The organism is Bacillus sp. ISL-77 (assembly GCF_018613105.1).
In genome coordinates, this window is sequence record NZ_JAGGQY010000038.1 from 1 (window position 1) to 57,381 (window position 57,381).

Below are 57,381 nucleotides of genomic sequence, written 5' to 3' on the forward strand. Positions count from 1 at the left end.
GCTACTGGCGCACAAGGAGCTGAAGGACCACAAGGGGCAACCGGTCCTCAAGGAGCAACAGGAGCAGCAGGTGGATTATCCCAATACGGATATATTTACAACCTCGGTGCACAAGTTGTACCTATTGAGGCTGATGTCATTTTTGATTCAAATGGAATTATTACACCTGGAATTACGCATGCCCCTGGAACCTCACAAATTGTAGTTACTAGTCCGGGAGACTACGAGGTTACTTTCTCCGTGTCGGGTGTAGAACCCAACCAATTCGCACTGTTTTTAAATGACGCTCAGGTTGCGGGAACAGTCTACGGTTCAGGTGCTGGCACTCAGCAAAACAACGGTCAGGCTATAATCGCCATAGCAACTGGCGATGTTCTTACCCTTCGAAATCATTCTTCTGCTTCAGCAGTTACCCTTCAGACTTTGGCAGGAGGCACACAAACAAACGTAAACGCTTCAATTGTCATTAAAAAATTAAATTAGTTTCCAATAGATATAAAATTCTCTCAAATTTATAGTGAAGTTGTAAAGTAGTTTCCAAGCTTCCTAATCTCAATTTACTTGTTCAACCATCTGACAAATTTAAACAGGTGGTTGGAAGTGTAACGTTCGAACCAGGATGTCGTAATAACTGGTATTCTCATCCAGGGTGGCAAATTCTTTTGGTTACTGGCGGAAGAGGTTGGTATCAAGAAGAAGGAAAGCCGACACAAGAATTACATCCAGGAGATGTAGTAGAAATAGCTCGAAACATTAAACACTAGCTTGGGGCTGCAGCGGACAGCTGGTTTGTTCACCTTACAATTGAAGGAGATGTAACAGCAGGTCCTCAGTATGGATGGAACCAGTAACAGATGAGGAATATAACAAGTTAAAATAGTGTTTCCTGCGGTGCTGCTCGATCCTATTATTCGTATTATAAGGCAGGAATCCAAAACAGTTTTATTAGTGATATCCAAAAGTTAATAATTTTATTTCAGAGAAAAGCTAAATGACTCGCATGGTTTCTAGTCATTCAGCTTTTTTTCATATCATGAAATCACTAACGCTTACAGACCTGGTTTTCCTTAACGCAAAGCACCGTTCTTATTATCAAATGGTATTGAAACTCAGACATTGTGAAGTGTTTCACTTAAACAAACGGGTGCTTTTGTTGAAGAATACCACCAATATGCGAGCTTTCGCCATTATTAAGAGGTGTTATCTGAAACATAGCGACAAACAAATAGCAGGAAGTTGTGGAAGATGTTTTAAAGCTAAGCTGCAGGCATTAAATATGTATTTGAATTGTATTAACTGTCAGCAAATGAAGTACCTTATCTAGATGGATTCTGCGTTGTCTTGTAGTATTAGCTAACATTTGCTAGAGTATTGACCGAATGCATATATACTTTTAGGTAATGCGGGCTTTTGCTATGAAAAATACCCACCCCTGTCTCTAGAACAACAGGGTTCTAGGACAGAGGAAGTGGCATTTTATCAAGGGACAATATACTTTAGTGCAAAGCTTGGGAACCGCTGATGCTGCTGTTTAATACCTGAATTTCTTCAACTTGCCACTTGCTATTACTAGCGTACGTGTTTCGCCCACCTACATCATGACAAGTACCATTGGCCTTGACCAATCGAAACTCCAACCGAACCGTTACTGCAAGAAGCCGTTCCCGCTCCTCTAAGTCTAGTAATCCGGTCTGAAAACAGCAGCAAAAGACCTTGTCTAATGATTACTACGCTGATTTTCTGCATCGGCTCAGCTCACCACCTCTTATTTATCGTGATTTAAGGGCACTCCCACGGTTGGTTATTCTTTTCTCCGATTTCGTTATTGTCGATATCGGCAAGCGACAGCGTTTTGACAGAGGTAGCAGCTCTGACCCATCCAGGATTTAACTTTGTGAGTTTAATACAACCTTTTCAGAAATTAAGTGCAACATTGTACTTATCATAAATCTCATATAGAAAACAATTATTTGATTTAATTCAATATTTTGGTATTATTGATTTATAAAGAGTAGCGGCTAGTTTCTATGAGTTGCAAAAAAGTAACCTGCTAACTTACTACATCTTGGATGAGTGGTAAGCAATAAGGTTACTTTTTTATGTTTAAGTTCTATAAAATAAGGGGGTAACTGATGGCTGCCTATGTGAAAGATGATTTAATTGATAACTGTTATCTAGTTAAAGAAGAAGTTGGAGGGGGCGGTTTTGGGAAGGTTGTAAGTGTCGTGGATCAGAATAGTGGTGATGAATTGGCGCTTAAATACTGTACCGCTCTTTCTGAAGAAGACATTCGCAGATTCAAACGAGAAGTTCGTATTATGGAAAATATTGATCATGAGAACGTTATAAAAGTTATAAATTCGAATGTTGAACACCATCCACCATATTTTACAATGCATATGGCCTTATATTCAGTTACTAAGATTATTCCAGACCTGGAAGGTGATATTAAGAAAGTGCTTCCTGTGTTTGAATCGATTTGCAAGGGGATTAATGCAATTCATAGCAGCGGACAAACACATAGGGATATAAAACCTGATAATGCTTTGGTTTTTGAAGGATCCAGGATAGTTGTTTCTGATTTAGGACTTGCTAAATTCGATGAGCGAGATACTACAGTACTAACTCGGGCTAGTATTTATATGGGAACTTTTGATTACATGCCACCTGAGCAAATGACTTACGGAGGAACCAGAAACCTAGACCACAGAGGAGATGTTTTTCAGCTTGGTAAAACACTCTACCATCTTTTAACTGGCCATAGACCTACCGTATTGAATCCGGATGCAGTGCCAATAGGGATATGGTATGTAATCCAAAAGGCAACTCGTCAAAACCCTGATGAAAGATACCAATCTGTCAATCTATTATTAGATGCTTTACATGATGCTATTAGGACAACTGACCCGGAAATGAATCCAAAAGGAATGTTTGAAGAGTTATTAACTGTAGCCGAGGAAAAGTTAAGAAGCAATCAGTATGATGCGAGAAATATAATCAAGCTGCTCCAGTTAATTTACAGCAGTGATGACTTGGAGGATTATATTACATTATTCCATAGGCTCCCTAATAGAATTCTTCAGATATATGCATCAAATATGCCAACTGAATTAGATCCAGTAGTTGTAAAATATAAAAGAGCTATAGATGAGAAAGTGGGAGAATATCCATTTTCATTTGCTGAGAATGTAGCAGATAAAATGGAAATTATATTTAAAAATACTACTTCTCCAGAAATAAAGAAAAATGCTTTAATAAGTGTCCTAATAGCAGGGTGTAGGCTTAATCGTTGGGCTACTATGGGGGACTTTGATCGCTTGCTGCAAACTATAAAGGATGACACCATTGCATATGCTGTTGCAGATGGACTTAGAGAGGAAATGTATGATTACAAAAGATTGTATAACAGAATTCCTAAAAAGGAGTTACATCCCGCAATACAAGTTGTTTGGGAGGCGTGTGAACGCCAGGAAAGCTCAAACGAAAATTTTTAGTTTGAAATGCAATTGTATCGAAGTTTTCCTTGATTAACTCTGGCCAAACAGTGTAAACTCACCAGCATCCCTTGTGTTGCCACATACACTCTGCACATGTGGATTGTGTATCCACTGTTTAAAAGCGATGCATAAAGAATTTGCATCGCTTTTGTTATAAGAGTCATCAAGTCAATTACATATTATTGACTGCTAACATTTTGCTAACGAAATATAATAAATCGCATTAAATTCAGGTTAAAGATGTTACACGTAGTACTTGTAGAACGTTGATTTTACGTGGTTTGTTTCTACTATGGTTAAATATATTACAGTTTGAAACTATATGGGCGGCATGATGTAATAAAGGTTTTAAAACCTTGTTATATCAACGTCTAAAATAATAATATGCTTTTCTTGTCCTCGGATTTGTCCTCGTTGTGACAAGCCAGGATAAAAAGGCTACTTAATGGAGAAGGTCTTTCATCAGTTTTCTAAACTGTTGGGAGGCCTTTTTTTCCGTATTGGCGGTCATATGAGCGAGTAATTAATGTCTACAATTTTGGTAAATGAATATTTTTAAAGAACTTTAAGAGGAGATCCTACGGTTTTAAGTAGTATCTCCTTTGTTATTTTTGAGAGAAGAATTAAACGACTTTATTATTTGTACGCAAAATAATTTATAAATATTAAAATATGAACTTAAATATTCCCTTTTTAAAAAAATGATTTACAATTAATCAAATTGTTGGTATATTTAATTTCATAAATAATTAAAATAATTTGATTATTTACACTTTTAAAAAAGAAAATATCAAAGCTAAAAAAGGAGAGGTGTAAAATTGCAAGCAACTGATTACAAATTAAAACCGAAGGTAAAAGAATTCCTGGAAGGATTTATAGGTCTTTATATTAATGGAGAATACGTACCAGCAGTTAATGGCAAAACATTCGATGTCATTAACCCTGCTACTGAAGAAGTAATTGCACAAGTCAGCGAAGGACAAACGGAAGATATTGATATTGCCGTTCGAGCTGCAAGAAAAGCATTCGATGAAGGTGCATGGCCGGAAATGGAAGCGGCTACACGTTCGCATCTTCTTTATAAGTTCGCAGACCTTTTGGAAGAAAACCGTGAAGAGCTTGCGCAACTCGAGGCCCTTGATAACGGTAAGCCATATAAAGTCGCATTAACAGATGATGTTGATGGATCCATCCAACACTTCAGATATTATTCGGGTTTTGCAACGAAAATTCAAGGAAAAACGACACAAGTATCACCAGAATATGTGAATTATACGGTGCATGAACCGGTCGGGGTTGTAGGCCAAATTATTCCATGGAACTTTCCTCTTTTAATGGCCGCTTGGAAGCTGGGATCGGCTCTAGCAGTTGGTTGTACCGTTGTTATTAAACCAGCAAGTGAAACACCGCTTTCTCTACTTTATATAGCAAAACTGTTCAAAGAAGCTGGTTTTCCAGACGGCGTTGTTAATATTACCCCTGGCTCTGGCCGAGTTGCTGGTGAAGCAATTATCACCCATACGGGGGTAGACAAATTGTCGTTCACTGGATCAACAGCTGTCGGAAAAGAAGTGATGAAGAAAGCAGCAGATCAAATCAAAGGAGTCACGCTTGAACTAGGTGGTAAATCACCTGCAATCATCCTAGAGGACGCTAACCTGGACGAAGCAATAGAAGGGGCATTTAATGGTACAATGTACAACCATGGACAAAACTGTAGTGCTTGTACACGAATCTACGTTCATCGTAAAATTTACGATCAGGTAGTGAATGCATTGGCAGAACGTGTGAACACGTTAAAATTGGGCCCAGGAATGGATCCGGAAACAGATATGGGTCCACTCGTCTCAGCAAAACAGCAACAATCTGTACTTGGCTACATCGAGCAAGGAAAAAGAGAAGGTGCACGTCTTGTTGCTGGAGGAGTAAAAACATTTGATAAAGGCTATTTTGTTGAACCAACGATTTTTGCGGATGTAAAAGACGACATGACGATTGCACGTGAAGAAATCTTTGGTCCAGTAATGTCGGTTTTCGTTTTTGATACGGTTGAAGAAGTAATTAAAAGAGCAAATGACAGCGATTATGGTTTAGCAGCTAGTGTTTGGACAGAAAATATTAAAACTGGTCATTATATTGCTCGTAAACTACAAGCAGGGACAGTTTGGATTAATGACGTTGGTCTTGAGTGGGAGACAATGCCATTTGGCGGATACAAACAATCTGGTATTGGACGTGAAATGGGCGGAGAGTATGGCTTAGAGAACTACACGGAAGTGAAAAGTGTATATGTGAACATTAAACAAAAGTAGACTGGAATATCTTAAAATCATACAAATTCGGTAAAGCTACACACCTATTTAGATGGGCGTAGCCTTACCATGTTTTTGATAAAGCATCATGTAAATCCCAAACTACATTTTTTTAATCAGTATTTTGTGTAAATGAAATGCCTAGGATTTACTTTGAGTATCAAATGAAAATAAATATTCCCTTTTTAGAAAAATGATATACAAGAATTCAATTCTCTGATAATATCTACTTAATAGATAATTCAGAATATTATTTAATTAGTTATTTCAGAAAAGAGGAAATTATTATTTATTTAGTTTTTCAAATTTATTTGTAGAAATTCCATTTTAATTAACATTTATGAGGAGGATAAATATGTATAAACCTTTCGGAATGATCCCAGCTTTACCTACACCTATGAAAGAGGATAACAGTATTGACTTTAAGGGGCTTGAACAACTAATAGAACATTTGATAGATGGGGGAATGAACTGTCTTTTAGTGGGAGGAAGTACTGGAGAATACTCTCTGATGAGCATGGAAGAACGAAAGGCAGTAATTAAATTTGTGTGTGAAACAGCAAACGGCAGAATTCCTGTTATGGCGGGGACAGGATGTCACCGAACAGAAGATACAATTGAACTTACTCAATACGCAGCTAAGGTTGGGGCAGATTGTGCCTTGGTCATTAATCCTTATTATATGACAACTAGCAGACAAGGAATTATTGATCATTACAAGGCAGTAGCAGAAAACTCCAGCATTGGAATTGTCATCTATCATTATCCAGATGCTACAGGTGTTGAACTTGATCCAGAATTGATTCATGAATTAAGTCAAATAGATGGAATTGTTGGCATTAAAAATACTGCCGATGGAATTCATACTTCTAAACTGATTGCATTGACAAAAGACAATCCAAACTTCGCGGTACTTACTGGATTTGAACATTTAATCTTACCTACATTAGCATTAGGGGGACATGGTGCTGTTGGATTAGTCCACAACTTGGCTCCGAAAAAAATAGCAAAACTATATGATTTAATCGTAAATGAAAACAACTTAAAAGAAGCGACTAAATTAAATCAGGAACTGCTAGAGTTATATAATGTGATTGAAGAAGAAACGATTCCAGGAACATTAAAGGCAGGCTTGGAAGCACTAGGATTACCAGGAGGTCCAAGCAGACTGCCGCTAGTGTCCGCTTCCGAAAAGTTCAAATCAAAGATTGAAACAGTATTAAATGAACTAGGGGAACTAAGAGTAAAACAACTTTAATTGAATTTGGAAAATGATAAATACACACGGGATAGGAGGAAATCCAATGAAAGATGTAGTTATAATAGGCGGTGGACTTGCTGGTTTGTCTGCTGCCTGGCGCCTTCAACACCATGATATTTTACTTTTAGAATCCGATGATCGTATTGGCGGGCGTGTACGATCTGAACGCCGAGGAGATTATTGGTTAAATTGGGGCGGACATCTATATGCTGGACCTGGTTCGGCTACAGATGAATTATTTACATCTGTAGGAATAACTGCAGCACCTGTACCTGGAATTTTAGCTGCCATGTCTTTGAATGGGAAGTTGCTTAAAGATGGTCCAGTTGAACTGTATCCATTTAGGGCCCCTATGTCATGGAAAGCTAGATTTGCTATGATACGTGCAGGTGCTAAAGTGCGTGCAGCTGTTATCAAGTATGGCAAAGTAGCAAAAAAACGTCCGGGAGAGGACTATAGAGTTCGACAACAACGAATTTTAGAATTTATGGGTGATCGAACTTTTGCCGAATTTACTGGTAAATTACCGCCAGATGCCGATGCGATTTTTAGACCTACTGTTAGCCGTTCGACCGGCAGTCCTGAGACTATGACTGCAGGATCAGGTGTAGGATATTTCCACACTGTATGGAACAAAGATGATGGGTTAGGAAGAAATATTGTTGGGGGACCATCAACGCTTACGAACACGATTGCAACAACATTAGGTGAACGGGTTCAACTAAATGCAAACGTTTCAGAAGTTCTTCAGAAAGAAGACCGTGTTGTCGTACACTATATTCAAAATGGCGTGAAGCATGTGGTGGAGGCACGTTATGCAGTACTCGCGACTCCTGCCACCATTACAAAAAAAATAGCGAGAAACATTGACCCAGAAATCGCAGACGCTCTTGGTAAGGTTAAATATGGTCCACATGTTAGTGCAGCATTTTTAACAAATGAAACAGGACCTCAAGTTTGGGATGATGTGTATTCTTTTGCTACGCCTAAAAGGTCATTTGACATTATTCTTCATCAATCGAATCTAGTCCGTTCAACGGAAACTGAGAGACAGCCAGGCAGTAGTTTTATGACCTTTTCACCGGGGGAAAGCGGGCGTCGTCTAATGGATAAATCTGATGAGGAAATTATTCAATTGAAATTGAAAGATCTAAATGAAATATTTCCTGGTTTTAGTGATCATGTAGTGGAGGCTCACGTAATGAAATTTCCATTCGGATCAGCTTATATTTTCCCAGGTCGTGCAGAACTACAACCAATTTTAACAAAATCTGCGGGTCGATTGTTCCTAGCAGGTGATTATTTAGGCTCCTATTATACTGAAACAGCTATTCAGACAGGATTCACTGCAGCACAAAATATTAATAGTTTACTAGAATTCGGGCTTATTGAATCTCAAAAAGAGAAGAAATTAAGGGCTGTGGTTTTTAATTAATAATAATAATCTTGTTGAGTGAATTAGATAATCTCATATTGAAATTATACTAATTCTCTCAATTGCTACGTAAAATGCAAACGTTTACTTCGGATATCAGTTAGACTTTAGAGATTGAAAAGTTACAATATCTTAAAGACGAGGACCGTGTGATTTGAGAAATCATCTGTGATATTTCACTTGAATGAACTGATCTTAAAATAAAAAATCATTGCCATAACAGGAGGGAATTTATGAATAAAGTCCGCACAATGGAAGAACTGCCGTTAAGTGGATTCCATTATAAAATGTTTGGTTACGCCAGTGGGAGTACATTCATCGATGGGTATATTATCGGAATTATTGCGGTAGCACTTTCTGTCATGCAGTCTTATTTCGATATGTCTTTAACCATGATTGGTCTGCTTGGAATGGCAACTCTTGGGGGTATGTTTGTTGGGGGAATAATTGGAGGCTATCTTACAGACCTTATTGGCCGGAAGACGATGTTTCTCATCGACATGCTTATCATGCTTATTGTGTCAATCCTTCAGTTTTTTATCAATGATCCCATGCAATTGGTTATTTTACGATTTATTTTGGGTATTGCTGTAGGTGCAGATTATCCCATTGCAGGGGCCTTGATGGCGGAATTTTCTCCGAAAAAAAAACGCGGTGCCTTACTTGGAGGGCTTAATGGATTCTGGTATGTCGGTTACGCCATTTCCTATTTGGTCGGTTACTTTTTACTGTCCATAGGTGATACGAGCTGGAGATGGATGCTTGCAAGCACTGCGATCCCAGTACTCCTCATGCTTTTAGCACGTTTAAATATGCCAGAATCCCCTCATTGGCTGGCTAGCAAAGGAAGGGAAAAAGAAGCAAACGCTATTATTCAGAAAATATTCGGGGATCATGTCATCATGTCGAACGAACCAGAGACAAAGGTGAAAACCAGCTTTCTCGATATATTTCGAAATGGTTATGGAAAATGGGTATTTTTCGTGTCTGTTTTCTGGTCGCTTCAAGTTATCCCCACCTTTGGAATAGGAACCTATATCCCTGAGATCCTTAAACAATTTGGTTTTGCTAATGGAACGAGGGAATATCTGGGGGCGGCGGTCATTAATATTGTCTATCTTGCTGGCTTGCTTCCTGCCCTTTATTTAGTTGAAAAATATGGACGGAGACCTACACTTATTTTTCCATTTTTAGTATCTTCCATCGCTTTATTCGTACTGGGAGCAACCTCTGGATTGAATATGTCGTTTATTTTTATCGTAGTTCTCTTTATTATATATGGAACGTTTAATACTGCGATGGGAGCCCATGATTGGATCTATCCGAATGAACTTTTCCCAACCCATATTCGGGGGACGGCAATGGGCTTTATCACAGGGGTAACCAGAATCGCCTCTGCCATTGGTACGTTTTTCTTCCCAGCCATTTTGGCTAATTTTGGTTTGGCAGCTACGTTGTATATTTGTGGGGCATTGTTTTTCATTGGATTTTTAGTCTCGCTTATCATGGCCCCGGAAACAAAGAATATGAGTTTATCGGAATCTAGCTCCATAAACAAAGGCACTACTCGGCGGCCAGAAAGCATCTTAATAGGAAAAGCGGTTAAATAGAAAGAGTGAAAGTTTGTGGAACAGCAGAAACCATTGAGTTTCTGGGGAGGGTTTGACCCGGTTAGTGGCAAAGTGATTAATCGGAGTCATTCCTTCTATGGAAATAAGAGGTGCATAAAATGGAAAAACTGTCGAGTTTAAGAGTTTACATCATTACAATTGCTGGTGCGGTATGTTGGGGACTTATTGGTTTATTTATTGCCCCATTGTATGCTCGCGGCTTCACGGCTTGGGACGTAGTTGCCATTCGGGGTATTCTTACCTTTGTTATCTTAATTCTACTTATGACAGCATTTTATCGTGATCAGTTACGTACCAGATTAAAAGATCATATTTTTTTCGCAAGTGCGGGAATTTTTAGTATCGCCTTATTTAATTTTTTTTATTTTGAAGTTTTTTCTCAATCGAGTTTATCCCTTGCAGTAACACTATTATATACAGGTCCACTGTTTGTAACCATCCTGTCTCGGCTCTTTTTTAAAGAGCCCTTGACCATTCGTAAAGGCTGGTCACTTGCTCTTGCTATTATAGGTTGTGCATTTGTTGTAGGTCTACTGCCACTTGGCCAAGAAGGTATACATATGAAAACCTTGTTAATGGGGATTCTATCTGGATTTTGTTATGCGTTGTACAGTATTTTCAGTAAACCTGTAACCAAACGGTATTCTGCATTGACAATTACAACGTACACATTTCTTTATACGAGTATTTTCATGTTATTGACAAGTGACATAATAAAAAAGATTGATCAATTTCAATATGTAGATGTTTGGATGTCAGCGGTGTTGTTAGCGTTAGTAGCAACGGTTGCAGCTTTTGTTTTGTACACATCAGGACTTAAACATTTAGAAGCAAGTAAGGCTTCCATTTTAGCAACGATAGAACCCATCATTGCAGTAGTAACTGGAGTACTTTTTCTTGGAGAACATCTACGGGGATGGCAGGTGTTAGGAATCGCTTTGGTTTTGTATTCAGCAATTCTTGTCGCAGGTGGAAGGTCTAAGGCTAAGAAAAGCTGTTGATATACAATTTTTAAAATGTGTCACTTGAGAGGAGGAAAGCACAACATGATACTACTAGAGCAGGAAAAAAGTGTATATGATGTTTTAGAACAACTAAAAATTTCCTTTAAAAGGTATGAGCATGTTCCTGTTTTTACAGTTGAAGAAATACGTAATTTGGATATCACTATTCCCGGAGGACATACTAAAAATTTATTTTTAAGAAATCGAAAAGGGGATAAACATTTTTTAATGATTGTATCAGAAGATAAGGATGTAGATTTAAAAAGTTTATCTAAGCTTATTAATAGCACTCCGTTAAGTTTTGGTTCTCCGGAAAGACTGAATAAATATTTAAAAGTTTATCCTGGAGCAGTCGGCGCTTTCGGATTGTTAAATGATACGACTAACCATGTACAGGTTGTATTAGACAGTGATTTACTTGATAAAGACACAATTAACTTTCATCCTAATGTAAACACAGCAACAGTCAACCTTTCAGTCCAGGAGTTTAGAAGATACCTTAATTCGATCAATAATCCTGTTTCAATTCTAAAATTTTCGTCGTCACAATTTTGAACATGGTGATATAACAAAACCTTATAATACGAACGGGCGCCATTCAGTAGGCGTCCTTTTTGAATTGGGCCATTTTCTCGAATATGAGATATAATGGACTCAAGGTGGATCAATGTTGACGGATAATTTATAAATTGAAGGTAAAAAGAGGGATATAAATGAGTTTAGATAATCCAAGAACGACAATTAATAAAATAGTTGATATTAAAGATTCTTTACCAAAAAAACAAAGACAGTTATGCGATTATATTCTAAAAAATCATCAGTCAATAGGTTTGATAACAATTAAAGAGCTTGCTAGTAATGCCAAAGTTGGAATTTCAACTGTTATGCGTACAGTAAATACCTTAGGGTATGAAAATTTTAATGACTTACGAAAAGATATCTACGATGAATCGTTTCCTTCCGAATCAAGATGGACATTAAAGAATTCTATTACAGATATTCAAAAAGAAGGAGGGAGCGTTTCAACTTTAGTACAAGTTTGGAAAGAATCAGTTAATTTATTAAACAAATCCTTAGACTCTAATTTAATGGAAAATTTTGAAAATGCAATTGATTTCATTGTAAAATCAAGTTATATTAATGTTTTGGGTACTCGACCGTACAAAGCAACTGCATTATATTTTGAACTATTGCTTGGAGAATTCTATCCTAGGATAAGGCAACTAGGCCATGATACGGAAGTGATTTATGATAGGATTTTGCAATTTGAAAAGGATGAAATTTTAGTGGTTTTTGCATTTGAACCATACACTAATCGAATTATCGAAGCCGTTAAGCTGGCTTATGAACTAGGCCATAGCATTATATTGATAACAGACCATATCTCATGCCCAATTATTTCATATGCGTCTGTAACGTTGAAAGTAGAAGTTAGTGAAGAACAATTTTCAGTAATACCTATTATTGCATTGTTAGATGCATTGGTAATTGAAATTGGTAAACGGACATCAGAAGAATCGATTAAAAAGCTGAAAAGACTTGAAAAAACACTTATAGAAAAGAATGTATTGTTTTCTTATTAAAACTTAAGTCCATATCATCATTTTCTAAAGTTAAGACTACTTCCTAAAAACTAGGAGGTAGTCTTTTTATTAGTAAGCTCTGGATATGTCTATAATTATCGTTTCTAGTACGTTCCAGTTGCTTGAAACCTACCTTCACCCTTCACGTAACTATTAAAGAATTCCAATTCATCTTCCACATCTTGTGAAATATCCGGATGATTAAAAAAGGAATTGCTGTAACCACTAAAAAAAGCCACCAATAATGGCAGCAGAGAAATTCATATATTTAGATATCATATTGACTTTTAAATTCGATTATCTCATCAACAGCTTGGTGATATCCACCCGATTTTTGAAAGGATTCCCTTATATTTGAAACAGCTTTATGGATAGATGGGCTTTTTAACACATGTTCTGCGGCTTCACGTAGTTGATTTGCAGTCAATCCTTCCATTTGTAATTTAATACCGGCTCCGATATTGGCAACTTGCCCGGCAATGATCGGTTGATCCGCGCTTTGTGGGATTACAATGAGCGGAACCCCGTAATAGAGACCTTCATGGGTACTATTCATTCCACCATGTGTAATAAATAATTTAGTGTATTTTAACACTTCTGTTTGTGGAACATATTTTTTTACAATGAAGTTTTGGGGAATCTCTCCTAAATCGATTAGTGGGGTTTGTTTCCCGATCGACATGACAACCGTGTGATTGCTATTTCCAAATGCTTCGAAACAAAGCTTATAAAAATCAATGGCTTGGTTAAAGACAGTACCTAGTGAAATATAAATTGGTCTTTTTTCCTTGATTGCTGTAAGGTCAAAGTTTTCTTGAATTAATCGTGATGAGATGGATGGACCTATAAATTTGTAAGTTTGGTCAAATGCTTCACCAAAAGGTTGAAACTCCCTTGTAGTGTAAACGATTGTAAGTGGGGCAGGATTACAAAAAACCTCGTAAGGAGAATGGATCTCGACATCATATTTTTCCTTCACCTTTGCCGTCAGGATTTGATATTCATCGTTTATTTCTTTACCCACTTCTGTAGGAATGTTTTTAGAAAGCTGTTCCAACATTTGATCGAATGATTCCTTTGTCTGCGCAAAGGAAGTACAAGAATTGATTGCCGGAAGTTTAAGAATTTGGGCAAGTATACGTCCACAACCAAACATGGAATCATGGATGATGTAATCAAAATGTTCTCCTTCAATCTGTTCAAGCACGCTAGGTATGACAATATCTGCCGTAAGTAAAAGACCGTTAATTCTTTCAAGTAAATAATTTCTTCCACCCGAGATAAAGGCTGTTATAAATTTTTGACCGTCCAATGTTCGTACAATTGCTCCCGTCTTCTCAATTCGCTCTCGAAAAGCTTCTATCGTAAAGTACACTACCCCTTCGCCGCGCGAAATAAGCTCTTGTACAACTCCAATAGTTGGATTGATATGTCCTTCTGATCCGGCATTAATAAATAAAACACGTGCCATTTCTACCACTCCTTAGGTAATTCTTAATTGTGTAAGAGTAAGGGTCACTGTCCCATACTCTTGCCTACTCAAATAATGGAATTAATTTTATCATAGTACAATTCTTAAAAATCTCAAATTTCTAATCACTTGCAAAACCATTCCCTAAATAAATTTAGGGAATGGTTTTTTGTTGTTAAAAATTCGGTAATTGAGACTTTTTAAAAGGTATTAAAGGAAAGTAAAGGGAAAATGTTGAATTATTATAGTTAAAGCCTATCTTGGAGGGACGGAGCGGTGTTCCAGACCTTCACATTAGAGGAGCAGGAGAAACTATGAAAAAAATACATAAAAAAATATGGATCCCAGTAGTACTCGTGGTTGTATTAATTGGGGGTTATTTATATCTTGATAAGGAAAATGTCACTGTTAGGGTAGGAACTGCACCTAGTGGCGAAAAAGTGGTCCAAGTAAATGAACAAAATAATAAGGTTGATCGTGAATTTCCGTTTAGCATGAGTGAAAACTCTGTTCAGCAAGCCATACATAATATGTCACATCAAAAGGTATTAGCGAACAAAAAATGGGGTGCGTTGCCATTAACGCCTGAACGGGTTAAAAGATTACTACAAGTGGTGGAAGCAAATAAGAAAAAGTATGGAAATGCTGATTTATATTTAAATATATTAAGATCTTGGGATAAAGGCAATTTTGATAATGTGGTTATTAACCACAATGCCATTTGGTCGCTGCAGGGTGGCACGGTTGGAAAGGCTAATGGCATAGCCTCACCTGAAGAGGAAATGGAATTTATACAGGAGAATTTCGATGTTGAGTAGAAAGAAGCGTTCATTTGGAGCGCTTTTAATTTGATGTTTTCGAGATAGCATCAAAAAAGGGCTGATCTGTTCTTATTTTTGTTTCGTATCGCTGGGCGATATATCTTGCAAATGAACCAATAAACCTTCATATTTAATAGAAAAGGAGGTCCGATATGCGACGTGATATACAATCGAATGAACGAGCTTTCTCATCCAAGGAAGTGGCAGAAGAAGTTGGGATTGCAACACCAACTGTTCGAAAGTATGGCCAAATCTTAGAACGGAATGGATATGAGTTTTTAAAAGATGGCGATCGGCGTATCTTTGTTCAATCTGATATCGGAGCGCTTATAGCGCTACGCGATACGGATAAGCCCCTAGACGATACAGCTAAAGACCTTGCGTATCAACAAAAGGAAAGATTAGTAGATTTCAATGAAACGGAAATTGCGGTACCCGATACATATGAAAATTTACCCCAAGACCCTAATCAATTAAAAGAGATTTTAAAGGTTTTGGTCAATGAACTTGCCGCCACGCGTGAAATGAATGTCCAACTGACAAACGATATGTCTCAGCTTAAACTAACGGTTTCCCGACTCCAGCAAGATCACCATGTTATAAGTTCCGGTATTGCTAATTCAGCGCAAAAAACTCATGCGAAAATTGAAAAATTAACGGAACAACAAAATAACCATTACGAAACTTTGCTGCAGCAAGAAATACAAAAAAGTGAATTTTTACAAAAAGAAATACAAAATATGCGGGACGAACTGGAAAAAGAATGGCGTTCACAAAATGATTTTAATAAACGTTTAGAAGAAGCGATACAAAAACCTAAAGAAAAATGGGAGAGGCTTTTCTCCATATTCCGAAAATAAGGTGCCTGTTTTAGGCTTTTTTTTGCTTACCTGTATCGTATCGCCCGGCGATATAACGAATTAAATATGAGTTTTTAATAGGGTTGTTGGTGTATCGTTCTTCAATCCGACATTAATGCGCTTATATCGGTACGCGATACGGACATTCCTCCAAATTTCAACAAATTCCCGGGAAATATCTACAAATTCTGAGTATAAAGCGACAAAATGCCACTATTTTCTTCTATAAAAAACCACTTCCTAATAAAATTTAGGAGTGGTTTTTATTGTTGAAATTTACTGCCAAGCCTTTGGCCTTTATTAAAACACGGCTAAATATGTAAATTACTTTCAATTACATCATTAAATTGTTCTACTTCTTTTCGAATACTGATGGTTGGTTCCCACGAATCAATAAGGGTAATAGCGATTTGATTTGATTGCAGTGCTTTTTCATTATCGCCTTTCTTAGAAAACATTTGGGCCATCCCATAATGATAATATATTAGCTCAATCTGATTAGCCTTATTTTTGTGATAGAGAATATTATCAAACGCTGCTTCTGCCTTTTCAAATTCGTAGCAATTAACATAAGCTAAACCTAAATTAAAATATGCTTCAATCGTCTTTTCACCGCCATACATTGTGCTGATTTGATTAGCGGCTTCGTATAAATTGATTGCCTCTTCATAATTTTTTCGCAACAAGCTTAAGTCTCCGCGAACTAATAAAACTCTATGTTGGATAATAGGGGTCGCGGATATATCTATGACTTCTCTTAAAATTGCTTCTGCCTTTTCATTATCGCTTGATTTTAAGAACAGTCTGGATTTTAAGGCAAGTCCCCAAACCTTTAAATCAAAAACATCCGCATTATTAGAATCTAAATGCTCTAGTATCTGAAGCCCGGCTTCAATTTGTTGAAGGGCTTCATCCAATTCATTGACTTCTATTAATGCCCAGCCTACTGTATCAATTCGAAGAAAAGCTTCATGCGTTTTTTTATCCAATTGGTTGGCATAATCAGCGGCTTTCAGTCCGTACTCGATTCGTAGCGGCAAGTTAATCCGACTTAAAAAGTGACTTATGCGTGTTACTAGATCAATTAGCAGCTCCTTTTCTGGAACTTGGCTTGCCCACTTTATAACTTTAAGTATGTTCGGCCATTCTTTCTTGATTTTATCCAAATCACGACCAAGCAGGTAACTCCAATAAACAGAATTTAGCTGCTCCCGTTTTAAATGGGTTTCTAAGTACTGAATATAATATCGGCTCCATCGACTGCGTGCTTCCTTTTCAAAGTCATGATTCTCTAACAAGTGCTGCTCGCCATAAGCCACTACGGTTTGATGCCCAAGATAATATAATTTCCCTTCTATCCGCTCTGGTTGGATCAGGGCAAAGGTCCGCATCTGTTCAACAGCATAATAATAATTTCGAACATCTAATCCAGCGGCTGCAGCCCAGCTCTCTTCATCAGGAGGTTTGCTGAAAAAACATAGCACCTGCCATAGACGCCGGGTATCTTCATCACAGCGTTTCCATGTGCGCCCAAAGAGGAAATCAAACATTTCCAACAATGTGTAGCCGGCTTTCCCTAATTCCTGAATAAGTTGTTGAGCAGGAATGTCATCGTCTGAAATATAGGCTATGCTGAGTGCAATAGCTTTAGGGTTACCAGCAGTCGCTAAAAACAACTGGTGCTGGATTTCAAGAGATATATTCAATAACTGTTCTATCTTCTCTCGCTTATCTGGAGAGTTACAAGTTTGTAATTGACGGCGTACTTCATAAGTAAAAAAATCAAAAGCTTCAGTTTTTTCAAGACCCTTCAGCTGAATGGTAACCATTTCCCGAAAGGCTTCCCGATATTTTTGATACAAATTCTCACGAGAGGTTAGGATTACTTTAACACCTTGTGGGAGATTGGTAATGAAATCGTGAATATCACTTTCGGCAGTATCAATACTGTCTACAATCAGCAATACCGGTTCTTGCCGAGAATAATTCGCCAATGCATTACGGACAACAAAACGTTTTTCATTAATTGATTTATCTATTTGTTCTACGCGTCCTAGTTGATAGGCAATTGTATTTAGGAAATCACTAAAGGTTAACCCTTTCCAATCAGCACTTACCCAGATTATGGATCTAAATGTTGGCCAATTTTCGTCGACATTAACAGAATCCCCATGGAGATTTCCCCCAACACAGGCATAGGCTACTTCAAGCGCGATGGTCGTTTTTCCCATGCCAGCCCAACCAGTAATTGTACATACTGGTGAAGGAGAAAGCACCCACTGACGAATAGCTTCTAAGTCAAAGCTCCTACCGATGAAGCCCCCTGACCAGCGAGTTGGCAAGTTATGCGTCATTGGCTGTTCTTTAGGTGTAATAGTATTGCTTATTTGCTTATCAGGAAACAATCGATTAATTACATTTTCAATGTCTTCATCAAGCGGTGCACCGAATGCCCCGTTATTTCGTAAGATTTTAGCTTTTTTTAGACATGAAACGACCCAGATAGGTAATGCAGGTTTAATTACAGGTATGGAAGTAGTCTCAAGTAGTTTTGTAAACCACTGTATATTCCTGTCACTCTTTTGGATTACAATCCAGATAATTCCAAATAATTTGCCGTCGTCAATTCGACCGGGAATATATTTGGGGCCCATTTGCCCTATCCAGCTTTTAATGGTGTTAGAAGAGACCCCAAGCTGGTAAGCGACTTTGTCTAAGTAAGATTGTCCGGATGTATTAACTTCATTTTTTTTCCTTCTGATCTTAAAGTCAGGATGGAGTTTTAAAGACTTAACACCAGATGATAACAGTTCCGCAAAATCTTTCTGGTCCTCAAGTTCAGCCATAATGCCTCACACCTCCTATTATGTTATTTTACCAATCCATCTCTTTTTGTATATGAAAAATTAAAAAGTACAGTGCCGCTGTACTTTTATACAGTGTAAAAAGCTACTAGATCATTGGGGCAGCAAGTAAAATCAAAATATAACAGAGGGAAATAAAATGTATGCACTTACAAAAAGAAAGGAATTTTATAATGAAAAACACACTACCTACACACATGAAAGCAGCAATTATGCACAGTACAAGAGAAATTACAATTGAATCATTGCCTGTCCCGCAAATTGGTCACGATGAAGTTTTGATTAAAGTAATGGCCGTTGGAATTTGTGGTTCGGATTTACACTATTATACTCATGGCAGGATTGGTAAATACATCGTTGAGAAGCCGATTATCCTTGGCCATGAATGCTCAGGTGAGATTGCTGCTGTTGGAACGTCTGTTAATAGATTTAAAGTCGGTGATCGTGTTGCGGTTGAACCAGGTGTAACCTGCGGACAATGCGAAGCATGCAAAGAGGGTCGTTATAACCTTTGTCCGGATGTAGAATTTTTGGCAACGCCACCAGTAGACGGTGCATTTGTACAATATATAAAAATGCGGCAAGACTTTGTCTTCGCAATCCCGGATACACTATCCTTTGAAGATGCTGCCCTAATCGAACCCTTTTCTGTTGGAATTCATGCAGCGATGAGAACGAAACTTCAACCTGGATCAAGCATTGCCATTATGGGAATGGGCCCAGTGGGGTTAATGGCTGTCGGTGCAGCCAAAGCATTTGGGGCAGGCACGATAATAGTGACTGATTTGGAGTCATTACGACTTGAGGCTGCTAAAAAAATGGGGGCAACTCATGTTATCAACATTCGGGATCAGGAACCACTCGAGGAAATCAAAAACATTACAAATGGCAGAGGGGTTGACGTTGCTTGGGAAACAGCCGGGAATCCAGCAGCACTGCAATCCGCACTGGCTTCCGTTCGTCGAGGTGGAAAACTTGCCATTGTAGGATTGCCTTCCCAGAATGAAATCCCACTAAATGTACCATTTATCGCGGACAATGAGATTGATATTTATGGCATCTTTCGTTATGCAAACACGTATCCAAAAGGGATCAACTTCCTTGCTTCTGGCATAGTTGACACCAAGCATCTTGTGACGGATCGATATTCGTTAGCTGACACACGTGAAGCGATGGAACGAGCCCTTAATTTTAAAAATGAATGTTTAAAAATTATAGTCTATCCGAATGACTAAAACTGAACGAATGGAGAGGTATAATCTATGATAGAAACAGGACAATTAGCAGGATTGAAGGCCAAAGGCAAAAATAGTTCCCGCTCTAGTAATACTAGTACTGGTTTATCCTGGTTAGAACGATTTGGATACGGACTTGGTGATATGTCGTATAATATTGTTTTCCAATTTGTTAACGCTTATCTCCTTTTCTATTATACGGATGTCGGTGGGATTCACCCTGCGGTTATTGCAACTCTTTTCCTTGTCGTACGAATTTTAGATGCTATTTTTGACCCAATCATGGGGATGATTTTAGATAAGACCAACACACGCTGGGGGAAAGCAAGACCATATTTATTAGGGGTCTCCCTTCCGTTCGCGTTATTCACTTTCCTGTGTTTTACCAACCCTCACTTTGGCCCGACTGGAAACATTATCTATGCGTATGTTACCTATATTTTGCTAGGAATGTCCTTTAGTATGCAAACGATTCCAGTTAACAGCTTAACAGCGCGGATAACTAATGACGTGCAAGAACGAACCGTATTAACAACTACTCGGATGATATTGGTTTATATAGGAATCCTACTATCCATTTCATTTGCAACACCACTTGCAACAGCATTTGGAGGGGTGAATCAAGAACTTGGATTTCAGATGACTGCTCTAGTCTATGCGATGGTAAGTATCGTTTTGAACCTCTTTAGCTTTTTTACAGTACGGGAGCGAATTGTCCCCAAAAAGAGCGAGAAACATGGAATTAAAATGACGTTATCTGTTTTATTTAAGAACAAGCCTTTGTTAATTCTAGCCTCATCATTTTTGGCGTTTGCTATTGGATTTAATATTAAACTTAGTACCATGGTGTACTACTTTACGTACAATATCCATCAAAAGGAATTAGTGTTTTGGGGAACCGTTTTATTTTTTGGGGCAGCGTTAATCAGTAACTTATTTATCCCTGTATTTTCAAAAAAATGGGGTAGAAAGAACGTGATGATTATCTCAGCTGCTATATCTCTTATTTCGTACATCGGGCTGCACTTTACTCCATATTCTTCAGTTACGTTAATTTTATTTTGGTTATTTGCTTCGGGCTTTTTTACCACTCCTTTAAATACGCTAGCTTGGGGTATGATTGCCGATTGTGTAGATTATGCTGAATGGAAAACTGGAGTTCGGGCTGATGGCGTGGTTATTTCCAGCATGAGTTTTACTAATAAATTAGGAGTTGCCCTCGCGGGGTCGTTCTCTGCCATTTATTTAGGGATAGCAGGCTATGTACCTAATGCAGAACAGACAGTAACTTCACTAAATGCTATTAAAAATATGAATGCATTGATCCCAGGACTTTTTATTTTACTTGCTGTATTAATCATAAGCTTCTATCCGTTAACAGAGAAAAAATATAAAAATATGATGTCAGATTTGGAGCAAAGATCAAAACAACCAGTTTAATTATTCTTTATATAAAAATTTAAATTTAGTAAATGAGTGTGATAGATGTGCAAAATAATATAACTAGAAATCTTTCAGTTGTCTGTGTTGGAGAATTATTAATTGATTTCTTTTGTACGGATATTGACATGGATTTAATAAAGGGACGTCAATTTTTAAAAAGTGCTGGTGGTGCACCGGCCAATGTCGCAGCTGCCATTGCAAAATTAGGCGGGGACGCAGCGTTTAGCGGAAAAGTAGGGAAGGATCCATTTGGAGATTTCTTGAAACAAACATTAGACGCTGCAAACGTAGATACCTCTATGCTTGTCATGGATGAGAAAGTACCAACCACTTTAGCCTTTGTTTCATTAAAGAAAAGTGGAGAGCGGGACTTTGTATTCCATAGGGGAGCAGATGCTTTTTTGACCTTAGACGATATTGATCAAGATAAAATAAGGAATGCAAAGATTCTCCATTTTGGTTCGGCGACAGCTATGTTATCTGAGCCATTTTGCAGCACTTACCTAAATCTTATTTCCAATGCTAAAGATGAGGGACAATTTATTTCGTTTGACCCTAACTATCGAGGCGATTTATGGAAGGGAAGAGTCGATGAGTTTGTCAAAATTGCCAAAAAAGCAATTGCTTTAAGTGATTTTGTTAAGGTAAGTGATGAGGAATTGGAGATTATCACAGAGACTAAAAATCATGAAGAAGGTGTTAGTCTCCTTCATGAAATGGGAGCGGAAATAATAGCAGTTACGCTTGGTAAAAGAGGTACATTGCTGTCTAATGGAAAGAAAAATGAGATTGTTAACAGCATTCAGGTTACATCCATTGATTCTACAGGTGCAGGTGACGCTTTTGTCGGAGCAGCCTTATACAGATTTGCTGACTCTGAACAAATCAAAACTATTAGTAATGATTTTGATAAGCTCCATGACATCGTGTCTTTTGCAAATAAGGTTGGAGCGCTTGTTTGTACAAAAATAGGAGCTATTGAAGCATTGCCAAGTGGTTATGAGATAGAAATTGCAAAAGTTTGAATGCAAATTTATAAAAATGACAAATATTTTACTCTTTGAAAGAGGCTTCTCGTAATGGTAATTATGAGAAGCCTCTTTTTTCATTTCTTCGTATCAACATAGCTACTTATCACATCGTCTTGTCAAGTAAAGTTTGTGTATTTGGAACTGTGCAAGGAACCCGTTCTAACTCGAAAAACAGGTAAATAGTGCTACAATTTTTAATAATTCCTTATATATAGTCTAAAAACCAACCCTTTGTCTTACTAAGAAAGAATCATATTCCCCTTATCCTCCGGCTGAAAATTCCCAGTTTCAATGTAAATTAGAAGGAAAGTACTAGACGAAATACCACCCATTTCCAGAGACGTTTGAATGTTCCAAGATCCTATGTTAAATAAATAGATAGGAATTTACTTCCAACGTAGTGTTATTGTCTGGAATTAGTGATTAATTAATTCCACGGCAAACTATAGGCAGAGGAGATGGAGAACAAGTGGCTGGACAAATTCGTATGACCCCAGCGGAGTTAAAAGCTAAAGCGACTCGCTATGGGCAAAGTTCACAACAAATTGAGCAAATTTTAAGGGACTTAACTAATTTACAAAATGAACTTCGTGGTGAATGGGAAGGTCGTGCCTTCCAAAGATTTGACGATCAGTTTAACCAGTTGAAGCCAAAAGTACAAAATTTTGCTCAATTAATGCAAGAAATTAACACACAATTGAACAAGACGGCAGAGGCAGTTGCTCAACAAGATGAGCAATTATCGCAGAATTTTGGGCTTAATTAATTCATTTGCCTGTCAAATGAAAGATGAGCATTAGATAAGTGGAATGTCATTCGGGGCAATGTTCCCAAAAAACCAAAAGCCACGCGACAATTGTTGTGTGGCTTTTATTCTTTGTTTGCCACAACAGGCCATTTCAAAAGTCTTCTAACATATTAAAGTATTTTTATATATAAATAGAAATCATTTCTTTATTACATACTAAAAATTTCAGGGGTTGAGTGGATGAAAAGGGTTGAGCGGGGTGTCTTGTTATTTCTAGTTCTGATCCTTGCGCTATCTTCAGGCATCTCTTATCTGGCATTGAATCAAGTTTCAAATAGCAAAGCCAACACAGATGAGCAGAAAATGACCGTAGCATTGGTTAATGAAGATAAAGGTGCAAGTTTTAATGATAGGAACTATGAATTCGGTGCTGAATTTATCAAGAATATTGAGAAAGATGATACACATGACTGGTATGTTGTCAGCCGTGGTGTGGCTGAAAGCGGCCTTGCGCGGAATGTCTACAACATGATGATTGTCATTCCGAATGATTTTACAGAAAAGGCATTATCAATTGATTCGAAATCACCAGAACAGGTGGTATTGAACTACAAAATTAATGCTTCAGATAACAGCAATATAAAAGCAAAAGCCGAGAAAACGGCGAGCGCTATCCTGGGAGATTTTAACCGCCAGATAATTGATGTCTATTTCGCAAGTGTGATCGGCAATTTACATGATGCTCAGGACAATATCAGAACATTGGTAAACAAGGAGCAAGTATATACGAACTTCTATGATCAATCGATCCATCGTCCCATATCCGGTTACACCGCTCAGTTTGGAGCTGTTGAGAGTAACACAAAGATATCGAGAGAGAGCTTTACCGGCTTACAGGACCTATTAAAGGGGTTTGAAACTAGCCTGGGTGAGGATGTAACCGCAAGCCATACCTACCAATCCAGCTTAGTGGATTTTACAAAACTGAAAGCGGCAAATGGTCTATTAACAAAGGGTTTCTCTGGCCAGCTTAATATGTTAGATCGTGAAATGAATCATGGCGATGTCATGCAGCAATTAGATTATTTAACGTCAGCTAATAAGGCTATCAATGACCAGTTCCACCAGAATGGTAATCAGTCGGCGACTATTTTAACCGAATCAGCCGCCCTTCAAGCGTACCTGAAGGACACGAAGGATAAAATGGATCAAATGAATGCAGAGCTGTCGGACAAATTGGCATCAGATATGGAGCAATTAATTGCCGATAAGCTTAAGAACGAAATAAAACATAGTTCAGGTCAAGAGCAAAATATTTCCTTAAGTCATATGTTTGCTGCTCCAGATAAAAATGCACGGGATACATTACAAAAGCAAATTGATTTGCTGCCAACACTTGATAGTAATGATTTAGACGGCCTAGGCCTAAGTGATCAAACCATCACACAGCTAAAAAATGTCATAGCTGTCACCAATAAATACAATCAAGAGTTTGGTTATACCCCTAATCGTGATGCAAATGGGATTCCTTTGTCTGAAAAAGTAAAACAAGTCAAAAGTGATTTGATGACAAAGGGGGTAACTCTGACAGATACCGTAAACCTGCAGAAAAATAAAAAGAATGGGCAGGAATTTACTCTATCGATTCCAAAAGAATTTGAGATTGAGAGAGTTTTATTATCATTACCAAATAGTCAAGAAATGGATTATACTGAGTCGTTTCTTCCGTACCAAAAAATTAAACTGCCTTCAACTGATGAAGGACAATTCACTGTAAAAGTTGATGTGAGTCTTAAAAACATGGATGCCATCCTTGATGTTTTCCAGCCGATTACATGGAGTTGGGAACTCGATCAGAAGGATATAACCGATGTAGATCATCCAGAACTGCCAGGAACGGAAGAGGGAACTTCAGCTGAAATTAAAAAGAAAACAGAGCAATCCGTATCGTCCTATGAAAGTAATCAGCCCATAACAGTTGAAGAAATGGGCAAAAGTCCGAATGATACGACGAACGAAAAGACGGTAGAAAATCAAGAGTTGACTCAACCAAGTGACAATGACGACATAAGCATTATTGAGAGATTACAAATTTTAAATAATCATATTGCCCACCAAGTGATGTCACCACTTACCGGGGATTCGACAAGTGTTCTGATCAATGCTTCCAGCGATACCGTCAGTGATTTCCATAAGTTATTGACTCTGTATAATTTATACTTTGGCATTGGCATAGATCAATTTAATCGTCAGGACCTAGTTAATGATTTGAATCAAACCAATCTGACGGATATGGCAGATGGGGATTCACTATATTATTTATTTAATAAGCAAGACATTGTCGATGTGTTAGCATCTTATATTGCTGAACAAATAACAGAGGAAATACGGGAACAGACAGAAGATGTAAAAGGCAAAATAGATGAATATATGCTGCTGGTTGACAATGCCAATCAAAATGCGGCCCAAATGTCGGAGCGGATTAACGAAACAACAGCACAAGCGGAACTATTAAATACAAACCTTTCTGAGACGTTAAAAGATTTGGGAGCATGGCGCGAAGCAAGTCTTAATTTACAAACTGAACAAGCAAAAGTTTTGCTGAATGGGGACGAAGAACAACAGGCAGTTCTATCGATAGGAAATGAATTTAACTCGCTGCTTGCTGCAAGTCAATCCCTAGCGGACCAGTCGAAATCTAATTTAACTTCCGCTGATTCGGTTTATCAAACCTTCGATGCAATCGATCGTCAAGCGAAGGAAATTCAAGCCAGTGGAACGACTTTAGTACAACAAGCAGGGAACCTTTCGAGTAATTTAACAACTAAATTGGCAGAGGACCAAAACTTTGCTGACAATTTCGCCGGGGTGCTAGCCAATAGCCGCATAGGTGAGCGGCCAAATGAAGATTTGTTAAGCTTTCTTTCAAATCCGGTCCAAACCAAGAATGCTGGGGTTATCGCTGCAGGTGATACCTTTACACCTTACTTTGTTGTCTTGATCTGTTTTATTGTCGCCTTATTTACCGCCTATGTTCTCTCTAATCATGAGCGAAAACGTCTGCAAGAGGACACATTTGCGGGAGAACAAACAATTGTTGGCAAGAATATACCGCTCACAATTATGACTGTGAGTATTGGTCTGGTTGAGGGAATCGTGATCGGACCGCTGTCAGCCTATTTACTGCAAATGAGTGAAGGGAAATCCCTGCAATGGATCGGTTTAATCACGTTGATTATGGTCACATTGCTGATGGTGTCAGCTTATTTATTACGGCAGTTGAAAATGGCAGGGATGTTTATCCTTTTGGTGATTTTGAGCCTCTATTTATTCCTAACCGAGGCACTTGGACGTCACTTTGATCAATTTTCTACCGCTGCTACATTAAGAGACTACTCACCTTTGCAATACATTGAGACGTTATTAATGAAGTTTGGAAGTGGAGCAGCTGATACAAAGTGGATTATTTTTGGCTTAGCAGCCCTGACGGTTGTCAGCCTTGCCGGCCATTTGTTTGTCTTTAATCGTTCGGCTAAAAGCGAGGAGGTTAATCATGAAGGAATTAATGAAGCTCTGTAGTGTTATCACTGTTTTTACAGGATTCCTTTTTATGTTTTCACTCCAGCCTTTGGCGGATGAAACTCTTGATCATAGCGGGAAAATTCGATTGCAAACGGACCGGATTGGCCAAGATGCAGTTGAAAGAGAGAACTTAGAAACTCAAGACTATCAAGAAACGGAATTGGAAAAATTGGCGCCGAACCTGTTTAAGGAACAAACGCAGGCTGCCCTCAAAACAAAACAAATAGAAATGGAACAATCCACGTCAGATTTACAACAAGGGCTTTTTGTTTCGCCGAGTAAGCCCGATATTACCCTGAAACATACCGAAAAGGTACTGTTTTCGAGTAATTATACAGTTCAATATACTGCAGCTCCCTCCGAGAACGAGCCTGAGGATCAACAAGGTGGTATTTTGAACACAAAAACAATCACGACGTTCTTAGGGATGGTCGTGATTGGCTGCGGCGGGATCTTTACTATGATGAGAAAAACGCTTGGGTAAAGGAGGGGCCACCATGCCTAGTCAAACACATGTTAACGTGACCGTTGATTTTAGCAGATGGGGCAAAGGGCAGTATGACGTAAGAATTCCTGCACACCAACCGATTAATCAACTGCTGGTGAATTTGGCAGAAACCTTAAATCTGGATCTTACAATGGCACCACTGTTTGCAGTAAAGCTTTCCAATAAAAATCTCTTATTAGCAGATGACGATCGGCTTATCGATTACCCGGTAACCAATGGAGACCTTTTACTAGTTTTATAAGTATATAGAAACAGGCACTAATCTTTCTGAAGATGGCGCCTGTTTCGCAGGAAGGAGTCAGAACTCATGAATGAAATAAGCATCCAATGGGAGTCAATCACATACAAGTTTCTCATTCTTAACAATAGCTGGCAGCTGAACTTGCCGAAATCACAAACACGAGTAAAAGATGTTCGCCAATTGGCTTTAATCAATAACGACTCAGACTTATTCGTACCCGCAATGGTTGAAGAAGGAGACGATATATTTACCTTCTCTTTTGAAGTCGACCCAAGGGCTAACACATGGGAAGATGTACAAAAGCTAAACCGGAAAGATAAACTACGCCTGTTGTACAATCTAGCTCGATTCAAAAAAATCCTAACCACGCGCATGACCTTCTTCTTACATCCCAACAATCTAATTTTTGATGATAATCTTTTACCATCTATCGTGTTTCGCGGTATCCGGGAGTTGATTCCTCCACATGAGCTGAATGAAGAAAAATTATTACTCCAATATAAATGTTTAATCGTCGCCTTATTTTCAAAAAAGTATACCTTTGACGAGCTCTATTCTGGTTCATTGAAAAATGCCAAGGATACTCCATTTGAACGTCAAGTGCGTGAACTAGATGATTTTGATGCTTTAATCAAGTTTTTGGAAGAACAGTACATAAAGGAAAAAATAGAGCTGGAAAAAACCATGGTACATGTACCTGCAAAGCGATTTCGCCTGTTTAAACAATTAACTTTTACTATGATTGCTCTTGCCGTTATATTGGCCGTGCCGCTCGTCTATCTGAGTTTTGTAAAAACACCTTTTCAGGAAGATCTCCTCGAAGCAGATCGTCATTTTTTATCCTTAGATTATGGGGACGTCATTAATGATTTAGAAGATCAAACACCAGAAAAATTACCAGATACTAGTAAGTATGTTCTTGCTTATTCTTTCATTAAAACTGAGAAGCTTTCGGAAGATCAGAAAGAGGTCATCTTGAAAAATATTAGTATAAAAAGTGATCCTAATTATTTGTTGTATTGGATTTACAATGGCCGGGGCGATTTTGCCAGAACGATCGACCTTGCCAAGTATATTGATGATCCTCAATTAATCATGTATGGACTAATCAAACAAATCGAACAGGCGAAAAATGACCCTGACTTAAGTGGGACAGAGCGTGAAAAGAAGGTTCAAAAATATCAAGAACAATATAATACATATGCTGATAAATATGGTCTGGACTCCATCCTAAACCAGCAGAACTGAGGGAGAGAAAGATGGCACAACGATTATTACTGCTGAGCTATAAAGATCATTTGCACAAATGCCATTTAACGATAAATGAACCAAAAACAATAACAGTCGGAAATGATCGTTCCAACACGATTACCTTTCTCGATTTAAATCCAGGATTGTCCATTATATGGGATGGAGCTGCATGCACAATCGGTAATCAGCAGCTGCAGGTTAACGAATGCCTTACATTAAACACTCATGACGAGCCGATCCAGGTTTATATCAAGGAAGAAGCGGAGCGGTGTGTATACGATACAACAGAAAACTATAGTATTACTTTTGGTGCTAATGATTACGATGATGTAAGAATCGAGAACGCTGCCCTCGATTTTGTACTGATTCGCGAGAATTTGGGCGATCCTTTTAAACTTGAAATCTTTGAAGGTCAAATTTACCACAATTATGTTCGGGCAACGGGTGTGGTGCTGCTAGAACCAGGAGATCAGCTTTTTTTTGACGGGATGATGATGAAGATTGGTCAGGAGGACCTTGAAATTCTAGGAGTCGAATCCATCATAACAACGAAATTAGTTCGTTTATTTGACGTTCACCATGATTTCGGCAGTCATTACCCTGATTATCATCGTTCACCAAGGATTATATACCGTGAGCCAGAGGAAAAACGAAAAATTGCTAAACCCTCTAATAAACCTGGAAAACCGAGTGAACAGCTGGCACGGGTGATTGTTCCGCCGCTTGTGATGATTGCAGCGATGATCATGGTCTCATTGTTTCTGTCGAATGGGTTTTATATCATCATTATGCTTGCTATGACAGTAACGACGGTCATTTTTTCAATCACATCCTATCTAAAAAGTCTGAAGCAATACCGCTTAGATATAAAAGAGCGGGATATAAGCTACCGCGAGTACTTGAAACAGAAAACACAGCAATTATATCAAGCTAGTGAAGAACAGCGGCATGCCCTCTATTATCACTTTCCAGATGTGGAGCAATTGCGTGTGATGGCGATGAAGGTTGATCCCCGAATTTATGAAAAAACCAGCTTGCATCATGACTTCCTTATGTATCGTGTTGGATTAGGGAGGGGTGATTCGAGCTTTGAGGTCGAATTCAATATCGAGGAGTTTACCCTTGATAAGGATGAACTGGTGGATGCAGCCCGCAATCTTCGGGCTCAGTATCTCACATTAGAAGATGTACCGGCAGCGACATCATTAATGAATGGACCGGTTGGGTACATTGGACAGCGTCCGCTTGTGCTGGAACAATTACAAATGCTGGTGATGCAGACTGCTTTATTTCACAGTTACCATGATGTCCAGTTTGTCACGATCTTTCCTGAAGAGGAAAAAGGGAAATGGGAATGGATGCGCTGGCTCCCGCATGCTAGTTTACGAGAACTAAATGTAAGGGGATTTGTTTATCACGAACGTTCTCGTGATCAGGTCCTTAACTCCCTTTATCAGATATTAAAAGAACGCAAGCTTGCTATCAATGAGAAGAGTAATAAAAGTGAAAAAGTTCATTTCACTCCTCATTTTGTTGTGTTAATAACCGATGAAAAAATGATATTGGATCATTCCGTGATGGAATACTTTAATGAAGACCCGAGTGAATTAGGTGTTTCTCTTGTATTCGTACAGGATGTCATGCAGTCTCTTCCGGAACAAGTGAAAACGGTTATTGATATTCGTGATGCCACAACCGGAATGATGATCCTTGAGAAAGGTGAATTGGTCAATCGACGATTCACACCCGATCGTTTTTCGGAAGGCTTTCATAAAGAAGATTTTTCACGGGCATTGGCATCGCTTAATCACCTGCAAAATTTAAAAAATTCGATTCCAGAAAGCGTGACCTTTCTCGAAATGTATGGTGTAGAGAAAGTGGAGGAGCTCGGTATTGATGGGCGATGGACACAAAATGAAACCTATAAAAGCCTGGCTGTTCCTCTGGGAATGCGTGGGAAAGAAGATCTTGTCCATTTGAACCTCCATGAAAAAGCACATGGACCACATGGTTTAGTGGCTGGGACGACTGGCTCTGGAAAATCAGAAATTATTCAGTCATATATTCTCTCGCTTGTGGTAAACTTTCATCCGCATGAAGCTTCTTTTCTGCTCATTGATTATAAAGGCGGAGGGATGGCAAATTTATTTAAAAATCTCCCGCATTTATTAGGAACGATTACAAATTTGGACGGTACGCAATCGATGCGGGCTCTTGCATCGATTAAAGCAGAATTACAAAAGCGCCAGCGGTTATTTGGCGAACATGATGTCAACCACATCAATCAATATCAAAAACTGTATAAATCAGGTGAGGCTAGAGAGCCGATGCCTCATTTATTTTTAATATCAGATGAATTCGCCGAGCTCAAATCTGAGCAGCCCGAATTTATGAAGGAACTTGTTTCGACAGCCCGTATTGGACGTTCCCTTGGGATTCATTTGATTCTGGCTACACAAAAACCGAGTGGTGTGGTGGATGACCAAATATGGTCCAACTCTAAATTCAAGCTGGCACTCAAAGTTCAAAACGCCAGCGATTCGACAGAAATCTTGAAAACGCCGGATGCGGCGAATATCACACTTCCTGGTCGTGCCTATTTACAGGTCGGCAACAATGAAATTTATGAACTATTTCAAAGTGCCTGGAGCGGGGCTGATTATATTCCTGATAAAAACGAACAAGACTTACTGGACACAACGATTTACTCCATTAATGAACTTGGCCAATATGACATCCTCTCGCATGATTTAAGTGGACTATCAAATAAGAAAGACATTAAAAAAGTTCCAACAGAACTGGATGCGGTTGTTGATTATATTCAAGCCTATGCAACGGAAAAAAGGATTGCTGAACTTCAAAGACCATGGCTGCCGCCATTAGAGGAGCGGATTTTCCTTCCAGATTTAAATGAAGTGAACTATACAAAAGCTTGGGATCAAAAGAAGAGATTGTTAGAAGTGACATTCGGTTTTCTAGATCTGCCTGAAAGGCAAGCACAAAAACCACTGACCTTGGACCTTTCTAAAGATGGCCATCTTTCTGTGTTTGCGAGTCCTGGGTATGGGAAGTCTACCTTTTTACAAAGTGTGGCCATGGATATCGCTCGACAGCACAGTCCGGAGAGAGTCCATTTCTATTTAATCGACCTCGGGACGAATGGTTTGCTGCCATTGCGGGAATTGCCTCATACAGCCGATACGATTATGGTAGATGAGGAAATCAAACTAGGAAAGCTTTTCCGCCGCCTGCAAAATGAGTTAAAGGAGCGAAAACAAAAATTAAGCAGGTATGGTGTGGCAAATATTCAAATGTATGAGCAGGCGAGTGGGGAAGAAGTCCCCGTCATTGTATTACTCATCGATACATTTGATTCCATCGTCGATGCTTCCTATCGGGACGATTTTGAGAGAATAGCGGCACAGATTGCACGGGAAGGTGTCAGTACAGGAATCCATATGGTGATCAGTGCTGGGCGGCAAAGTGCCATGCGGGCACCGGTTCTGGCAAATATTAAGCATCAAATTTCGTTGTTTATGATTGATAGTATGGAGCCGCGGAATATTGTCGGAAGAACAGAGTTAACGATTGAAGAAGTTCCAGGACGCGGTTTAATTAAATTAGAGCAGCCAACCTTATTTCAAACGGCTCTTCCTGTCAAAGGAGAAGATGCGCTAGCGATTATTAAACATATTCAAGAAGAGAGTCGAGCGATGCGAAACGCTTGGAAGGGCGAGCTGCCATTGCCGATCCCAATGGTTCCGGAAATCATTGACTTCACAGCTTTTATTGAGAAACCGGAAACCAAAGCCATTTTAAACAAAGGCGGCATACCGTTTGCGGTAGATTTTGAAAATGTCGAACCTGTCGAATTAAGTGTCGTTAAAGATCATACCACCTTACTTTTAAGTGATCGAATCGATGCAGTGGAACAAACCTATCTAACTCTAATAGCAAGTATCTCAGTTAATCATCACATCGATGTGGGGCTAATCGACAATGCTGCGTCAAGATTTAGAATGTATAAGGAAAATGTCAATCTTTATGCCGACCATGCCGGTTCAATGGAGGAGTTTATCGAGCGGCTTCAGCAATTATTTGAAACAAGGGAAGATGCCTTCCGTCAAGTTCAAATGGCCACCAATGGCCGTGCAACTAGGAATGATTTTCTGAAGGAGATCCGCCCAATGGTTGTCTTCATAACCGATGTGTCATTCGTGATCGAATCGATGTCCTTTACAGAACAATCGATTCTAGTAAAACTAATGGACACGGGAGCTCGCACAGGCATTCATTTTGTTGTCGGAGCTGTCCATGGCGCATTAGAAAGGCAATACGATGATATCGCGACCATGGTGAAGAAACAAAAGACCGGCATCTTGATTGGAAGAATTACGGAGCAGAACATTCTTGAGGTCCTAACTAGACCATATAAAGAGCCAAATTTACTTCCATATGAAGCCTATTACATTAAACAGGGCAAAGCAGAAAAGATCAAAATTGCTGCTCCTAGTGTAAAAAGAGAGGAAGTGACTGTCCATGTTTGATTGGTTTAAAAGCGATTCGGAGAGAAAAAGAGATGATTATTACGAGCTGTATGAAAAACTCAAGAGTGCCATTTCGGAACACGATCATAAGGTATCAGAAGCAAATGCAGCCTACAGTTCATATCTAGGTGCTATTCCGAATCTATCTAATTCAAAAATACCTTCAAATGATTTTGAAATGAGCAGGGAAGAACTAACGGAAAAGTTAAAGCAGTGTTTTCAGGCAGATCAGGAAAAGCGGAGTTCACTGGCTGCCGCGAAAAATAAGGCATATGAACGATATGTCCATTATAAAAATTTGGCCATTAAAGAGGCGGAAGCGGAAAGAGTAAGAAGAGAAAAGGAATTGAAAGAGCTACAGGAGAGATTGGAGCGATTGATCAGTGGGGAGCGTTAGAATTGACGGGGATAAAGTAAATGAAGCGAAGGCCGCAGCGAAGGCATTAGAGCGATCGATTGAACAAACCTATGAATCTTGTGAACAACTAATTTCTTACCTTCATTCAGCTGAATGGAGCGGGAAATCTAGAGATTCCTTTTTAAGTTATCTGGAAATCATTCAGAAATATCATCATGATCTGAAGTCCGCTGTCGCAAAACAAACAAAAGCGTTAAATAACCTAGGTGGCTACGTAGATGATTTCCTTCAAGACGGCTCAGTAAGGGAAGTGAAGAATTTATGATCGAACAACCAACTGATACGTTTTTAGTGGCTGAATTATACCTATTAGCAGCAGCATTTGGTGGAACAGTTCTTTTTGGCTTACCTGAGAAGGAAGTTTACCAATTAAAAGGCGAAGAGGTTTTTAAAGAGGCACATGATCGGTTGATCGAGAAGAAAATCATCACACCGGAGGGAAAGATAACAAAATCTGGGGCCCTGGTCATCCAAACCATTGAATTTTATCATCAAAGTCAGAAATACGTTCGTATCAATAATCTTCTCTTTGCCTTCCGGGAACGTGAAAGAGATGAGGTCATTGTGCTGGCAGAGTTGGATAAACAAGGGTCTTATCAGTTACGTATCACCTCTAAAGCATCACTTCTAAAAATGTTAAGTGAACATTTTCCGGTGATTGTAAGAGAACCGGTTGAAACGGAAAAAGCGTTCTTAAAAAAGGAATTATCCAATCAAGAAAGACGTGAGACCGAGAGTTTTGAGCCGGAAGAGATGTTTATGAATCTAGAATTCTTCCATCTTAAGGAGGAACATAAAGATCGATATAATTGGCACTATTATCAGCAGTGGCTCATTTTTACGAAAAATGAAAAGTTAATCATGGTCGATACTGTAAATAAAAAATATTACCATGCTAGTCAATATTGGTTTTTGAAGGTCCTATTTGACGAAATGGAGTTCCCTTATAAGGAGGCGAAGTCATATGCTTAAAGCTGATGGGGGGGGTTCTAACTTAATTAATATTAATCCTGATGAAATAACCACGATATATCAATTATTACAGGGCATTATTACAGAATTAGAGACCAACGCTGCTCCCAATATTGAAAAGTTGGGAAACCTCGACTATTACCAAGAAGGTAAAGCCAAAAAAGCGATGGAGGTATATGCGGAAGCTAACCAGAAGGTAATGGATTTACACGACAATTATTCCCGTGCTGCTGCATTGGTAATAGATATCCTCAACACGATGATCCAAACAGACCAAGCGATTGCTGAACAAATCATTGCCAAACTGGGGGTATGATTTAATGGATGTAAAATATATCCCTTCGGACTGGGAAAAGATGAAGGACGGGATTGGTGATTTAATTGGTTTAGGTCGCTGGGGCAAAGGTATGATTGATGATTTAAAAAAATTAACTGATAACCTAGAGGGTGCCGAGTCTGATATAGCGAAATATGATAGTGATGGTGTTATCTCTTTTGATCACACGAGCCAGAAAAACAATTACCAAGGATTGTATGAGGATTTCGAGGTATTGCATAGTTTCGCAGGCAAGGTGGGAGGTCAACTGGTATGTGGGCAGATGCCCCTAGATGATTATTAAGGAGGAATTTCTATGAAAATAGATATGTCGACTATAACTCTTCCGTTACCAACAGATGATTTGTTTGAGAGAAAAGAGAATATATGGAGAGTAAAACTTCCAAAAGATTTTGTTGATTTTATGAAAGAAAATAATGGAGGAAGACCAATAGCAGGAGTTTTTAAATGTAATGGCTTCGAATATGCAATAGACCGCTTTTTATGTTTATTAAAAACTCCTAGAGAAAATCCATTAGGAATGTATGATATGGATGTTACATTAACGCAACTTGAAGATAGATTGACGGATAATGAAGATTTGATAGGTGCAGATATTTTACCTATTGCTGTTTTGTTTGCTGGTGATTTTGTATGTCTGGATTTTAGGAAGAACAGAGAAAATCCGAATGTGGTTATTTGGAATCATGAAGAGTCGGTTGAATTGGAGCCTGTAACATACCTTATAGCTGATACATTTAGCGAATTTATTTCTAAGGTGGAGTAAAATAGCAAAAGTTCCAGAAAGGACAGGTAATAAGATATTGGATAAATTAATGGCAGGAACGCTTGAAGTTGGCGGGATTACTATTAAAAGCCTGACTACTTTGGATAGTTTTAGAAACCAAGATTTGAATATTAAGATTAGAGAAGGTAAACCCACTAGTTTTGTGTATTTTTTGTCTCCACAACCTATATATTCCGATTCATTTCTCATCCAAATAGTATTTACCAATGAAAAATTAAGTAAAGTTATCCTTAGGGCCTATTCGGAAATCGAAGAGGATGGTTTAACCATCGCTAAACGACATAGAAAATGGTTAATTAAATTATTGGGCGAACAAATGGGAATTAAAAATACAATAGAATTTGATTGGGGTGTAATTAACCCTTGGGTAGACATGAGGAGCGGCCAAGCGGAGGTTCATATAACATATTTTTAAACTGGTAATTCAGTAATGGCCAAATAATCTAAAAAAGGGGTTATTATATGGATGTAAAATATATCCCTTCGGACTGGGAAAAGATGAAAGATGGAATAGGTGATTTAATCGGTCTAGGCCGATGGGGCAAAGGAATGATCGATAATCTGAAAAATTTAAGCGATAATTTAGAGGATGCCGAGTCGACAATAGCGAACAATGATAGTGATGGGGTTATAACATTTCACCACACAAGTCAAAAAAGCAAATACCAAGGACTTTATGAAGGCTTTGAAATATTACATAGTTTCACAGGCAAGGTCGGAGAAATAGTCGACCGCACCATTGATCAGCCATTCTATCAAGATATGGATGCATTTGTCGAGGCAATGCGAGATTTAACCATTTCGAACTATACGACAAAAAATCGGATCGGTATAACCGAAACACAGTTCGTCTATACCGAATACGGTCCGGCGCAATCATTAGAAGTGCCAAAAACTGAAGTGAGTCTTGATGACTTGTTCAGTGGCGATAATTTTTATGCAGGACAAATGAAGCTAGAATACGATGCATGGAAAGAACTTAATCCAGACCAGGATTTTTCGCAAGAAGAATATCAACAAGGTGTTCTAAATACGCGTGCCTTTGAGTACGAATCGATTCGAAACCAACAAGAAGACAAGGAATTTTGGGTTCAAATCGGAGCGTTGGTCGTCATTGTTGGGGCGACGATTATTTGTCCTCCAGCAGGTTTGGCGTTAGGGGCTACTTATGGGTCGCTTGAATTGAGTACAGCTGTGTCAGGTGAGGATTGGGTATCCGGCCGGGAGCTCGGGACGAGCGAACGGTGGTTTCGTGGACTATTGGCCCCATTGGATATTGTTCCTGGTGTCAGCGGATTAACGAAATTCTCAAGCACAGTCCGTCTAGCTCATCTAGGGGAGAGTATTGGAACGGTCGGATTGCGGACAGGGGTTAAAGGGAGTATCCATCAAGGAATGACTCATATCGACAACATGGTAAAAACCGCTGGTCAGCAATCGGTCACACGCTTGAAGAATGCCTCATCGGTAATAATAGATACTACCAATGTGATGAAAAATAAAATCACAAAAGATACACTGGAAGCAGGAAGATTAGTAGACTCTGCTATAACACAAGCGAAAAACATTACCCGGTCGCGGCGAATGGGCTTAGCTGCTGTTGATTTGGGTGAAACTGGGAAGGTTCGAATGCCTGCTGAGAATACCCATGCGGTGGAAAATAAGCTGAAAGATGTGCTTAGTCGGATTGATGGGGTTAACCTTGAAAGTGGTACAAAGGAAGTTAGTAATGCAGTAGATAACAAATATGGATTTGACCTAACAAGTGATTTGAAAGGCTTTAGTCAACAAATCCCCAATGAGTTAGAAAAACATAGTATTACATTGGATTTTTTCAATGAATTGCGGTTAAAACCACAATTAGAGTTAACCGATGATGAAGTAGCAATTTTGAGGAAAATTCGAGATGCGGTACCACCCATTACTAAAGCAACCTTATTACAAAAAACTTTACCGATAAAGGATATATCAAAGTACCTTTCAGGAGAGTATACAGAAATAGGCGGTTATGTAGCAAAGGTAGAGGATGTTGCTGATGTGAGAATGTATGATGATGTCGTTGAAACATCTCGATTGGATTATACAATTAGGGACGGATCAAGACCTTTCCCCGAGGGTGAGAATTCCTATGCAATGATTAGATTTAAGACATCCCATATCGATGATATAGATATTCCTTATGGTGAACGTTTTGGAGGAAGCGATAACGACGGTCCACCATGTACGCAAAATGGATTTACTGGAGCTGGAAATGGCAGGGTATTACCAGAGTGGAAGTTCAATAGTTATTATAAACCACAAAATGGTGCTGAATTATTTGAGGTTATCAATGGAGAAGAGAATTTGGTAGCCATTTATAGGAATGGTAGATTCATTTCGGTAAATAAATAATAAATGAGGTGGAATTATGCTTAAGTCTGGTGACTATGCAATAATTAATAATTTCGAATATGAAATATACGATAATGGTGATGACACTTTTAATTTAGTAACAAATGATCCTCAATCTATTAAAGAAGGATTTAGTAAGGATAATTTTTCTAATATCTTTTTTAAGGTTATTAATGTAAAAGATCTTAAGAACGCTTTTAATGTTAAAACGTATGGAAAATATAAGAATATAGAGATAAATGTGCATAAGGAAAATGAAAATCAGTTTCTGGTTGGTACTTCCGATTCTTCAATAGCTAAAACCTTAGGTTTAGATAGAACTGATAAATATTATTATGAAAAATGGGTGCCCAAAGAAGATGTACAATTATTCGAAGTCAGAAAGCCACTCATATTTTAAAATTTACCTGAGCTGTATAGCATTAATAAATATAATCAGGAAATATGGGTCGTTAATAAAGGATTCAAAGTCAAATGCGCTTTGAATCCATTTTTATATTCCCAGAAACAACTGTTTTTAATAATGAAAGTGATGCGCTTGACAATTTTATTAAAAGATTGAGAACTGAAAATAATATTATACAAGTAAATACGAGAGTGAATAGAATTATGACAAAAAATGAATTTTTAAATAAGATTTCAAATGAAAATCCTAATATTGGTGCATATGAGATTGAAAAAGATGGTATTACAGAGGCCTCCTATGTCCTAGGATGTTATTATGACGGTGAGGACAGAATTTGGAAAGTATATGAAACCGATGAGAGAGGCTTTAAATCGATTATTTTTAAAGCAGCAGATGAAAATACAGCTTTTGATAAGCTATATAAACTAATAGGCATACATGAAAGATTAAATAAATAACTCTACAAAGAAATTTTGGAAATGTTGGACTATCAAGATAGGGATGAATGTATTATTGAAGTCGGGAATATATGGTAAATACAGAGGGATGATGAAAAAGATAATGGATAAATTAATGGCGGGAACATTAGAGGTTGGTGGAAAGTTTTACAGGAAAATAATATCAGTGTAGAGGAATTTCAACGCATTAAGCTGACGCCAGTATCAGAATTGTAAGATCGTGAAATGAATTTATTCTTTTACCTTCGGGAGTCTGTAGAAAAACCAACAGAAGACACTTTAATGAGTAAGGTAGTACCAATAGACTCCATTGATGACTATCTAAGGAGAGAAAAGCCATATACAACCGTTGCCGGTTATGTAGCAAAGTATGAAGATGTTGCAAATGTAACAGGTGACTATAAGGAAACCCTTGAGACGTTACGGTTAGATTATACGTATGATGAAGATGGGATTGTTATTAGAACATATCCGGATGATGGTGATTCTTATGCGGTCATCCGCTTTAAATACCGTGATGTGTCGGACGATTTGATTCAAATACCATATGGTACAGAATTTTATGGTTCAACGACTGATGCATATCCTTGTATACATAATGGCTTTTTAGGCGGAAGAAATGAAACAATTGTTCCTGAGTGGCAAGTGAAGGATTATGATCGGGCAAACATTCAAGAAGGTGCTGAATTGTATAGGGTGGTTGATGGCAAAGAGGAGAAAATTGCTATCTTTAATAACGGCCGTTTTGAACCAATAGACTTTAATAATAATTAGAAGTGTGGGGGTATTATGGATAGATGCGTTGCTGTTTATGATAATAAGAAATATAAGGCCTTTGCAGCAAGGATTAAAGGTCAAATAACGAGCATCAAATTATTTCTGCACCGAAAAGAACCTGGTTTCACATCTGCTATGTCTGCATACGATAAAGATTTACATGAAAAAGAAGTAAAAAAGGAAGAGGTTTCGGAGTTATATCGGGAGTATTTTAAAGCCCGATATAAAAATTATGAATTCTTTGTTACTCGTATTTTCCAGGATGATAAAGAGATGGAAATTGTGACGGCAGATTCCAATTTAGGCAGAGAGTGTAATCTCGATTATCAAGATAGAGATCTGTATATGAAAAGACTAGGATCTGATGATGAATATCAACTTATTCATGTTAAGGAAGATTATCTGACCAAGAACACGATCCGAAGAGAAGTTACTATAGAGGAGTGTTTTAAAATAGAAACTGAGCTTTTTGAATAAGGGGGGATGGATCGATGACAGAAAGTCTTGTACAGGAAAAGATTGCTTTATTAAATGGATACGAAGAATCGTCAGAACAATTTCAGTACTGTTATGAAAAAATTATCTTCGATATCGTCAAAACAAAAGACTTGTTTACGGTGGTAAGGAAGGAATATCAGTAGAAAGTATTAAGGATGGGACGGCTCCCATTTTCTGCGGCATAGACTATAACGATATTCCGAGCGTTTGGTTATTTACTGAGGAAACTATTGCAAAGGAATATACGAACCATTACAACTTGAAAAAAGATGAGGTTGGCTTATATAAGAAAGTAGCCATTGAGGAATTAACGGTTTTTTTATTTAATGCGATGTTTTCTGGGGTCAGTGGATTAATTGTTGATGAAGGGAAAAATACGCTGACCACCAATGTATATGATTTAATAAATACCTCATTACTAGCGATGCAGCGCCAGCCTGTTTTAGAAAAACAAGAATACAAGATTATGACTCTGTTTAATCAAATGAAATTTGGGTCAAAAAAATTATGGATCATACCTGCAAAAGAGACGACAGGGGAAGAGCTAATCTATAATCAGTTTTCTCCGCTGCAAATTGAAAATACTATTAAATTTTATGCAAATCAGGATGAAAGTAAAAAAGAGTCGTTGGAGCATGGTTATAAAAATGAATTTTCAGCATCCGTCGACATAAACAGTCTGTATTAGTATTAAACCATTCTATCAACAAGGGGATAGAGGAAATACTTTTCGTTGGCAATGATTATGAAGTGAAAATGAGTTTTATAAAAGTATTAAATATATTGGCACGAATGAATGATCGAAAACGTAGTTAAATATTAAACCATTATTTTTAAGAGGCTATGGTTTTTCCTGCTAATTAAGGAGAAGCAAGATAGATTAAAGACAGGATTCAAAGTAAATCAGCTTTGAATCTATTTTTATAATCTCTTTTATCTTTACAATATAGATTGCCGAACAGTTCATCGCAAAACTGGGGGTATGATCGAATGGATGTAAAATATATCCCGTCTGACTGGGATAAGATGAAAGACGGCATTGGCGATTTAATTGGCCTGGGCCGCTGGAGCAAAGGGATGATCGATACTCTAAAGGATTTAAATGATAATTTAGAGGATGCTGAGTCTAATATCGCGAACTATGATAGTGATGGGGTCATATCCTTTCATCACACCAGCCAAAAAAGCAGGTACCAAGGATTGTTTGAAGATTTTCAGGTATTACATAGCTTTACCGGGAAGGTTGGGGAGATTGTCGATCGTACAATTGATCAGCCGTTCTATGAAGATATGGATGCGTTTGTTGAAGAAATGCGTGATTTAACGATTTCCAACTATACGACGACTAATCGAGTCGGGGCGACAGAGACTCAATATGTCTATGCAGGTTACGGTCCTGCTCAATCTTTTGAAGTACCTAAAACGGAAGTAAGCTTGGATGACTTGTTTAGTGGTGATAATTACTATGCTAATCAAATGAAGCTTGAATACGATGCTTGGAAAGAACTTAATCCAGACCAGGATTTCTCGCAAGAAGAATATCAACAAGCCGTTTTAAATACACGTGCTTTTGAGTATGAATCCATTCGGAACCAACAAGAAAACAAAGAATTTTGGGTGCAAATTGGGGCGTTAGTGGTCATTGTTGGAGCGACACTCATTTGTCCTCCAGCAGGCATGGCCTTAGGGGCTGCCTATGGTGCAATGGAACTTAGTTCATCTGTTTCCGGCAATGATTGGGTCTCTGGACGGGAGCTTGGGACAGGGGAACGCTGGTTCCGCGGGTTATTAGCTCCGTTGGACATTGTCCCGGGTGTGAGCGGTTTAAGCAAATTTAGCAGCACCGTACGCCTCGTACATGTGGGAGATTCATTCGGCCAGCTAGGCTTGAGAACAGGGGTTAAAGCGGGTCTTCATCAAGGAGTCACTGATATTGATAACATGATCAAAACTGCTGGTCAACAATCGATGACACGATTGAAGAATGCCTCGGCTGCCATAAAAGATGCAGCTGATGTTGTGATAATTAAGCTGGCAAAGGATACAATTGAAATAGGAAGACTAGCGGACACAGTTATAACAGGTATAAATAACACAGTCCCTTTCCCAAAAAGACTTGTGGTAACTTCAACAGGTGAAAAGGTGTATTTCCCTGTAGAAAAAAGTCCAGCCGTGGAGAATTCTTTAAAAGATATAATTAGTAAGATTGATGGAATTAATTTTGAGATTGCTGCAAGTAAAGGTAAGAGCAATGGTAAAAATATAATAAATGATACCATTGTCAAAGAGGTTAGAGAGATAGATTTTGGAGAACATATAATAAAGGGGAAAAATGGAAAAAAAGAACTCCTGCCGAATATAAAATATATAACAAATGATAACTATAAATACACTACTGACGATCTTGGGCGTATTATTGATGTTGATGCTCCTGAGCTTGTATTAAAAAAGGCTGATAGAAATAAATATGCACAAGCCAATGTCGGGGGAGAGGATAGATTACCAGATGATGATGGCGGTCATTTAATTGGAGCACAGTTTAATGGACCGGCTGATATTGATAATCTAGTACCTCAAAATAGTCAAATTAATAGACATGGTGGAGTCTGGTATGAGATGGAGACAGAATGGGCAAATGCACTGAAAGAAATACCACCTAAAAAGGTGTCTGTTCAAATTGAACCCATTTATACCAAGACATCAATGCGACCAGATTCATTTATGGTAGAATACGAGATTGATGGGGATTACCCAGTGATTCGTGAAATTGCGAATAAATCAGGAGGTTGACAATGATGAGCTTTGAACAAAAATTAAATAAATTATATCAACAAATAGCTCGAAAGATTAATGATATGATTCCGGTTGAATGGAGTAATTTTTACTTCAATGGAGAAGTGAAGGGGAAAGAAGGAGGAGTTTTTTTCTTTTTCACACCAAAAGTAGATAATGAAAAAGCTGTTTTTTCACATTTTATTCCCAAATTTTATGGTGTAGATAAGAGACTCTATAATACTGCACTTCATGAATTATTTGAACTAACCCATGCACTTCAAAAGGTATTTATTGATAATGACCAAGAACCTTGGTTTTCGGTCACAATGATAGTAAATGAATCCGGTAAATTAAATGTGAAGTTTGATTATATCAACTGGACTAATAGTGATTTCGGTCCTTCTGCAAGAATTAAATACTTTGAGTATAAATATATAAATCAAGATAATAACGTGCAAGACTTAGAATTAATAGTGAGAATGAAAGAATATGAAGAAACAAACAAATAGCTGGATAAAATACCTTTCCTACTAAAACTAGAACTAAAAAAGGGGTTTTTGTATGGTAAATAATATAAGAGGTGGAATTATGCTTAAGTCTGGTGATTATGCAATAATTAATAATTTCGAATATGAAATATACGATAATGGTGATGACACTTTTAATTTAGTAACAAATGATCCCAATCTATTAAAGAAGGATTTAGTAAGGATAATTTTTCCAATATCTTTTTTAAGATTATTAATGTAAAAGATCTTAAGAACGCTCTTAATGTTAAAACGTATGGAAAATATAAGAATGTAGAGATAAATGTGCATAAGGAAAATGAAAATCAATTTCTGGTTGGTACTTCCGATTCTTCAATAGCTAAAACCTTAGGTTTAGATAGAACTGATAAATATTATTATGAAAAATGGGTGCCAAAAGAAGATGTACAGTTATTTGAAGTCAGAAAGCCACTCATATTTTAAAATTAAACTGAGCTGTATAGCATTAATAAATATAATTAGGAAATATGGGTCGTTAATAAAGGATTCAAAGTCAAATGAGCCTTGAATCCAGTTTTATATTCCCTGATACCAAGGTTTTTCCTAATAGTTTAGGGATGAGATGAATAGAATGGTAGATAAATTAAATTGGGATCAGAATGAAATTAGCTGGTATTTTGGACACGATATTGTTAAAAGAATAAATAATATTATCTTGGCATCAGTAAAAAAGGATAGAAAAATTATCTTCATTGAAGCAGGGACTAACTTTATCACCGAACAAGTGTACTACTTTTTATATAACGGAGATTCGTTTTTTATGTATGATAAAATATCAGGAATTGTTGAATGGAATGCTAATGGGGCATTAACTAAAAAGAAAGTAGATAATATTAAACAGGTATCCTATTATCCAGATGAACAGAGAATTCTAATACTAAAAATGAATGATTATGGAAGTAGTATTCTGGGGTTAGACTTAATGGAAGATCTCGTGTTTGAAATAAGTGAACCTAAGGGATATAGAATGGAATATTTATCAGAAATAAATCAAGCCCCAGTGGTGGTATGTGAAGGGGATGAAAATCATGTTGATACTTTTGGAAGAGGAAGAATGAATTTTTTTATTAATTTAAAAACTGCACAGCTTAAAAAAGGTAATTTAGCGTATTAAAAAATCCCTAGCGGTAAAGAAGCCGCTTAGGTTTTTTTTATCATCCATTACGGAAGTTAAGGGACAAAATAAATTAAGGAATCCAGAATTAAGGTAATGGCTAATAATTTATTAACTATAATTTTACTAAGCTTAAAGTGATCTAAGGAGGATAAAATTTGGTTAAAAAAATTATTAGGTGAACAATTGGGCATAAAAAATCCCATAGAATATTATTGGGGTGTAATTAACCCATGGGTAGACATGAGGAGCGGCCAGGCGGAGATTCATATAACATATTCCTAAACTAGGATTCAAAGGGAATGGCTACTGGAGAGTGAAGGTAATTATGACAAAAAATGAATTCTTAAATAAGATTTCAAATGAAAATCCTAATATTGGTGCATATCAGATTGAAACGGATTGCATTACAGAAGCCTCCTTTGTCCTCGGATGTTATTATGATGGTGAGGATGAGATTTGGAAAATATATGAAACTGGTGAACGAGGCTTTAAATCGATTATCTTTAAGGCAGCAGATGAAAATACAGCTTTTGCTAAACTATATAAACTAGTAGGCATGCATGAAAGATTAAATGAATAACTCTGAAAAGATTATGATAAACAGCAATTAATCCAAAAGATTTATAAATTAAGGAGTCTACTCTTTTTATGGGAGTAGGCTTTTTTGTTTAGTGACACTTTTGTCATTAAATTTCTGTCTAACATTTACCCAGTTTTGAATATTGTGTGCCCATTTTTAAAGGAATATTTTAGGAGTACATAGAATAGTTACATGAATCCCCTAATCAGCTATTAAACATCCGAGGAGGAGTCACCTTGTCTCTTGAACAAATGAATCCCGTGATTGAAAAAATACTCGTAAACATTGAAAAGGTTATGATTGGAAAAAGAGACGTTGCTGAACTTAGTCTGGTTGCCCTGTTAGCTGGCGGCCACGTCTTGTTAGAAGACGTACCAGGTGTCGGGAAAACGATGATGGTTCGTGCCCTGGCAAAGTCTGTGAATGCCAACTTCCGCAGAATTCAATTCACACCCGATCTATTGCCCTCCGATGTAACCGGAGTCTCCATATATAATCCAATAGAAATGGAATTTCAATTTCGTCCCGGTCCGTTAATGGGGAACATCATTCTTGCCGATGAAATTAACCGGACATCCCCGAAGACACAGTCGGCACTCTTAGAAGGGATGGAGGAAGCGAGTGTAACCATTGATGGAATAACCCATCAACTGAACAAACCATTTTTCGTTATGGCAACGCAAAACCCAATCGAATATGAAGGGACATACCCGCTCCCTGAGGCACAACTTGACCGTTTTTTATTAAAAATGAAAATGGGTTACCCGGACTTACAAGAGGAAATGGAAGTGTTAAACCGAGCACAAAAAATCCCGCCGATTGAGGATTTAACGCCAGTGATTGACCTTGAAGGCCTCCGCGATTTACAAAAAGAAATTAAAGATGTCTTCGTCGATGATACGATTAAGCGTTACATTGTCGACATTGTCAATCGCACAAGGGGCCACGGCAGCGTTTACCTTGGGGCAAGTCCAAGGGGTTCAATCGCCTTGATGAAAGCAGCACAGGCCTATTCGTATATGTTTGGACGTGAATATGTCCTGCCTGATGACATTCAATATTTGGCCCGATTTGTCTTATCCCATCGGATTATTTTGAAATCAGAGGCAAAGTTTGAAGGGATTACTGCTGAAGAAATAGTTAATCGGGTGGTTGCAAGAGTACCTGTACCGGTCCAAAGGTTAGTGAAATAGAATGAAAAAGCTCTGGATTCCAATCAAAAAAGTGTGGAAGTTTATCCTGTTACTTTTTTTGATTCTGTTAACCTTTTCTTACGCGATGTTCCAAGGAGGGTTTGTCAGCTGGTTTTTATTTTATAGCTTTTTACCCTTTGCGATCTATTGTGTGGCCATATCCTTCTACTCCTTAAATGAACTTGAAGTCACAAGAATATTGCAAAAATTGGATTACAACGCGGGGGAACCTTTAAAGGTAGCAGTTACAGTGAAAAGGTCAAAATCCTTTCCGTTATTTTATTTACTTGTCGAGGACAACTTAGAGGATTCCTTGAAATTTGCCAATCAGCAAAAGAAACCAAAGGCACTTCTTTTACCGGGCTTGAAAAAGGAATTTTCTTATGAATATATCATTGATGAGCTGCCGCGCGGTGAACATTTTTTTCAGTCCTTTACCTTAAGAATCGGTGATCCACTTGGTTTATTTGAAAAAGAAAAAAGGTTAACTGTAGAGGGAAAAATTATTGTCTATCCAGCTTATTCTGAGTTATCATATCGTCCATTTGAAAATCAGTATGATCAAGGGCTGACCGCATCAAGGGAACGTGTGCAGCGTGATACATCAATGGCTACGGGAGTAAGGGACTACCAGCCTGGTGACCGATTTTCGTGGATTAACTGGAAAGCCTCTGCGAAACGAAACGTACTAATGACAAAGGAATTTGAGCAGCGGCAATCACACGATGTGTTCGTTGTCATGGATTGTGTACCGGATAAGCACTTTGAGCCAGTTGTATCGTTTACCGCCTCCTTGCTGCGGGCCATTTTGAAAAAAGGAGCCCAGACAGGCCTATTAACGATTAGCAACGAGCGGGCATCGTTCCCGATCCGAGGCGGAGAACAGCATCTCCAGCAACTCTTTTATCATTTAGCAAAAATAGAAGCGAAATGTATCTCACCTTTTGAAAAGGTGTTAGATACAGATGGTCTGTTTATCCAACAAACGGTTTCATTTATGCTTGTCACTGCACAGATAACCAAACCCTTGATTGAAAAAGCAAGTTTTCTTGGACAACGAAAAGGAGGAACCATTACGATTTTTCTAATAAAGGGGGAGAAAGAATCCCCAACAGAAAACGAAAGATCACTCATTGCAATGGCCAATGCACGAGGGGTGCGGATTGTTATGGTTCATGAAGGTCAACACAAGGCAGCCTTTTCGGAGGTGAACTTTTTTGATTAAAAGGGATTATCCGTCGTTTCTGTTATATACGTTTGGTTTTCTATTATTATGGGAGTGGCTTCGTCCAGTTGAACAATTAACGGAAACGGAACATATTGAAACATTTATTATTTTCCTGATTATTTCGTTTGCCCTCTCTTTTTTACATCTAAAATGGATTTGGCAATATCTGATTAAAATGATATTTATCTTATATTCTATCAACCGCATCCACTATGATGAAGGGTTCTTTCAGTTTAGCTGGGTTAAGTCCTTATTAACGGATGTGATCGATAATATTGGCTTGATCGCTGCAAGGGACTGGAACGACTTATCCAATGAGTTCCGGACACTATTATTCTTTGTCCTGCTTTGGCTAATGGTCTATTTAATTCATTATTGGCTCTTAAACCGGAAACGAATATTTATCTTTTATCTTATGACATTGATTTATATTACGGTTTTGGATACGTTTACCCCTTATAGCGCAAAAGCGGCGATTGTCAGAACAGTGGTGGCTGGTTTTGCGGTAATGGGGATGCTGACGTTTTACCGGATTATCCAGAGGGAGAATGTAAACATCGAGCCAGCTTTCTTTCGAAAGTGGATGGTGCCGCTAGCAAGAATGATTGCATTTAGTGTTTTTCTAGGAATAGTGGTACCAAAAGCTGAACCGATATGGCCCGATCCTGTTCCCTATTTAACAGCTAATAACGATAAAGTTCCAGAACGCAATCTTAGTGGTGTGCATCGAATTGGCTACGGAACGAATGATTCGGCTTTAGGCGGCCCATTTATAGGGGACAACAACCCGGTTTTTAACTATGAAGCGAACGGAAAAAGTTATTGGAAGATGGAAACGAAGGATGTGTACACAGGAAAAAGGCTGGCTAACATCTGGGACAACGCCCATTTCCTTCCGACAGGAAGACTTGGTCCCTGTTTATTCATTGCCTAAAACTGTGGAGACAATTAAGGAATCCGCCCGTGTATTAACCCATGTAGGTTATAATTATAACTATCTTATGTATCCTGCCGGTATTAATAAAGTGTTAAAAATTCTGCCGCTTGATGCAGCTGGAAATGACTTTGAGGTCGATACAACGAATGAGAGAATCAGCTTTTACAATCATAACAAAGCTCCTGTTGTACCTCGCGTCTTTACAGTTGAATTTGAAACACCCAAATATAAAGCAAAGGATTTAGTCCAAACAACTAGTTTTGATCCGACAAGCATCAACCCTGAATTTTATGAAAAGTATACCCGACTGCCCGAGGGGCTCCCACCTAGAGTTAAAGAGTTAGCAGAAGAAATTACTGCCTCAAAATCGAATTGGTTCGATAAAGCGAAGGCAGTGGAAAGTTATTTTGGAAAAGCGGAATTCACCTACGACCAAAAAAATGTTGCGGTGCCTGACACCAACGATGATTATGTCGATCAGTTTTTATTTGATACAAAAAGGGGTTATTGCGATAATTTCTCCTCATCCATGGCGGTTATGCTTCGAACACTGGGGATTCCCACTCGCTGGGTCAAAGGGTTTACGGGCGGAGATTTTCTCCAATATAGTGATGAGGCTTCAGGGGTACAGGTTTATGAAGTAACAAATAATAATGCCCACTCCTGGGTGGAGGTCTTTTTTCCAAATCAAGGCTGGGTCCCATTTGAGCCAACAAAGGGCTTTTCAAATGAAATCATCATCAATTATGAATCAACAGCGACATCATCATCTAATCCGCAAACCAGCACCCCAACTGTGAAAAAGCCTCAGCAGGAAAATCTTAATGATACGAAGGCGTCAAATGATTCGAATCAATTCTCTGATATCAAAAGAATATGGACTGATTCAAAATTGTTTTTGAAAAATAATTGGATGCGGATGGTTCTTATATTCATACTCTTAGCAGGAGTATTTACGATTCTTTATCGGGGCCGTGGGAAGTGGGTTCCGTACTTGCTGTTAGCGGTTTATCGGTTCAAGAAAAAGGATGAAAGTTTCGGTGCTGCCTACCTGGCTTTATTAGAACAGTTCGATCGCTACGGTTTAAAGCGGAAGGAGAACCAAACACTGAGGAACTATGCCCGTTATATTGATTCGTTCTTTTCGACGAGAGAGATGTCCCGATTGACAGCTATTTATGAAAATTATGTGTATCATCAAAACCTGCCAAAGGGAACTTGGGAAGAATCGCATGAATTATGGGAAAATTTAATCAAAAAAACAATTGCTTGACCAGAAAAACGACCTATTGTTACAATATGTACTATTCAATGTCTAGCGTAAGCTATTAGCGGAATTCGCTATATGGTGTGTGCGCTTTTCAAAATATGTACGTTTCCTTCATATATCCTCGAAAATAAGGTTCGAGAGTCTCTACCGGGTCACCGTATAATGACCTGACTATGAAGGCAGGATTTTTCTGTGAGCATCTTGCAAGAAAACTAGAATTCTGCCTTCCTGATATTTAATGGAGGGAGAATTCTAGTTTTTTTTATATCATTTGTTGTTACGGTTAATACTAACTATATCTTTAGAAAATTGGGGTGAATGCTTTGCCAGGAAAGCATGAAATGATTATTGTATTAGATTTTGGGAGTCAATATAACCAGCTAATTACTCGCAGGATTCGCGAGTTCGGGGTATACAGTGAACTGCATCCGCATACGATTACAGCAGAAGAAATTCGCCAATTAAACCCAACAGGGATTATTTTTTCGGGCGGACCAAACAGTGTGTACGATGAAAATTCCTTCCGTTGTGATGAAGAAATATTTGAAATGGGTCTGCCTATTCTCGGAATTTGTTACGGGATGCAATTAATGACTGTCCATTTCAATGGGAAGGTTGAAAAAGCTAAAGAACGTGAATACGGGAAAGCAACCATGACGGTGCAGCATGAATCAGCGCTATTTAGCGGCCTGCCTAAAGAGCAAACCGTATGGATGAGCCACGGCGATCTTGTGGTAGAAGCTCCTGCAGGTTTTACTGTTGACGGCACGAACCCAACCTGCCCGATTTCCGCGATGAGTAATGAAGAGCGAAAGCTATACGCTGTTCAGTTTCATCCGGAAGTACGTCATTCTGTTTATGGAAATGAATTGCTTAGAAATTTTGTTTTTAACGTTTGTAAAAGCAGCGGTGATTGGTCAATGGGGAATTACATTGAAATCGAGATGGCGAAGATTCGCGAACAGGTTGGCGATAAAAAGGTGCTTTGTGCCTTAAGTGGCGGGGTTGACTCTTCCGTTGTTGCCGTGTTAATTCATAAAGCGATTGGTGACCAACTAACTTGTATTTTTGTGGACCATGGTCTTCTCCGTAAAAATGAAGCAGAAAGTGTGATGAAGACTTTCTCTGAAGGCTTCCATATGAATGTAATCAAGGTCGATGCTAAAGAACGTTTCCTATCGAAGTTGGAAGGCGTTTCTGACCCTGAAAAGAAACGGAAAATCATCGGCAATGAGTTTATCTATGTATTTGATGATGAAGCAACAAAGCTTAAGGGCATCGAGTTTTTAGCCCAAGGAACGCTTTATACCGATATCATTGAAAGTGGTACAGCTACGGCACAGACGATTAAATCACATCACAATGTAGGCGGTCTGCCAGAAGATATGCAGTTTACTTTAATTGAACCATTAAGCACCTTGTTTAAAGATGAAGTCCGTGCACTTGGAACAGAGCTTGGCATTCCGGATGATATCGTCTGGAGACAGCCTTTCCCAGGCCCAGGTCTAGGAATTCGCGTCCTAGGAGCTATTTCAGATGATAAACTTGAAATCGTTCGTGATTCGGATTGGATCCTTCGTGAGGAAATTAAAAAGGCTGGGCTTGACCGAGAAATATGGCAGTATTTCACCGTACTTCCAGACATTCGCAGTGTCGGGGTAATGGGTGATGCAAGAACTTACGATTATACCATCGGTATCCGAGCAGTTACCTCGATTGACGGAATGACATCCGATTGGGCAAGGATTCCGTGGGATGTCCTAGAAGTAATTTCGACGCGTATTGTTAACGAAGTAGCGCATGTGAACCGGGTAGTGTACGACATTACCAGCAAGCCGCCAGCAACAATTGAGTGGGAATAAGAAAAGCAGAAGCGCCTAGGCGCTGGAGTTAGACAATAAGAAAAGCGATAACGTAAGAACTGGAACTATAGTTCCAGTTCTTATTTATTTTAGGAGTGAAATATTCACGAACGATTTCAATTTTAATTTTAAAATCGTTCGTATTTTTTGTTTACAAGATATTTTTTTCCTGCTAAAATAAAAAACGAGTTAAGAGAATATAATAATTGCATCGTATAATCTTGGGGATATGGCCCAAAAGTTTCTACCGAGCCACCGTAAATGGCTTGACTACGAGGAAGTGTCATTAATAAAGAGGCTAGCTTCCTTTTCCTCTATTATTGCACATGCCTAAAGTCACGCTCCGGTAGAATATACCGGAGCTTTTTTTTGCATAATAAAGAAAAGATTCATAGGGGGAAAAGAAATGCAGAAGTATTTTGAGTTTGAGAAACACGGTACAAATTATCGCCGCGAGTTTATTGGTGGACTGACCACCTTCTTAGCGATGGCTTATATACTAGTTGTTAACCCGTTAACATTATCATTAGCATCGATAAAGGATTATCCTGATGCCTTACGAATGGATTATGGTGCCGTATTTGTGGCAACAGCCCTCGCATCAGCGATAGGATCGATTGTCATGGGACTTCTTGGAAAGTATCCACTAGCACTAGCCCCGGGAATGGGCTTGAATGCGTTCTTTGCTTATACAGTTGTATTAGGAAGCGGGATTCCTTGGCAGCATGCCCTTGGCGCAGTGCTTATCTCAGGTGTATTTTTCTTCTTATTAACGCTCACTGGCCTGCGAGAAAAAATTATTAACGCCATTCCAGTCGATTTAAAACACGCCGTTGGTGCCGGGATTGGCTTATTCATTACCTTTATCGGATTACAAAATGCTGGTATTGTGGTCAATAATGATGCAACACTTGTTGGTTTAGGCGATTTGACAGCAGGACCTACTTTACTTGCTATTTTTGGGATCGTTGTTACAGTAATTATGATGACAAGAGGTATTAATGGTGCCGTATTTTATGGAATGGTCATCACAGTAATCGTCGGAATGATCTTTAACTTAATTGATATGCCGCATAAAGTAGTCGATTCAGTTCCAAGTTTAGCGCCGACCTTTGGTGCAGCCTTCTCTTCGTTCGGAGATAGTTCTTTTTATACAACTGCAATGCTTGGAATTATTCTAACTTTCTTGTTTGTTGATTTCTTTGACAATGCTGGTACACTTGTCGCAGTGGCGAACCAAGCGGGAATTATGAAAGACAATAAACTGCCTCGAGCTGGACGCGCGTTAATTTCGGATTCGATTGCAACAACTGTCGGTGCAGTACTTGGTACATCCACTACAACGTCTTACATTGAGTCATCTGCAGGGGTCGCCTCTGGAGCGAGAACTGGGTTTGCAGCTTTAGTAACAGCCGGATTCTTTATCTTATCGTTATTCTTCTTTCCGTTATTATCGGTTGTTACAGCACCTGTAACGGCACCTGCTTTAATTATTGTTGGGGTATTAATGGTATCTTCATTAGGGAAAATTGATTGGCAGCGTTTTGAGATTGCTGTTCCAGCATTCTTAACGATGATTGCGATGCCACTGACTTACAGTATTGCCACTGGTATTGCTGTTGGGTTTATCTTCTACCCAATTACGATGATCGTAAAGGGCAGAACAAAAGAAATCCACCCGGTCATGTACTTCTTTTTTGTAATCTTTGTACTATATTTCATTTTCTTAAAATAAGTCAAAAGGAACTGTGGGCTGCCACAGTTCTTTTTTATTGGGTTGAGAGGGATGAAATTTGAATAAATTACTAGTCGTAAGTTCATGTAGCTGTCGAACTTTGTCGTTGACTTCCTGTTTTCTCTCTTTTATCCTGTAAATAATAGGTTAAAAGGTAGAAATGGGGAATTGGGTATGGCAGAACTGCTGATTGAAAAGGTTTTAAATAATAATGTTTTAATTGCTGAACACCCTTCCTATGGAGAAGTTGTTTTGATCGGCAAAGGACTTGGCTTTAATCGCAAGCGCGGGGACTATATCGAAACAGATTCAGTGGAAAAACTCTTTGTCTTAAAAAATGAAAAGGAGCAAGAAAATTATATTAAATTGCTTCCTTTTATCGATAATGAATACTTAGAGGTAATCATAACCTCCATTGAATTAATCAAGCAACGAACAAATTCGGTGTTAAACGAACATATCCATGTGGCATTAACGGACCATCTTATGTTTGCTTTAACGAGGGTCTCGCAAGGAATGGAATTGAAAAATCCATTTTTAGTGGAGACGAAAACGCTTTACCGTCACGAGTACGAAGTGGCAAAAGACGTCGTGGAGCTCATTAAGGATAAGACAGGAATTGGCCTTCCGATTGGGGAAATAGGATTTATCGCCCTGCATATTCATAGTGCGCTAACAAATAAAAATCTTTCGGATGTAAATCAACACTCACAACTAGTCAGTATATTGGTCGATATGGTTGAAGAGCAGCTTGAAATAGAGATAGATAAAGAAGGAATCGATTATATGAGACTGGTTCGTCACCTTCGCTTTGCCATTGATAGAGTAGTTAAGGGTGAAAAAGTCGATGAACCAGAAAAAATTTCTTCCCTATTGAAAGATGAATATCCTGTATGTTATAATCTTTCATGGAAGCTCATTAAAGTGATGCAACAATCATTAAAATTGAAAGTCTTTGATGCAGAAGCAGTATATTTAACAATGCATTTGCAGCGACTTCAGAAAAAATTTAAATAGCAATTATTTTTTACGTGTTACTGATTCGATCAGGCATGAGTAAAAAGTTTAATTGAAATGAAGTTAATGGGGTAATCTATACCCATGGTTTCATTCAGTTGATTTTTTACTCATGCCTTTTTTTATTGCCTTTTTTTATTGCCTTTTTTGGATAATGTAACCGCTTTATGAGCTAAACAAAAAATTAGGAGGTATTTTTTATGTTTAAAAATGCTTTTGGTGTTTTACAGAAAGTCGGTAAAGCGCTTATGTTACCAGTAGCGATCTTGCCTGCTGCCGGAATATTATTAGCAGTTGGTAATGCGCTTCAAAACCCAACATTAATTGACCTCGCCCCGTTCTTAGATAATAGTGGGATCGCGATGGTTGCGAAAATTATGGAGCAGGCAGGTAGTGTTATATTTGGTAACCTGTCCTTGTTATTTGCTGTTGGGGTAGCGATTGGACTAGCTGGAGGAGAAGGTGTAGCTGGACTTGCTGCGATTGTAGGGTTCCTGATTATGAATGCAACCATGGGAACAGCTTTAGGTATAGATGCAGATGCACTTGCCAAAAATCCTCAAAGTTACGCATCTGTTTTAGGGATTCCAACACTGCAAACCGGAGTTTTTGGAGGTATCATCGTCGGTCTGATTGCCGCGTATATGTATAATAGATTCTTCGAAATTGAATTGCCATCCTATCTAGGATTCTTTGCTGGTAAGCGATTCGTTCCAATTGCAACGGCTGCAAGTACTGTTCTTTTAGGATTGCTAATGATTGTTATTTGGCCTCCAATTCAAACAGGCTTGAATCTATTCTCCACTAACATGGTTGATGCAAACAGAACTGTTGCTGCCTTTATTTTTGGGGTCATTGAACGTTCGTTAATTCCATTTGGATTGCATCATATTTTCTATGCGCCATTCTGGTATGAATTTGGTAGCTATACAAATTCTGCTGGCGATCTTGTACGTGGTGACCAACGTATTTTCATGGAACAAATTAAAGATAATGTCCAACATTTAACTGCAGGTACATTTACAACGGGTAAATATCCGTTTATGATGTTTGGACTTCCTGCAGCAGCACTAGCCATTTACCATGAAGCTCGACCAGAAAAGAAAGCGATTGTAGGGGGATTGATGGCTTCTGCAGCGTTAACTTCTTTCCTAACAGGTATTACAGAACCAATTGAGTTCTCATTCTTGTTTGTTGCTCCAGTATTATTTGGAATCCACGCAATTTTTGCGGGATTATCCTTTATGACAATGCACTTGTTAAATGTAAAAATCGGGATGACGTTCTCAGGTGGATTAATTGACTATATTCTTTTTGGTTTAATTAACCCACAAACAAATGCGTGGATCGTTATACCAGTAGGTCTTGTCTTTGCGTTGATTTATTACTTTGGTTTCCGATTTGCGATTCGCAAGTGGAATTTAAAAACACCAGGTCGTGAATTAGAAGAAGATGATGATAGCCAAGCACCGACAGGCAAAGCAGGCTCAGGTGATTTAGCTGCTAATATTTTAGATGCAATGGGTGGTAAGGAAAATATTGCTCATTTAGATGCTTGTATTACACGTCTCCGTGTATCGGTTAATGATAGTAAAAACGTTGATAAAGCCCAACTGAAAAAACTTGGAGCTGCGGGTGTCCTTGAAGTAGGTAATAACATTCAAGCGATTTTTGGACCACGCTCTGAAACAATCAAAGGACAAATGAAAGATATCATGTCAGGTAAGAGACCTCGTACGACTTCTGTTGATACACCAGAAAAAGGTGCAGAACAACAAAGCGGGGCCACTAATTCAGATGCACTTCAAAAAGCACGTGAAAATGAAGTATTTGCAGCGCCGCTTAAAGGTGAAATCAAACCGATTACCGAAGTGCCGGATCAGGTGTTTGCTGGAAAAATGATGGGCGATGGCTTTGCGATTGTACCGGCAGAAGGAACGATTGTTTCACCTGTCAACGGAAAAATCGTAAACCTATTCCCAACAAAACATGCAATTGGTATTTTATCTGATACTGGTCGTGAAATACTGATTCATGTGGGGATTGATACTGTTAATTTAAAAGGCCAAGGATTTGAGACATTAGTGTCAGAAAATGACATTGTCGAACAAGGACAGCCTTTATTGAAAGTAGATTTAAATTACATTAAAGAACACGCAACATCTACAATCACACCAATTGTCTTCACGAACTTAGCTGAGGGTGAAAAAGTCGTTATTAATAAACAAGGTCAAGTGGAGTTGAAGCAAGAAGGAATCATCAAGATTACTAAGTAAATTGGGAGCCGGTCCAAATGTTTGGATCGGCTTTTATACTTATTAATAGAAGAAAGTGGATATACAAATTTATTTGAAATTTTTATTGACGTTGTCTAAACTAGGTGGTAGTATATTAAAGCAGTCGTTATTGACGAGTTAACAACTTGTTGGTGTTGAAAAATATTTGATAAGTTGGTTGACAACGAATTACTGAGGTGTTATAGTTATAAAGTTGCTTCAAACGAAGTAACAAGCTTGTTCTTTGAAAACTAAACAAACAAAATCGTGCAAACAAACAAAAATTTTAGTTTCAATTAAGAAACTAAGCCAACGTAACAAAATGAGCTAATCAACTTTCTTGGAGAGTTTGATCCTGGCTCAGGACGAACGCTGGCGGCGTGCCTAATACATGCAAGTCGAGCGAATCAATAGGAGCTTGCTCCTGTTGATTAGCGGCGGACGGGTGAGTAACACGTGGGCAACCTGCCTGTA

At 38.4% G+C, this 57,381-nt stretch carries 51 protein-coding genes, 1 rRNA gene and 2 riboswitches; of the genes, 49 read left to right on the forward strand and 3 right to left on the reverse strand.

What is annotated here, in order from left to right; translation table 11 throughout:
• Nucleotides 1-483: BclA C-terminal domain-containing protein (locus J7E77_RS16000; RefSeq protein ID WP_214715655.1), on the forward strand; the 483-nt coding region annotated here is incomplete at its 5' end.
• A gap of 179 nt (nt 484-662) precedes the next feature.
• Nucleotides 663-764: a cupin domain-containing protein gene (locus J7E77_RS31770; RefSeq protein WP_374102982.1), complete on the forward strand. Its 102-nt coding sequence runs from the start codon at nt 663-665 to the stop codon at nt 762-764.
• A gap of 832 nt (nt 765-1,596) precedes the next feature.
• Here J7E77_RS31770 and J7E77_RS16010 read toward each other — a convergent pair.
• Nucleotides 1,597-1,746 carry a hypothetical protein gene (locus J7E77_RS16010; protein ID WP_214715657.1) on the reverse strand — a complete coding sequence of 50 codons (150 nt, stop codon included), beginning with the start codon at nt 1,744-1,746 and terminating at the stop codon, nt 1,597-1,599.
• 386 nt (nt 1,747-2,132) lie between these two features.
• On the opposite strand from J7E77_RS16010, the gene J7E77_RS16015 reads away from it, so the two are divergent.
• The 8 genes from J7E77_RS16015 (at nt 2,133) to J7E77_RS16055 (ending at nt 12,723) form a co-directional block, all read left to right on the forward strand.
• Nucleotides 2,133-3,494: a serine/threonine-protein kinase gene (locus tag J7E77_RS16015; RefSeq protein ID WP_214715658.1), complete on the forward strand. Its 1,362-nt coding sequence runs from the start codon at nt 2,133-2,135 to the stop codon at nt 3,492-3,494.
• An 821-nt stretch (nt 3,495-4,315) separates the two neighbouring features.
• Nucleotides 4,316-5,809 (forward strand): aldehyde dehydrogenase family protein, encoded by a 1,494-nt coding sequence (locus J7E77_RS16020; RefSeq protein ID WP_214715659.1) that lies wholly within the window; start codon nt 4,316-4,318, stop codon nt 5,807-5,809.
• Between the two features lie 355 nt (nt 5,810-6,164).
• The gene (gene dapA, locus J7E77_RS16025; protein ID WP_214715660.1) at nt 6,165-7,067 is read left to right on the forward strand and encodes a 4-hydroxy-tetrahydrodipicolinate synthase; all 903 of its coding nucleotides are present in this window, start codon (nt 6,165-6,167) and stop codon (nt 7,065-7,067) included.
• 46 nt (nt 7,068-7,113) lie between these two features.
• Nucleotides 7,114-8,505 carry a protoporphyrinogen/coproporphyrinogen oxidase gene (locus tag J7E77_RS16030; RefSeq protein ID WP_214715661.1) on the forward strand — a complete coding sequence of 464 codons (1,392 nt, stop codon included), beginning with the start codon at nt 7,114-7,116 and terminating at the stop codon, nt 8,503-8,505.
• Nucleotides 8,506-8,738: 233 nt separating this feature from the next.
• Nucleotides 8,739-10,115 carry an MFS transporter gene (locus tag J7E77_RS16035; protein WP_214715662.1) on the forward strand — a complete coding sequence of 459 codons (1,377 nt, stop codon included), beginning with the start codon at nt 8,739-8,741 and terminating at the stop codon, nt 10,113-10,115.
• 119 nt (nt 10,116-10,234) lie between these two features.
• Complete coding sequence (locus tag J7E77_RS16045; RefSeq protein WP_214715665.1) at nt 10,235-11,137, forward strand: DMT family transporter; 903 nt, start codon at nt 10,235-10,237, stop codon at nt 11,135-11,137.
• Nucleotides 11,138-11,182: 45 nt separating this feature from the next.
• On the forward strand, nt 11,183-11,695 hold the full coding sequence (locus J7E77_RS16050) for a prolyl-tRNA synthetase associated domain-containing protein (protein WP_214715667.1): 513 nt from the start codon (nt 11,183-11,185) through the stop codon (nt 11,693-11,695).
• A gap of 158 nt (nt 11,696-11,853) precedes the next feature.
• Entirely contained in the window at nt 11,854-12,723 is an 870-nt protein-coding gene (locus J7E77_RS16055) for a MurR/RpiR family transcriptional regulator (RefSeq protein ID WP_214715669.1), read from the forward strand.
• Nucleotides 12,724-12,991: 268 nt separating this feature from the next.
• Here J7E77_RS16055 and J7E77_RS16060 read toward each other — a convergent pair whose 3' ends face one another.
• Nucleotides 12,992-14,194, reverse strand: coding sequence for a macrolide family glycosyltransferase (locus J7E77_RS16060; RefSeq protein ID WP_214715672.1), 1,203 nt, complete (start codon nt 14,192-14,194; stop codon nt 12,992-12,994).
• A gap of 314 nt (nt 14,195-14,508) precedes the next feature.
• Between J7E77_RS16060 and J7E77_RS16065 the strand changes: the two genes are divergently transcribed.
• Nucleotides 14,509-15,012, forward strand: a complete 504-nt coding sequence (locus J7E77_RS16065) for a DUF6241 domain-containing protein (protein WP_214715674.1) — start codon at nt 14,509-14,511, stop codon at nt 15,010-15,012.
• A 155-nt stretch (nt 15,013-15,167) separates the two neighbouring features.
• A complete protein-coding gene (locus J7E77_RS16070; RefSeq protein WP_214715676.1) occupies nt 15,168-15,875 on the forward strand; it encodes an SH3 domain-containing protein in 708 nt (235 codons plus the stop codon).
• 311 nt (nt 15,876-16,186) lie between these two features.
• On the opposite strand, the gene J7E77_RS16075 is transcribed toward J7E77_RS16070, so the two are convergent.
• Nucleotides 16,187-18,721, reverse strand: coding sequence for a tetratricopeptide repeat protein (locus J7E77_RS16075; RefSeq protein ID WP_214715677.1), 2,535 nt, complete (start codon nt 18,719-18,721; stop codon nt 16,187-16,189).
• Nucleotides 18,722-18,912: 191 nt separating this feature from the next.
• Here J7E77_RS16075 and J7E77_RS16080 point away from each other — a divergent pair, with 191 nt between their 5' ends.
• The 37 genes from J7E77_RS16080 to J7E77_RS16255 all read left to right on the forward strand — a co-directional run.
• The gene (locus J7E77_RS16080) at nt 18,913-19,974 is read left to right on the forward strand and encodes an NAD(P)-dependent alcohol dehydrogenase (RefSeq protein WP_214715678.1); all 1,062 of its coding nucleotides are present in this window, start codon (nt 18,913-18,915) and stop codon (nt 19,972-19,974) included.
• Between the two features lie 27 nt (nt 19,975-20,001).
• Nucleotides 20,002-21,414 (forward strand): MFS transporter, encoded by a 1,413-nt coding sequence (locus tag J7E77_RS16085; protein ID WP_214715679.1) that lies wholly within the window; start codon nt 20,002-20,004, stop codon nt 21,412-21,414.
• A 59-nt stretch (nt 21,415-21,473) separates the two neighbouring features.
• On the forward strand, nt 21,474-22,442 hold the full coding sequence (locus tag J7E77_RS16090) for a carbohydrate kinase family protein (protein ID WP_308160648.1): 969 nt from the start codon (nt 21,474-21,476) through the stop codon (nt 22,440-22,442).
• Nucleotides 22,443-22,917: 475 nt separating this feature from the next.
• Nucleotides 22,918-23,214, forward strand: a complete 297-nt coding sequence (locus tag J7E77_RS16095) for a WXG100 family type VII secretion target (RefSeq protein WP_214715681.1) — start codon at nt 22,918-22,920, stop codon at nt 23,212-23,214.
• Between the two features lie 222 nt (nt 23,215-23,436).
• Nucleotides 23,437-26,775, forward strand: a complete 3,339-nt coding sequence (esaA, locus tag J7E77_RS16100) for a type VII secretion protein EsaA (protein WP_214715683.1) — start codon at nt 23,437-23,439, stop codon at nt 26,773-26,775.
• On the forward strand, nt 26,750-27,262 hold the full coding sequence (essA, locus tag J7E77_RS16105) for a type VII secretion protein EssA (protein WP_214715684.1): 513 nt from the start codon (nt 26,750-26,752) through the stop codon (nt 27,260-27,262). The genes esaA and essA overlap by 26 nt, the downstream gene beginning before the upstream one ends.
• 13 nt (nt 27,263-27,275) lie before the next feature.
• Nucleotides 27,276-27,527, forward strand: a complete 252-nt coding sequence (locus J7E77_RS16110; RefSeq protein WP_088085120.1) for an EsaB/YukD family protein — start codon at nt 27,276-27,278, stop codon at nt 27,525-27,527.
• 66 nt (nt 27,528-27,593) lie between these two features.
• On the forward strand, nt 27,594-28,775 hold the full coding sequence (essB, locus tag J7E77_RS16115; protein WP_214715685.1) for a type VII secretion protein EssB: 1,182 nt from the start codon (nt 27,594-27,596) through the stop codon (nt 28,773-28,775).
• A gap of 11 nt (nt 28,776-28,786) precedes the next feature.
• Nucleotides 28,787-33,325 (forward strand): type VII secretion protein EssC, encoded by a 4,539-nt coding sequence (gene essC, locus J7E77_RS16120; RefSeq protein ID WP_214715686.1) that lies wholly within the window; start codon nt 28,787-28,789, stop codon nt 33,323-33,325.
• Entirely contained in the window at nt 33,318-33,722 is a 405-nt protein-coding gene (locus tag J7E77_RS16125; RefSeq protein ID WP_214715687.1) for a chorismate synthase, read from the forward strand. Before essC ends, J7E77_RS16125 begins: the two co-directional genes overlap by 8 nt.
• Nucleotides 33,709-34,008, forward strand: coding sequence for a WXG100 family type VII secretion target (locus J7E77_RS16130; RefSeq protein WP_214715688.1), 300 nt, complete (start codon nt 33,709-33,711; stop codon nt 34,006-34,008). Before J7E77_RS16125 ends, J7E77_RS16130 begins: the two co-directional genes overlap by 14 nt.
• Nucleotides 34,005-34,715, forward strand: a complete 711-nt coding sequence (locus J7E77_RS16135) for a DUF5081 family protein (protein ID WP_251026495.1) — start codon at nt 34,005-34,007, stop codon at nt 34,713-34,715. The genes J7E77_RS16130 and J7E77_RS16135 overlap by 4 nt, the downstream gene beginning before the upstream one ends.
• Nucleotides 34,708-35,031, forward strand: a complete 324-nt coding sequence (locus tag J7E77_RS16140) for a hypothetical protein (RefSeq protein WP_214715690.1) — start codon at nt 34,708-34,710, stop codon at nt 35,029-35,031. Before J7E77_RS16135 ends, J7E77_RS16140 begins: the two co-directional genes overlap by 8 nt.
• Nucleotides 35,032-35,035: 4 nt before the next feature.
• Entirely contained in the window at nt 35,036-35,335 is a 300-nt protein-coding gene (locus J7E77_RS16145; protein WP_214715692.1) for a hypothetical protein, read from the forward strand.
• A 12-nt stretch (nt 35,336-35,347) separates the two neighbouring features.
• Nucleotides 35,348-35,818, forward strand: a complete 471-nt coding sequence (locus tag J7E77_RS16150) for an SMI1/KNR4 family protein (protein WP_214715694.1) — start codon at nt 35,348-35,350, stop codon at nt 35,816-35,818.
• Nucleotides 35,819-35,855: 37 nt separating this feature from the next.
• Entirely contained in the window at nt 35,856-36,254 is a 399-nt protein-coding gene (locus tag J7E77_RS16155; RefSeq protein ID WP_214715696.1) for a hypothetical protein, read from the forward strand.
• Nucleotides 36,255-36,301: 47 nt separating this feature from the next.
• On the forward strand, nt 36,302-38,230 hold the full coding sequence (locus J7E77_RS16160) for a hypothetical protein (protein ID WP_214715698.1): 1,929 nt from the start codon (nt 36,302-36,304) through the stop codon (nt 38,228-38,230).
• A 16-nt stretch (nt 38,231-38,246) separates the two neighbouring features.
• Nucleotides 38,247-38,630 carry a hypothetical protein gene (locus J7E77_RS16165; protein WP_214715700.1) on the forward strand — a complete coding sequence of 128 codons (384 nt, stop codon included), beginning with the start codon at nt 38,247-38,249 and terminating at the stop codon, nt 38,628-38,630.
• Nucleotides 38,631-38,704: 74 nt separating this feature from the next.
• Nucleotides 38,705-39,094 carry a hypothetical protein gene (locus J7E77_RS16170; RefSeq protein ID WP_214715702.1) on the forward strand — a complete coding sequence of 130 codons (390 nt, stop codon included), beginning with the start codon at nt 38,705-38,707 and terminating at the stop codon, nt 39,092-39,094.
• Between the two features lie 282 nt (nt 39,095-39,376).
• A complete protein-coding gene (locus J7E77_RS16175; protein WP_214715704.1) occupies nt 39,377-39,868 on the forward strand; it encodes a hypothetical protein in 492 nt (163 codons plus the stop codon).
• Between the two features lie 15 nt (nt 39,869-39,883).
• Nucleotides 39,884-40,348, forward strand: a complete 465-nt coding sequence (locus J7E77_RS16180) for a hypothetical protein (RefSeq protein ID WP_214715706.1) — start codon at nt 39,884-39,886, stop codon at nt 40,346-40,348.
• Between the two features lie 14 nt (nt 40,349-40,362).
• Nucleotides 40,363-40,512, forward strand: coding sequence for a hypothetical protein (locus J7E77_RS16185; RefSeq protein ID WP_214715708.1), 150 nt, complete (start codon nt 40,363-40,365; stop codon nt 40,510-40,512).
• Between the two features lie 116 nt (nt 40,513-40,628).
• Nucleotides 40,629-41,057 carry a hypothetical protein gene (locus tag J7E77_RS16190; protein ID WP_214715709.1) on the forward strand — a complete coding sequence of 143 codons (429 nt, stop codon included), beginning with the start codon at nt 40,629-40,631 and terminating at the stop codon, nt 41,055-41,057.
• A gap of 302 nt (nt 41,058-41,359) precedes the next feature.
• A complete protein-coding gene (locus tag J7E77_RS30630) occupies nt 41,360-43,159 on the forward strand; it encodes a DNA/RNA non-specific endonuclease (protein WP_251026496.1) in 1,800 nt (599 codons plus the stop codon).
• A gap of 2 nt (nt 43,160-43,161) precedes the next feature.
• Entirely contained in the window at nt 43,162-43,653 is a 492-nt protein-coding gene (locus J7E77_RS16200; RefSeq protein WP_251026497.1) for an immunity protein YezG family protein, read from the forward strand.
• 52 nt (nt 43,654-43,705) lie between these two features.
• Entirely contained in the window at nt 43,706-43,894 is a 189-nt protein-coding gene (locus J7E77_RS16205) for a hypothetical protein (RefSeq protein WP_214715710.1), read from the forward strand.
• Between the two features lie 369 nt (nt 43,895-44,263).
• Nucleotides 44,264-44,806 (forward strand): hypothetical protein, encoded by a 543-nt coding sequence (locus J7E77_RS16210; protein ID WP_214715711.1) that lies wholly within the window; start codon nt 44,264-44,266, stop codon nt 44,804-44,806.
• 328 nt (nt 44,807-45,134) lie between these two features.
• The gene (locus tag J7E77_RS16215) at nt 45,135-45,389 is read left to right on the forward strand and encodes a hypothetical protein (protein ID WP_214715712.1); all 255 of its coding nucleotides are present in this window, start codon (nt 45,135-45,137) and stop codon (nt 45,387-45,389) included.
• A 251-nt stretch (nt 45,390-45,640) separates the two neighbouring features.
• Entirely contained in the window at nt 45,641-46,582 is a 942-nt protein-coding gene (locus J7E77_RS16220; protein ID WP_214715723.1) for an AAA family ATPase, read from the forward strand.
• A 1-nt stretch (nt 46,583) separates the two neighbouring features.
• Nucleotides 46,584-47,807 carry a DUF58 domain-containing protein gene (locus J7E77_RS16225; protein WP_214715713.1) on the forward strand — a complete coding sequence of 408 codons (1,224 nt, stop codon included), beginning with the start codon at nt 46,584-46,586 and terminating at the stop codon, nt 47,805-47,807.
• Complete coding sequence (locus J7E77_RS30635; protein WP_251028093.1) at nt 47,800-48,744, forward strand: hypothetical protein; 945 nt, start codon at nt 47,800-47,802, stop codon at nt 48,742-48,744. Before J7E77_RS16225 ends, J7E77_RS30635 begins: the two co-directional genes overlap by 8 nt.
• Nucleotides 48,653-50,020: a DUF4129 domain-containing transglutaminase family protein gene (locus J7E77_RS30640; RefSeq protein ID WP_251028094.1), complete on the forward strand. Its 1,368-nt coding sequence runs from the start codon at nt 48,653-48,655 to the stop codon at nt 50,018-50,020. Before J7E77_RS30635 ends, J7E77_RS30640 begins: the two co-directional genes overlap by 92 nt.
• 88 nt (nt 50,021-50,108) lie before the next feature.
• Nucleotides 50,109-50,211: riboswitch (purine riboswitch) on the forward strand.
• A 147-nt stretch (nt 50,212-50,358) separates the two neighbouring features.
• Complete coding sequence (gene guaA / locus J7E77_RS16235; protein WP_214715724.1) at nt 50,359-51,879, forward strand: glutamine-hydrolyzing GMP synthase; 1,521 nt, start codon at nt 50,359-50,361, stop codon at nt 51,877-51,879.
• A 191-nt stretch (nt 51,880-52,070) separates the two neighbouring features.
• Nucleotides 52,071-52,172, forward strand: a riboswitch (purine riboswitch).
• A 113-nt stretch (nt 52,173-52,285) separates the two neighbouring features.
• Entirely contained in the window at nt 52,286-53,614 is a 1,329-nt protein-coding gene (locus J7E77_RS16240; RefSeq protein WP_088085133.1) for an NCS2 family permease, read from the forward strand.
• Nucleotides 53,615-53,788: 174 nt separating this feature from the next.
• On the forward strand, nt 53,789-54,631 hold the full coding sequence (gene glcT / locus J7E77_RS16245) for a glucose PTS transporter transcription antiterminator GlcT (protein ID WP_214715714.1): 843 nt from the start codon (nt 53,789-53,791) through the stop codon (nt 54,629-54,631).
• A gap of 200 nt (nt 54,632-54,831) precedes the next feature.
• Complete coding sequence (ptsG, locus tag J7E77_RS16250) at nt 54,832-56,907, forward strand: glucose-specific PTS transporter subunit IIBC (protein WP_214715715.1); 2,076 nt, start codon at nt 54,832-54,834, stop codon at nt 56,905-56,907.
• A 337-nt stretch (nt 56,908-57,244) separates the two neighbouring features.
• Nucleotides 57,245-57,381 (forward strand): 16S ribosomal RNA (locus J7E77_RS16255); the annotation flags it as partial.

What these genes read in the sequence shown, in the direction of transcription:
- J7E77_RS16210 (WP_214715711.1), top strand. Translation starts at nt 44,264, where the DNA reads ATGGTAGATAAATTAAATTGGGATCAGAATGAAATTAGCTGGTATTTT.
- J7E77_RS16185 (WP_214715708.1), top strand. Translation starts at nt 40,363, where the DNA reads ATGACAGAAAGTCTTGTACAGGAAAAGATTGCTTTATTAAATGGATAC.
- J7E77_RS16125 (WP_214715687.1), top strand. Translation starts at nt 33,318, where the DNA reads ATGTTTGATTGGTTTAAAAGCGATTCGGAGAGAAAAAGAGATGATTAT.
- J7E77_RS16050 (WP_214715667.1), top strand. Translation starts at nt 11,183, where the DNA reads ATGATACTACTAGAGCAGGAAAAAAGTGTATATGATGTTTTAGAACAA.
- J7E77_RS16150 (WP_214715694.1), top strand. Translation starts at nt 35,348, where the DNA reads ATGAAAATAGATATGTCGACTATAACTCTTCCGTTACCAACAGATGAT.
- J7E77_RS30630 (WP_251026496.1), top strand. Translation starts at nt 41,360, where the DNA reads ATGGATGTAAAATATATCCCGTCTGACTGGGATAAGATGAAAGACGGC.
- J7E77_RS16015 (WP_214715658.1), top strand. Translation starts at nt 2,133, where the DNA reads ATGGCTGCCTATGTGAAAGATGATTTAATTGATAACTGTTATCTAGTT.
- dapA (WP_214715660.1), top strand. Translation starts at nt 6,165, where the DNA reads ATGTATAAACCTTTCGGAATGATCCCAGCTTTACCTACACCTATGAAA.
- J7E77_RS16045 (WP_214715665.1), top strand. Translation starts at nt 10,235, where the DNA reads ATGGAAAAACTGTCGAGTTTAAGAGTTTACATCATTACAATTGCTGGT.
- essB (WP_214715685.1), top strand. Translation starts at nt 27,594, where the DNA reads ATGAATGAAATAAGCATCCAATGGGAGTCAATCACATACAAGTTTCTC.
- J7E77_RS16075 (WP_214715677.1), bottom strand. Translation starts at nt 18,721, where the DNA reads ATGGCTGAACTTGAGGACCAGAAAGATTTTGCGGAACTGTTATCATCT.
- J7E77_RS30640 (WP_251028094.1), top strand. Translation starts at nt 48,653, where the DNA reads ATGTGTACACAGGAAAAAGGCTGGCTAACATCTGGGACAACGCCCATT.
- J7E77_RS16175 (WP_214715704.1), top strand. Translation starts at nt 39,377, where the DNA reads ATGAGTAAGGTAGTACCAATAGACTCCATTGATGACTATCTAAGGAGA.
- J7E77_RS16240 (WP_088085133.1), top strand. Translation starts at nt 52,286, where the DNA reads ATGCAGAAGTATTTTGAGTTTGAGAAACACGGTACAAATTATCGCCGC.
- J7E77_RS16225 (WP_214715713.1), top strand. Translation starts at nt 46,584, where the DNA reads ATGAAAAAGCTCTGGATTCCAATCAAAAAAGTGTGGAAGTTTATCCTG.
- J7E77_RS16170 (WP_214715702.1), top strand. Translation starts at nt 38,705, where the DNA reads ATGCGCTTTGAATCCATTTTTATATTCCCAGAAACAACTGTTTTTAAT.
- J7E77_RS16110 (WP_088085120.1), top strand. Translation starts at nt 27,276, where the DNA reads ATGCCTAGTCAAACACATGTTAACGTGACCGTTGATTTTAGCAGATGG.
- J7E77_RS16140 (WP_214715690.1), top strand. Translation starts at nt 34,708, where the DNA reads ATGCTTAAAGCTGATGGGGGGGGTTCTAACTTAATTAATATTAATCCT.
- J7E77_RS16165 (WP_214715700.1), top strand. Translation starts at nt 38,247, where the DNA reads ATGCTTAAGTCTGGTGACTATGCAATAATTAATAATTTCGAATATGAA.
- guaA (WP_214715724.1), top strand. Translation starts at nt 50,359, where the DNA reads ATGATTATTGTATTAGATTTTGGGAGTCAATATAACCAGCTAATTACT.
- essA (WP_214715684.1), top strand. Translation starts at nt 26,750, where the DNA reads ATGAAGGAATTAATGAAGCTCTGTAGTGTTATCACTGTTTTTACAGGA.
- J7E77_RS16200 (WP_251026497.1), top strand. Translation starts at nt 43,162, where the DNA reads ATGATGAGCTTTGAACAAAAATTAAATAAATTATATCAACAAATAGCT.
- J7E77_RS16220 (WP_214715723.1), top strand. Translation starts at nt 45,641, where the DNA reads ATGAATCCCGTGATTGAAAAAATACTCGTAAACATTGAAAAGGTTATG.
- essC (WP_214715686.1), top strand. Translation starts at nt 28,787, where the DNA reads ATGGCACAACGATTATTACTGCTGAGCTATAAAGATCATTTGCACAAA.
- J7E77_RS16010 (WP_214715657.1), bottom strand. Translation starts at nt 1,746, where the DNA reads ATGCAGAAAATCAGCGTAGTAATCATTAGACAAGGTCTTTTGCTGCTG.
- J7E77_RS16035 (WP_214715662.1), top strand. Translation starts at nt 8,739, where the DNA reads ATGAATAAAGTCCGCACAATGGAAGAACTGCCGTTAAGTGGATTCCAT.
- J7E77_RS16160 (WP_214715698.1), top strand. Translation starts at nt 36,302, where the DNA reads ATGGATGTAAAATATATCCCTTCGGACTGGGAAAAGATGAAAGATGGA.
- J7E77_RS16205 (WP_214715710.1), top strand. Translation starts at nt 43,706, where the DNA reads ATGGTAAATAATATAAGAGGTGGAATTATGCTTAAGTCTGGTGATTAT.
- J7E77_RS16145 (WP_214715692.1), top strand. Translation starts at nt 35,036, where the DNA reads ATGGATGTAAAATATATCCCTTCGGACTGGGAAAAGATGAAGGACGGG.
- J7E77_RS16065 (WP_214715674.1), top strand. Translation starts at nt 14,509, where the DNA reads ATGAAAAAAATACATAAAAAAATATGGATCCCAGTAGTACTCGTGGTT.
- J7E77_RS16215 (WP_214715712.1), top strand. Translation starts at nt 45,135, where the DNA reads ATGACAAAAAATGAATTCTTAAATAAGATTTCAAATGAAAATCCTAAT.
- J7E77_RS16070 (WP_214715676.1), top strand. Translation starts at nt 15,168, where the DNA reads ATGCGACGTGATATACAATCGAATGAACGAGCTTTCTCATCCAAGGAA.
- J7E77_RS16080 (WP_214715678.1), top strand. Translation starts at nt 18,913, where the DNA reads ATGAAAAACACACTACCTACACACATGAAAGCAGCAATTATGCACAGT.
- J7E77_RS16135 (WP_251026495.1), top strand. Translation starts at nt 34,005, where the DNA reads ATGATCGAACAACCAACTGATACGTTTTTAGTGGCTGAATTATACCTA.
- ptsG (WP_214715715.1), top strand. Translation starts at nt 54,832, where the DNA reads ATGTTTAAAAATGCTTTTGGTGTTTTACAGAAAGTCGGTAAAGCGCTT.
- esaA (WP_214715683.1), top strand. Translation starts at nt 23,437, where the DNA reads ATGAAAAGGGTTGAGCGGGGTGTCTTGTTATTTCTAGTTCTGATCCTT.
- J7E77_RS16030 (WP_214715661.1), top strand. Translation starts at nt 7,114, where the DNA reads ATGAAAGATGTAGTTATAATAGGCGGTGGACTTGCTGGTTTGTCTGCT.
- J7E77_RS16055 (WP_214715669.1), top strand. Translation starts at nt 11,854, where the DNA reads ATGAGTTTAGATAATCCAAGAACGACAATTAATAAAATAGTTGATATT.
- J7E77_RS16180 (WP_214715706.1), top strand. Translation starts at nt 39,884, where the DNA reads ATGGATAGATGCGTTGCTGTTTATGATAATAAGAAATATAAGGCCTTT.
- glcT (WP_214715714.1), top strand. Translation starts at nt 53,789, where the DNA reads ATGGCAGAACTGCTGATTGAAAAGGTTTTAAATAATAATGTTTTAATT.
- J7E77_RS16060 (WP_214715672.1), bottom strand. Translation starts at nt 14,194, where the DNA reads ATGGCACGTGTTTTATTTATTAATGCCGGATCAGAAGGACATATCAAT.
- J7E77_RS16085 (WP_214715679.1), top strand. Translation starts at nt 20,002, where the DNA reads ATGATAGAAACAGGACAATTAGCAGGATTGAAGGCCAAAGGCAAAAAT.